The following is a 54,658-nucleotide window of genomic DNA, read 5'->3' on the forward strand; positions in this document are numbered from 1 at the left end:
GAACGGCACAGGCTTGCCATCGGCCAGCACCACGGCGCGGAACACACCGCCCGTCCAGTTGGCATAAGGCTTGTTCAATGGCTGGATCTCCACCGGCAACCCTTGTGGTTCTGCCCAGTTGCCGGGGACTCCACCGACGTTCACGATCAGCTTGGCGAACTGTTGGATGTACACGTCTTCCTCGGTTTCCAGGTAGGGCTCGGGTTCAAGTACGAAGATGTGGTCACCCAGTGAGCGCACCAACTCCTTTGGAATCGAGGCGCGATAGGCCGTCGTTCGGCTGTCGCGGCTCTGCCATTCGACGGGGCGCAAGTATTTGCGCAGATCGACCTTTTCCTCGCCATGGGAACTGCTGTGGCTGAAGGCGCGAGGTTCGTCCATGGTCATGGTGGGGCCGCCGGAGAAGGGGTGGGTGAACACCAGGGCGAACTCGAGTTTTTCCGCGCGTTGCAGCGCCGTTTCCTCAAGGTAGAGCATCTGGAAATGGGCCTGTGCCGCGCCGGTCAAGCCGGTGAATGTTGTCGCGGCCAGGGCTTGGAGCAATTTTCGCTTGAACGTCATGGTCGTTTTCACCTTGAAATGTCGGAAGACTGAATCGTGATCTCATGGCCGGCGCCACCGAGGAACACCACGGAGTAGTTTCCGGCGGGGGGTTGGAACGTGTAGGTGTTGTCCTTGCCGACCTCGCCTTGGAGCAACACCTTGTTGCTCGGGTCCTGGACATGGATTTGTCTGCCGGCGGCCGAACTGCCATCGGTGAAGCCCGCCTCGCACTTCACCTGGTTATCGCCCTCGATGTAGCAATCGAAGACGGGACCGTGGGCGAAGGTGGCCTGGCAGAACATCAAGGCGCCTGCCATCGGTATCCGCAGTAGTGAACCTATGGGTTTCATAACGTCTCGTCGTCAAGATCGGTCATTGGGGAGGCGACTGACCATCGCCCCTCGTGTCGTTGCCAGTCGTGGCGAAGGCCGCCAGCAGGGCCTCCAGGTTCGAACCCAGGAGTGCTTCGTATCCGTTGGCCTTGTCGGCGAGCATGCCCGGGTTGCCCATATCGAGTATCAGCAGCCGTGCGCCGCCGTCCTCGATGGCCTTGGCGATTTTGGCGTCCGGTGCCCACTTGTGGACCACCACACGGATGTCACGCTCGCGCAGGTAGCGGGTCAGCGCAGCGCGGTCGGTGTCGCTCCAGTCGATGTCCTGTTGGATGAACCAGCCGTCGACGAAGACGCCGAATTCGCCGAACAGGTAGATGAACTCATTGGCCAGCGACAGCACGCGCAGGTCCGGCACGGCCGTCAGCCGGGCACCGTAGTCGGCCTTGAGCCGGCGCAAGCGGCCTTCGAGCGCGGCGAGGTTGCGCTCTATCCGTGGCGCATCGGTGGGGGCCAGGCGTGCCAGGTCGGCAGCGATCAGCGCCGACATGCGCATGGCGTTGACGGGGCCGAGCCAGGCGTACGGGGAATGTCCCGCATCGGCATCGCTCGCGGCGGCCCAGGGAACGTCGTTCGCTGGCACGCGGGTCGCGGCCACGCCGGGCTTGATGGTGTCCCATGAGCGCGAAGCATCGATCTCGACGATCCGCAGATTGTGGCGGCGTGCCGTGGCATACAGCGGATCCGCGCGCCAGAGACTGCTGAGGGTGATCACGGCTTCGGCCTGCTGGAACACCGCGGCGTCCAAGCGTGACAGCGCGGTGGCCTGGCTTTCCATGGGCACGGCCGCGTCCGCCGGAACACGGACGACCTCAAGGGTCGTGCCGGCGCTGAGTGCCGAGGTGAGCGCATACGCGGCAGGCAATGCGACCAGCACTTGCTGCTTGCCGGTATCGGCAAAGGCCGAAAGCGGCATGCCCAGTAGCAGTGCCAGCATCGTCCCCCAGGACCTGTAGAGCCATTGCCTGTTCATACGCTGGCCCCCCTGAACCGGGACGCGGTGGCGCGCATGACGGTGGTGGCGATGAACACCAGGGCGGCGACTATCACGATGGCCCCGCCTGTTGGCACCGGGATGTGAAACTGCATCGGCGCCAGGATGCCCACCACGCAGGAAAAGGTCGCAATCAGGATGGCGCGCGCGACCAGCCCCGGCAGTGAGCGACTGATGTTGCGCGCTGCCGCTGCCGGTATGAGCAGAAGGGCTTCGACGAGCACGGCGCCGATAATTTTCAGGCAGGCGACCGTCACCAGGGTGACCAGCACCACAAACAGGTACTCGACGCTGCGCACCCGCACGCCACGGGCATGGGCCAGGCTCGGGTTGAGGCTGGCCAACAGCATGCCGTTGTACAGCGGCAGTCCGAGCAGCGCACACAGCGCCGTTACGCCCAGCAGCACATTCATGTCGGTGTGGTCCACCGCCAGGATGGAGCCGAACAGCACGCTTTCCATCACGTGGGTGTTGATCTTTGCCGACACGAACAGCAACAGCGAGGCGCCGACCGCCAGCGAAATGGACAGGAACACGCCGATCAGCGTGTCATTGGCCAGCGTGGTGCGGTGCTGCGTGTACTTCAGTGTCAGCGCGAACAACAAGCAAAAGCCGAACATCGAGAAGTAGGGGGAGGTGTAGGACTCGCCGATCAGCACGCCAATGGCGACGCCGGTCATCGCCGCATTGCCGACGGACTGACTGAAGAACGCCATGCGCTTGATCATCACCATCGAGCCCAGCACGCCCAGCAGCGGTCCGATGAGCACCGCACAGAGCAGTGCATTGATCACGAATTCGTACTCGAACGGCTGCGGCAGGATGCCACTGGCGGCAAGCGCCTGCAGCTGGTTGCGAATGAAATCGTACAGGGCGCTCATTGGGCCCCCTCCAATGAATAGGCGACTTGCTCGGGGGCGCCATGGAACAGCACGGTGCGATTGATAACCGTCACCGATTGGGCGATGCGCCTGACCTGTTCCAGGTCATGGTTGATCCACAGGATGGTGACGCCACGGTCGTGCAACTCGGCCACCAGCGCCTCCACCAGCCGCACGCCCGGCTCATCGATGCCGGCGGTGGGTTCGTCGAGGATCAACAGCCAGGGCGCCGGGCTGATCGCCTGGGCCAGCAGCACTCGCTGGCGCTGGCCGCCGGACAGGCTGCCAAAGGGTTGGGCGCCCATTCCGGCCACGCCGGTACGCGACAGGGCCTCGGCATTGGCCGCCTTGGCGGCTCGATTGGCGCCCAGGAAGGCTGGCCGGCGTTGACCGAGAAGGGCCATCAGATCGTTGACCGTCATCGGCACGTTGCGGTCGAAGTCCGGCAATTGCGGGACATAGCCCACGGGGGTGGTGACTTCGCCCTCGAAGCGGACCGTTCCCGAATGCGGCATCTGGCCCAGCAGTGCGCGCACCAGGGAAGTCTTGCCGCCACCGTTCGGACCGACCAGGCAGTGCAGGGCACCTGCTTCCACCCGAAAACTGACGTCTTCAAGCACTTGCGTGCCGCCCAGTCGCAGGGAGACGTTATCGAACACTATGGCGGGACCGCGCATCGCTTGGCTCTCCTTCATCGCTGCATGAACTCGACGGCTTCGGCCAAGGTCTCGAGGTTTTCGCGCATCGCCACCTCGAATTCGTCCGCGCTGTAGGTATCGCCGGTGATGTGAGACAGCGAGAAGACCTTCACGCCGGTGGCGGCCTCGATTGGCTTGGCGAGATCGAGGGAGAAATTTTTCTCGGCGAACAACACCTTCACGTTGGCCTTCTTGATGGCGTCGATGGTGTTGGCCAACTGGCGCGCGGTCGGCGCGACGCCATGACGAGGCTCGATCACCGCGCTCACGAACAGGCCGAACTCCTGCATCATGTAGTCGTAGCCGGCATGGGTGGTCGCGCAGCGGAACGAAGACAAATCCAGCGCGGCGAAGCGGGTCATGAAGCCGGCCCGTAGCGCTCGGATGCGCGCGGCATAGGCCAGGGCGTTTTGTCGATACGCCGCAGCGTTGCCCGGGTCCAGCTCCCCCAACCGGCGAGTGATCTCGAAGACCTGCTGTATCGCGGCCGTGGTGGAGACGAAGGTATGCGGATTGACCACCTTGGCGCCGTCCTGGTCGCCGCCGATGGGAATGAGGGCCACCGAGGCATTGGCCTGGATGATCGGCAGCGTCGCCCCGCGGCCCGCGGCCTTGATGATCTGGAAAGCCCATTCGTCGTGGCCGATGCCGTTGACGACCAGGGCATCGAGGGTCATCGCACGGGTGATGTCGTCGGGCTGCGGCTGATAGTTATGCGGGTTCGCCTGCGCCGGGATGAGCGCAACGACCTCGGCCCTATCGCCGACGATATTCGCCACGAAGCTGTAGTACGGGTGCAGGGTGACGCCGATCTTGAGCTTCTTGCCCAAGGGCGCAGTCGGGCCAGCAAGTGCGATGGCGGGTATCAGCACCAGCAGCGCAAGGCAACGACGCCACAGTGCGCGGTGCCTGGCAGAAACGGTCATGGCTGGTTTCCTTTTACACGTTCGACTTCGCTGGTACCGTCGTAAGGGATGACCTGGCGCCAACCGCTACCGACCAGCGATTCAGGCTTGACGATGCCGGGGTAGGGCGCGTTCGGGTCGCGATGGACCCAGATCGTCGCCTGGTTGGCCCACATGACGCCGGCATGGGCGTGCCCAATGACGAGCAGATAGGCGCTCTGGCCGGGCGCGCGACCGCCGGAGCCGTAGTAGACCGTGGCACCCTGGCCTTGGGTGGCTTGCGATACATCGCTAGGGCTCGGGGCCGGCGGGGCGTCGGCGGCGTCGTGATCATCGACGGAACCGGCATGGGGCAGGTGGGTGCCAGGCAGGATCAACTGCCAGTGCACCTCGCCATTGGTCTTCCAGAAAGCGTCCCGGTAGAACGGCGGCAGCAGGATCTTCTGGGCCTGCTCCAGCGTGATCCAGCCGCCGGTGTCGTTGTTGTTCCAGATGATTTCTTCACCGGCGGGCAGCAGGGCGCTGTGGATGGCCTGGTCGACGGCACCCAGGCCATCGAAGGAGCGCACCTGCCAGCTCAAGGGTTTCGGTGGGCCGGCGTGCTGCGGGCGCAGCAGCACATAGCCTGTCACGCTGGCGATGATGACCAGGGCCGCCAGCAACAGGGCCAGCGATTCCCAGCGGCTGGAAGCCGGGCGCACGACCTGGATCGCGCCGTTGGCGTCATCGCCGGGGCAGGTGTGCGACAGGCGAGCCATCAGACGAACCCGATCCAGCGGCCAAGGCAGATCACGCTCACCCACAACGTCAACGAGCTGAATCCAGCGATACGGGCCTGGCTGGGAGGCGGCAGGGTCGTGTCCCATTCGTCGATCCGGCGATAGGCGCCCAGGTGGAATATTCCCATGTTGATGCCCGCCAGCAGCAACAGGCCCATCTTCCACCAGAACACGCTGTTCTGCGCATAGGTGGTGGCATTGGAGGTGAACATGAGCAGGCCGGTGATTACGCAGGCTGCGAAGGCGACCCAGGTGAATGGCAGCAGTTCCTGGATCAGCCGTAGCGCGCTTCGACGATGGGAGGCGATGCCGAGCAGGCGCAAGTCGACGACAGCGATGGTGCCGAACACGAGGGCGATGCCGATTACATGCACCGACTCCAGGTTTGGAAAAAACGAGCCCGACTCTCTGATGTAGGCGGCGAGCGAAGTGTCCTCGAGGGCTTGCAGTATCGATTGAATGTCCATGGCGAATACCTGAGAAAAACGTTCATTGAAAACGCTGGGGTCAGTAGGCAATCCAGCGGCCGCAGAAGATCACGCCGCACCACAGGGCGATCGACAGCCAGGCCAGCGCCTTGAAGGGAGGCTTCTCGTCAGCGCCTTGCGCCTGAGCGGCGGGGCGCAGCAATGGGCGCCGGATTGACCAGGCCAGCGTGAACACGGCGACGACCAGGAACATCTTCAGCCAGAACGTCGTGTTGACCAGTACGCGGTCTGGCTCGCCGATGATCATGACCAGCCCGGTGAGGAGCAGGACGATGAGCGCGGCGCGCATCCACGGGAAGTAACGGCGCACGACACCAGCCATGGGCTCGTCGGTGGCGAACACGCCGGCCAGGCGCAGGTCAGAGATCACGGCGGCGCCGAAGATCACTGCGATGGCGACGATATGAACGCTCTGGATGGTCGGCACGACCCAGGACAGGTCCCTGATGGCGGTGCTCAACGGTGACGCGTAGATCCAGGCGATGATGAGTTCTGATGACATTTGCTTTGCTTCCGCATGGGGTTAGAAGTCTTGGGGTTTTGCGATCGGACGCAGGCCCGTTGCATCTTCCGGAAGGAGATAGCCTTGCTTGATCGAGAGGCGCTTGGCGTCTTCGAATGCCTGTTCGTAATGACTGAAGCTGCCGTAGCGCTGGCGCAGCACGTCCTTGGAATAGGGCGCCTTGGTGTCATAGATCAGGCCGCAGCCGGTCTCCTGGTCGGTGAGGTAGGCCGCGCTGGGCACCTGGATCCACGGCGGACGCACACCCCCTTGCAGGTTGCCGCTGGCGGGGTCGCGCACGGCGGCCTTGCCCTCGCGCACGACCCGCGGCGCCTTCGGCATGGCCTTGCCCTCGCGCACCCATCGGTCCATGCCGTCCACCAGCGCCGAGACGACCAGCTCCGCCGGCTCGTCGTACAGCGTCCGGCACCGTGGGTCGTCGCCCTTGCCGATGTCGGCGGCAAACAGTTCGGTATGTTCGGTACCGAGGTCGGCCAGCCGCAGATGCGGCATGCCGGTCACTTCGTAGTAGCGAAGCTGCGGGCTGTTGCTGTCTGGCGGCAGGTCGATGCCCTCGATCACGTCGTGCATCAGTTCGGATTGGCTGTAGACGGTCACGAACGGCACGCCGTCGGGCATCTTGCGGGGTAGTCGGATAACGTCGCCACCGACCTCGCCATAGGCCATGCGCCCGGTCATGTAGGCATCGATCAGTGGCCTTTCGTCGGGCATGCGCCATTGCTGGTGGCGGCCCTGGTCGAGGTAGTCCATCCAGACTTGCGCGGTCACGGCCCAGCTATTGACGTAGACGCGTTGCACGTCGAGGCCTGCCAGCGGCCCTTGCGCCGCATTGGTTTTGAGCAGCAACGCCAGCTGCGCCGCGATCCCCTGTGACTGTGGAACGAATGGATCGGGGCCTTCACCGCGGGTAAAGCGTTCTGGATCGTAATAGGTGCCCAGCGGCGCATAGCGCGCATAGTCGAAGCGGCGCATGAACTCGAAGTTGACGATCCGTCCGTACTGGGCGATCTGCTCGGCCTCGGCGGCCGGGGTGTCTGAGATGAACTTGGGATCGACGGCCGGCTTGTTCATGTTCAGCGTGTAGCCGACGTATGCGTAGCCACGCCGTAGCAAGTAATCACGGGTCAGGATCCATCCAGCGGCGCGCTCGCCAAACCAACTGAAGGGCTCGATCACCACCGTGCCGTTGAAGTGCGCCGGGTCCGCCGGTTTACGTACCAGGATGCGCGTGGTGTAAGGCGCCTCGAAGAGGGTCTTGCCAGCGGCGGTAATGGCCGGGGCGACGCCTTGCAGGTAAAACTCCTCTTCGACGTAGCCGTACTTGTCGAGGTCGCTGTGTTCGGTGCCCGGACGTTTCGCCGACGACAGCGGTGCCACGCTGGAGGGCGGCACGGCGATGGCCGTGGGCATGCGGGGCACCTCGGCAAAAGTGTTCGCGCTGAGAATCAGCGACAGCAGGGCGCCTGGCAGCGTCGGCCGCAGGAGGCTGATAGTGATTGGTCGTTCCATCCGGTCACCTCCAAGAAAGCAAAGTCAGCCTGGTTTTGGGGGCGCTTCGCACCCCAGCGGGAGCAAGCTCCCTCGCCACAAAAGGCGGTGTTTGCCACAGGTTGATGGGCAACGTCATGGAATCTGAATACCCCACGCTACCCAGCCCAACACAAAACCGTGGCGAGGGAGCTTGCTCCCGCTGGGCTGCGCAGCAGCCCCAACACTGACCTCGCGGTGGGGTTTCACTCACGGCTCAGGGACGCCTTGCCTTCGCTGTCGATGACGATCTGGTTGTTCTCGCAGACATACTCTTGAATGGCGTAGTTGGAGCGCTTGTAGTCGAACGTGAAGCGATACGGGGTGTTGAGCACCTGCGGGTCCTCGATCACTACCTGGTCTTCCAAGTGATCCGGCCCGCGTAGCCTGATGCGTTCGGTGATCTTCATCTCATCGCTGTGGGGAACGTCATAGAACGTCACGTCTGTTCGCACGCGTTGGGTCTCCACCACGAGCGTGTCGCCTTCCCAGTGGCCGCGCGAATGGCCCTGGTACTTGGGGTCGAGCTTCTCCTTGGGTGGCAATGCCTGGTTCAGAAGAATCCGCCGCACTTGCTGGAGGTACTCACCGAGGACAATCACTTGCTTATCGTCGTGGATGATCTGGATCGGGAAGAGTGCTGCCATCAACGTCGGCATTCCCTCGGGCAGGCACTTGGAGCTCGTCGTGGCTATAGGCGTACCGGCTTCGTTCGCGGCGGCTTGTTTCTTCTTCAGCTCGGCGTATTGGCGGGCATAGGGTTCCTTCAGGTCCATCGGCCCGCCCGGGTGCACCGGATCGTCCGGGTTCTCGCCGAACCAGTCGTCCGGGGTTCTTTCCCAGGTGCCGCTGATGTCCGGGCGGGTGTTGTTCTGGGTTTTCGACGATGCCGCATTGCACACCCCGGCGACGGTCACGAGGACGACGCCGAGGAAAATCGTTGCTGCGCTCAAGGTTCGTGTCGGTTTCATTGAAACGTCTCCACGCTGCTGGCCGGTTTGGTTTGGTTCGGTGCCCATGAAACTGGGGGAGGGGCTTGGCCTATCCGCCGCCGGAGAGCACGACGTCACCGATCTTGATCTCCACGAGCAGACCGCCCGGGTCACCGTTTTTCAGCGGCCGGAAGGACACCTCGGCGCTCTCGCCGGCCTTGATGGAATCGGCAGTCCAACCCGCGCGCTGCAAAGCGTTGACGCTGCCGGTCTCGATCTTGAAGCGCTGGGCCGGCGGGCCGGGCGTATCGAGGTAAATCGTGATGTGCGGATTGGTCCAGGCGAAGCGCTCGACGACGCCTTGGACCGTGACCGTCTTGGTCTGGTCGAACAGCGCGAATGAATGGTGGGCAGTGGCCAGGGACGGCAGCGCACTGCAGGCGGCGAGCGTCAGCAGGCAAAGCCCCTGACGTAACAGCGGTGATAGGGTCATGACGGGATGCCTCGTTCTTATGCGTTCTTATGGCCCCAGCATAGGGGTGACGCCGGTGCAGGCCGTAGCCCAAAACGGCAACCGTTCAAGGCTCTGGACATGTTTTTTGGTGAGGCGAAATGGCACCGAGGAAATGCAGGGCCAACCCCTTGCACATGCTGATTTGGGCTACCGCATGGGCGACCCGAATCGGAACACTCATGACTCGCCTCATAAATATAAAAACAGGAGAGACGTCATGCGCACCCCCCACTACGCCCCATTACTTTCGCTGGTTGCACTCTGCGCGTTTGAGCCGCAGGCGCAGGGCTACGAGCTTTATAACGAAAACGACGGCGGGACCGTCCTGAACGCCGAGCTTTGGGCCGGGTTTGGCTGGTTCGGCAGCAGCGAGAATTACCTCGGCGACCCGCAACGGGAGCCCGGCAGCATGCGATGGCAGGAAGGGTTCGCCAAATATGGAATCAGCGGCACGACGGATAAAATCGATGCCGGCTCGATCTACGGTGGGTTCAGCATGATCAGTACGGGGTCATGGGGCGACGGCGACGCGGGAGCGATCACCGCGGGAAATGAGAGAGAAACCGCGGTAGAAGATGCCTACCTGGGCTGGAAGTCAGGGGATCTGGTTCCGGCCTTGGGCACGGACGGCGTTGATTTTTCTTTTGGCCGGCAGATCGTTACGGTGGACGGCTTTCTGATTACCGATGATGGGTTCGCCCCCGGGAACGCTTTCAACCCCATCGAGGGCGTAGCGGACGGCCGATTCAATCGCGGCGGTGCCTTTTACCTCGGCCCGCGGTTGGCGTTCGGCAATACGGCCGTCCTGAAGCTGGGCGGTACGCAGGGCCTTCACGGCAGTCTGATCTGGTTGAAGTCGGATAATCCCGGGCAGTCCAAGACCGAAGTGGCGGCCGCTACCGTCGACTACACAACGCCCATCGGCTCGATCGGTTCGACGTACGTGCGCGGCCTGGATGTCGAAGAGCGATACGTCTTTGGCGATCGGGGGGAGCGCAAGGGCATGGACATCTACAGCATCCGTGGCCAGGGCAATGCCGGCATCGAGAACGCAGATTTCGCGTTCGAAGTGGCGCGCCAGGAAAAGCGATCGGGGTCGCAGCGGGCGATGTTCTTCGACGCGGGCTACACCTTCGCCGATGTCAAATGGCAACCAACGGTGAGCTATCGCTATACGCGCTATTCCGAAGGCTGGGACTTCCTGTTCCAGGGCGGTTTTCGCAAACGCTACCAAGGTGAAGTCGGCGTGAATTACGCAGGTTCAGTGACTTCGAATATGCAGATCAATGATGTACTGCTCTCGGTCATGCCGACCGATAAGTTGACGCTTAACGCCATGGCCTTCGACTACCACCAGCTTTCCCGGCGGGGGGAGCAGGACTTCAGCGCACGCGAGTTCGACTTTTTCCTGGACTGGATGGTGACGGACAACATCACGCTCTCGCCCCTCGTCGGCTTCTACAAGCCCGATAAGTGGCTCGGCAACGGTGGCAACCAGAGCGGGAGCGCGTCGACGAACACCTATTTCCAGCTCATCGCCTGGGTGAGTTTCTGAGCTGCCATCCACGCGCCTGGCACCGGCCGTCACGCACTTCAAAGGTGGCGGTTTCGGGATGTCAGTCATTACCAACGTGCAGAAGAAGACGCAGGTCATGCCTATGAAAATGCTCCCTCTTGCTCATGCAGTCATCGCGCTGCTGGCCATCCTGGCCGCCGCGGTGAATCCCTCGTTCGCCATCGCCGCAACACCCAGTGCAACCTCCAGCGCGGCCCAACCGAAAGCTGCACCGCCCGACATCAGCGGGTTGTGGATGCCGGTGGGGAGTTCCGTAGACCCCCTCGTCAACAGCACCGGTGCCGATAACCCCGACACCAATATTGGCCCTCCATTCGGCACCACGCCGGAACTCAAGGGTGTCTACCTCGAGAGCGCCAAGAAGCGCACTGAAGCCCTCGCCAAAGTGGGCAGCGAGTTCAAGACCTCGTGCAAGGTGCTGGGCATGCCAACGAACATGGTCGGGCCCTACGCGGTGGAGATCATGCAGACGCCGACGCAAATCAACTGGGCGCAAGAGTTCCTGCGTGAGACTCGGCGCATTTACCTCGATGGGCGCGCCCACCCCAATCCGGAGGAATCGCCGCCGACGTTCGAGGGCCATTCGGTCGCACGCTGGGAGGGGAATGTGTTGGTCGTCGAGACGACCAACATCCGGCAGGAAACCACGTTGGGCGAGTATGGGCATGCCGATGATTCGCTCGGCCATGGCCCGCGCATGATCATCAGGGAGAGGATCTTCATCAACGACGAAGGCCTGCTGCAGGTGGACGGCAGGGTCGAAGATCCGGATGCGCTGGTCAAACCATGGCAATGGGCGCCGCTGACTTTCCGCCGTGCGCCCAAGGGAGGCGAATTCATGGAGTTCGTCTGCGAGGACAGCAATAACGAGTCGATCGATCCCGTGACGGGCGCGGAAATCACGACGATTCCCGAGCGACGGAGCCTGAACCAAGCAGATAACAATATTCAAGGAGACACGAAGTGAATCTCAAATTCATGCTGTTCGGTTTGGCGTTCCTGGGCTTGCCGGCACCTGTGGTTTTTGCCCATCACTCCTACTCAGCCTTCGACATGTCGAAGCTCGTCGCGATTACCGGCACAGTGAGTGAGGTGCAGTTTAAAAACCCTCACGTTTGGTTGTTCGTCGATGTGCCGACCGGGGACAAGAGCGAGACCTGGGCCATCGAGGCCGGTGGCCCGAATATCCTGATTCGTCAGGGCTGGATGGCCAATACGCTCAAGCCGGGCGACAAGGTCGACCTGCAGCTCGCGCCGATGAAGGACGAGACCAAGACGGGGGGAGCCCTTCAGGCGCTGCGAATGCCCAATGGGAAAACCATCGGAGCCTGGAAATGAAGCCTATGGGCGAGGTTTGGTTGCCCAGGCTTTCCATCGCGGCTTTGCTGGTACTGACGACGGGCGAGGCCGTCGTCGCGCAAACCCCATCCATGCCGCAAATCTCCCCGGTGCCTCCCAGCGGCCGGTTGCCTCTCGCGTCTGCGTCAAGGCACGGCACCGAGTATGTCGACTTGGAGAGGTTCGGGTATGTAGAGGAGGAGTATTACCTGCTGGGGCTCGCGCCAGCGATCACCGCTTCAGGCGAGCACTTGTTCGACGCGCCCTACGTGACGCGTTTTCTTATCCGCAAACCCAAGGATCCTGGACGCTTCAACGGCACAGTCGTGCTGGAGCCGTTCAGTTGGATGGGGGAACGTGGCGCGGGCTGGATCCTCACCCGCAACTACCTGATGCGCGAGGGTTACGCATTCGCCGGCTATACACTCAGCATCAATCGGCCGGCGAACGACCCCAAGACATTGGATTGGGATCCCGAGCCCCGTAACTTGAACCTGGACTTCATGCGGCGCTACGACTACAAGCGCTACGCACCGCTCGGCAGCTACTATGACAGCGACCGGTTTCGACGCGGCAGCGGTCCCGATCAGTATCCGCCCCAGGCACAGGGCATTGCTGCGCAGCTGGCTTTGCTGCTCAAGTCAAACCTTGAGAGTGGTCCCACACAAGGGCTCGACGTCAAGCGCATCTATGTCAATACTTGGGCAATCAATGGGCAGCTCTGGCTCGATTATCTCGATCAGGGCCGTCACCAGCAGTGGCGCATGCCGGACGGCGGACCGCTGATCGACGCCTATATGACGGGGCACGTTGTATATGGCGACCTGGGGGGCGAGGTGCTCAGGGTTCCGCGCAAACTCCCCATGGATGCTCCGTTCGTGACGGTCTACAGTCAGACCGAGGTGGTGCACGATGCCAGTCAGGAGATCGTGCTACCGCAAGATACGGACCAACCGAAGCTGCGTTACTACGAGGTCGCGGGCATGCCGCACCTGCGGCTTGTCGATCAGGGCACCGACGGAACCGAGCCGCACCCGGCTGACGGTGACAAGCGCAACGATCCGCAATGCCAGTCCCTCTATGACGAGCCGGTGGAGACGGTCGTATCCGCGATCCTCGATGCGATGGATCGCTGGGTGCGTGAAGGTATACCGATGCCCAAGGCTGAACGGGTCGGTCGCGAGGGGAAAAGCGTTGCCCGCGACGCGCGGACCGGGAACCTGCTGGGAGGTTTACGTCCGCCGTGGATCAAGGTACCGAGCGCCACTTACCTGACCGATCAGGAAACTGGCTGCGGCTCAGCCTACGACACGAAAGTGCCATATTCCGCGCAGCGGCTGAAGGCGTTGTACGGCAGCTATGCAAATTATGCGAGTCGTTTTGAGGCCGCCAAACAACAGGCGATCAAGGAAGGCTATTTGCTGACGGAGGATGCGGTATTCGTCAAGCCAGTCGCTTTGCCGGCGGACTTTACCGGGCCGCTGCGGTCCGAGCCGTGAGTGAAGGCGTTGGCATGTCTTGCCAACGCCTCATCAAGTCACAGCATGCGGCGCAGGACGTCGCTGCGAGGGTCCCGGTCGAAGAACCGGTGCTTGAGGGCGCCGGCAATATGCACCAGGATCAGAGCGAGCAGGGTATAGGCGAGCACCTTATGCAGCCATTGGAAGACAACGAACCAGTCGTCATTTTTTCCAAGGAGCTCCGGAAGGTTTATCCCGAAAAAGAACACCCCGTCGCTCATCGTGTAGGTGCTCGACATCGAATAGCCCATCAACGGCACGATCACCAGCAGTGCATACAAGGTGCGGTGCGCAAGCCTTGAGGAAACTCGCTCATACCGTGCCAGTGTTTCCGGCGGTTGCGGCAGCCTGGGGGTGCGCACACGCAGGGTGATCTGAATCAAGGCCAGCAGAAACGCCAGCACCCCAAAGGACTTGTGCCACGGGTAATAGAGCTCATATTTGCTCGCCACTTCGTCATCCAGCCCCGTCATGTGCCAGCCTGCCCAGAGGAGGCCGGCGATGAGCACGGCGCGCACCCAGTGCAAAATCCGCAGGGACGTCGGATACCGATCAATTATTGTTTGATTTGCCGGATTCATCGCGGTCTCTCCATCCATCATCAAGGCATCGCAAATGCACGTTTGAACGGCCACCCTCCACGACACGGCGCTTGGAGGGTGGTCCGGTCAGTGCGGTTTTTTGGTTCTCAGCTGGGTAGCAGTACGGTGATGACTTTCTCCTCGGTATAGGCCAATGCGCCGCTAAATCCGCCTTCACGGCCAACGCCACTGGACTTGACGCCGCCCCAGGGCAGGTTGGCGTCCAGCGGGCTCCAGCAGTTGATGCCCACGGCACCCGCCTTGACCGCCGCCGCCACGCGGTGCGCCCGCGCCAGGTCGCTGGTCCAGACTGTGGCCGCCAGGCCGTAGGTGGAATCGTTGGCCAGCGCGACCGCCTCATCTTCGCTGTCGAACGTGATCACCGTGCCGACCGGGCCGAAGATCTCGTCTTGGGCGATCGCCATGTCGTTGCGGGCATTGGCGAAGATGGTCGGCCGGACAAACCACCCCTGCTCAGGGTTCGATACCCCGCCTGCCAGCAGGGTGGCCCCTTGGTCGATGCCCAGTTGAATGTAACGGTTGACGCGATCCAATTGCGCCTTCTTGGCCACCGGCCCCATCTGCACGCCGGGTTGGCGAGGGTCGCCGACCTTGACGGCTCGCGCGGCATCGGCAAGCGCCGCGGCGAAGCGATCAGCGATGTTGCGTTGGACCAGGATGCGCGAGCCCGCCGCGCAGACCTGTCCCTGGTTGGCGAACAGGCCCAGCGAGCAGCCGAACAGCGCGTCCTCGAACGAAGCATCGTCGAAGACAATCTGCGGGCTCTTGCCGCCCAGCTCCAGTGCCACGCGCTTGAACAGCACGCCAGCGGTGCGCTGGATTTCGCGGCCGGCCTCGGGGCTGCCGGTGAAGCTGATCTTGGCGACGTGCGGGTGCTCGCACAGGGCGCGTCCCACCTCGTTGCCGTAGCCGGTGACCACGTTGATCACGCCGGCAGGGAAGCCCGCTTCCTGAGCCAGCGCCGCCAGGTGCAGGGCCGACTGCGGCGTTTCTTCCGAAGGCTTGATGACCACGGTGCAGCCGGCTGCCAGCAAAGCGGCGAGCTTCCAGACGGTGATCATCAGCGGCGAGTTCCAGGGAACGATGGCACCGACCACGCCCACCGGCTCCCGGACCGTGTACGAGAGGGCCTTGGTGCCGAAGTAACCGCCGGTGGGAATGGTGCGGCCCTCCAGCTGGTTGGCCCAGCCGGCGGCGGCGCGCAGGTTGGCGATGGCGTTGGGCACGTCCAGCCGACGCGGTTCGATCGGTGAGCGCCCGATGGCATTGGCGTCCAGGTCCGCCAGCAGGTCGGTGTCGCGCTCCACCAGGTCCGCCAGCTTCGACAACAACCGGCCACGCTGGGCGCCGTCGAGCTGGCTCCAGGCGCCACGCTCAAGTTGGGTGAGTGCCGCCGCTACGGCTCGGTCCACGTCCTCGGCCGTGCCGCGCGCGCAGCTGCCGTAGATCTGTTCGGTCACGGGGTCGACGAGTGTGATGCGACGGCCGTCGGAAGCCTCGAAGGACGCGCCTTCGATAAAATGGTTCAGGTGTTGAGTCATTTTGCAGTCCCTAAAGTGATGTGGCGTAGTCGGGGTGTACACACCTCATCCCTTGAGGGAGGCCAGGGCGTCGCCAAAGATGTCCAGGGCCTTGAAGAACAACGCGCGTGAGATCGTCAGCGAAGGCATGACGCGCATCACGTTGCTGTAGCGACCGCAGGGAATCATCAGCACCCCGTGGTTCAACAGGTAGCCCATGAGTTGGCCGATCTTGTCCGGTGCCAGCGGCGCCTTGGTGACCGGGTCTTCGACCAGCTCGATGCCGATCATCAGGCCGCGACCGCGGACTTCACCGATCAACGGGCTGTCGAAACCACGGATACGTTCCTGCGCTTCCAGCCCCAGCGTGTGGGCACGGTTGAGCAAATCGAGCTCTGGGTCCTGGAGGATGCTGATGTTGGTCAGCGCCACGGCTGCGGACAACGAGTTGGCGGCGAAGGTGTTGGGCATCGATCCATCAGGAATCGCGGCTGCCAGGTCCGAGCGCATGATCAGGCCCGCCATCGGCAGGTCGCTGCCGATGCCTTTGCCGAAGGTGAGCATGTCGGGCTTCACGCCCGAGTGCTCGACCGCCCACATCTTGCCGGTACGCCCGGCGCCGGACTGCACTTCATCGACGATCAGCAGCGCGCCGCTGCGGTCGCAGGCCTTGCGCAACAGTTGCAGGAACTCGGGTGACGGAGGCACGTAGCCGCCTTCGCCCTGCACCGGTTCGACGATCACGGCGGCTACGTCATCGGCGGCGGTGTAGGGGGTGTTCAGCAGGTAATCCACGTAGTCGCCGGCAATTTGCTCGGCGCTTTTGTGGGTGGTGTCGAAGGGGAAACGGTAGGCATACGGGTAGGGCGCATGAATGACCCCGCCCATCTGGGCGCCGTAGCCCTTGCGGTAGGCCGTGCCTGTGGTCAGCGCACCGGAGGCGTTCCATACGCCGTGATAGCCGCCGTGGAAGGCGATGATCTGGTGCCGCCCGGTGACGCGTTTGGCGAACTTGATCGCCGCCTCCAGCGCATCGCTGCCGCTTTGCGTGAAGAACGTGATGCAGTCGCCGCGCAAGCCGTCGGGCGCGATTTCGGAGAGCTTGGCGGCCAGTTCGGTGCGCCGGGTGCTGTTGACTTCCAAGGCATGCATCAGCACTTCGGATTGCTCGCGAATGGCCTGCACCACCTTCGGATGGCAGCGGCCTACGCTGCTGACGCCCACGCCAGCGGACAGGTCGATGTAGGTGTTGCCATCGGCGTCCTTGAAAGTCGCGCCGAAGGCCCGGTCCATGGCCACGGGCATGCGTCCGCCGCCGCGAGCCATCGACTCGGTACGCGCCGACAATGCCAGGGCCTCGGTGGTCCTTGGGCCGGGAATGCTGGAGGAGATCCGCGGGGCATCCGCGAAATGGAGGGATTCTAGCTTGGCTTCACTCATGACGGTCTCTCAGGATGTCGGTTACAGTGCCCCGATCATCCTCGTGGCCCGTTCCTGGCCGGTAGCCCGAATCGGCACATTGGACGGGCCGGATCGGGCGCTCGCACCTAGGCGCTGACATGACCCAAAGAAAAGTTGCAGAATTCTCTTAATGTGAGAATATCGCGCAATAAGGCATTCTAAAAACAAGAATATTGGCCGAGGCTTTCGTCATCATGAAAAATCAGAACATCAGCCATTTTCGTGACATCCATGTCCACGCCGCCACCGTCCAGGAGTGGAGCCAGGATTACAATCAGTTAACCGCTGGTTCGGCCGAGAGTTCGCTCATCCAGTTGACGACGGGGCGTTGCCACGTATTCCGCGAGCAGATCAACCAGCGCGTGGTGCAGCATGGCGTCGCCCCCCGAGGCAAAATGTGCTTTGCCGTGCCCATCACCGTCCCGGGTTCGATTCGGATGCAGGGGCGGGAGGTGGACGAGAGCAGCCTGTTCTTTCTTCATGGCGGCGAGGAGTTCATGTTCCACATGCCGATGGGCATGGAATTGCTGGCCATTACCTTCGAACGCGAATTGTTCGAACAGGCGTTGGCGCAAACCGCGTCGGCCAAGGAAATCAGCCAGTTACTCCGCCAGCCGGTGATCAGGCTCCCCACGCGACGCTACGCTGACGCTCGGCGTCGGATGCTGGCTGCATTCTCCCAGGCGCTCTCGAGCGAAGAGCTCGACCCTGCGCAAGATCGGGAGCTGGCATTGGAACAGGCCATGCTCGACGAGTTGCTGCAACTCATGACCGACCCGGCCTGTGACAAGCAGCAGCGTTCGCCAAGCTCCACGCGCAGCTTCATTGTCGAAAAATGCCATCGCCTGGCGACCGCGGACCTGAACAACGTGCCCAGCGTGGATGAGTTGTGCCAGCGCCTCCAGGTGAGTCGACGTACCGTGCAGAACAGTTTCCGCTCGGTTGCCGAGACGACCCCGATCAATTACCTGCGCTCCGTGCGGCTCAACGGTGTGCGCCGGACCTTGATGACCACCCGCGCGTCGCATCTCTCGATCGGCGATGCCGCCGCCCAATGGGGCTTCTATCACCTCAGCCATTTTGCCGCGCAATATCAGGAGCTGTTCGCCGAATTGCCGTCCCAAACCGCGCGCGCGGCCATCGGTGGTTGCGCGCTTGCTTGAATATTGCCGCTGTTTTTTGAGGAGAGGTTTCTGGTTACCGATTTGGGATAGTGGGACGTTCATGGAGAGGCATAGGATCGAATCCAGCGTGCGACAAGAACAATAACGCTATTCGGTGACGGTGAGCGGTTGACTGCATCGATCCTACAACGCCTGCCTCATACAATAAGGTCAAGAAAACATGAGTGTACCTCTCCCGGTCAACAGCTCCACGGAGCTCAAGCGTGGGGCCCTGGGTGTCGGCTTCATCATCTTCTTCGTGGTGTCGGCCGCCAGCCCCTTGAGTGTCATCGCCGGCGGCTTTCCCATTGGCATCATGCTGGGCAACGGCGCCGGCACACCGGCGTTGCTGGTCCTGGCCTTGCTGGTGTTACTGGCGTTTTCGGTGGGCTACACGACCATGTCCCGGCACGTCACCAATGCCGGCGGTTTCTATGCGTTCACCTCGCGCGGCCTGGGGGGCCTGGCCGGCGGTGCGGCGGGGGTGCTGGCGATGTTTGCCTACAACATCCTCCAGGTCGGCCTGTACGGCATGTTCGGCGGCGTGGTCAGCGGCACGATGGACAGCGTGTTCGGCCTGGTGTTGCCCTGGTGGTCCTACTCGCTGATGGCGATGGCCAGCGTTGCGATTCTCGGTTATCGCAAGATCGATCTGTCGGCGCGGGTGTTGTCGGTCATTGTGATCGCCGAATATCTGGCCATCCTGCTCCTGGACTTTGCCATCCTCAGGACCGGCGGTGACAGTGGCATCAATCTCGACGCGTTTGCGGGCCGTCACGTGTTCAGCGGCACGCCGTCAATCGGCCTGCTGTTCTGTTTCGCCGCGTTCATCGGTTTCGAGGCCACCACTATCTACGGCGAAGAGGCCAAGAACCCGCAACGTACGATCCCGATTGCCACCTACTGTTCGGTCTTGCTGATCGGTGGGTTCTACGCGCTGTCGATCTGGTCGATGGTCATCGGCGTAGGGGCGGACAAAATCGTCTCCACGCTTCAGGCCTTGCAGGACCCCACGACCTTTATCTATGGCATGTCCGATCACTTTGTCGGCCCGCGCCTGACCCAGGTCATCCGCGTGCTGTTCATGGTCAGCATCTACGCCGGGCTGCTGGCGTTCCATAATGCCGCGGCCCGTTACTTCTACGCGATCGGACGTGACGGTTTGCTTCACAGCCGCCTGGGCACCACTCATCGCGTCCATCAGAGCCCGCACATGGGCTCGGCGTTGCAGAGCTTGATTTCTGCCGTGGTCGTGCTGATCTTTGCCGCGATGGATGCCGACCCGATCCTGCAACTGTTCGCCTGGCTGTCCAACCTGGCGACGCTTTGCGTGATTTTGCTGATGGCGCTCACGTCCGCGGCGGTGTGGGCCTTTGCCCGCCGCCACCCCGAGCTCAACCTGGGGATCTGGCGTGGGCGGATTTTCCCGGGCTTCTCCTGCCTGGCGCTATTGGCGGTGCTGTTTATCGCGGTGGTGCATTTCGATGTGCTGACGGGCGCGAGCAAGGCCTTGTCATACGGCCTCTGCGCCATCATTCCCGCTGCGCTGCTGACGGGCGTGTTCCTCGCGGCGCGACTGCGCAAGGCCGCGCCGCAACGGTATCAGGTGTTGGGCAGCCACAAGCTATAGGGGGCTGCGCAGTATCGATGGCGCTTGAAAAGGATAAGGCTAAGCTCATTGGGTTCCCGCGTTCCAGCGCCTCAGCGGCCAGTGTGCCAGGCTGGACCTTAGATAGCAGAGGAGTCTTGCGATGACGCTTCCACGCGCGTTGGCATTCGATGTGTTCGGTACCGTGGTTGACTGGCATTCAGGCATCGCACGTGAGGCGAGTCCCTTCGTGTCGACCTACCTGCCCGCGGTCAGCCCCGCGGAATTTGCCATGCAATGGCGCCGGTTGTATGCGCCAGCGCTGCGCGAGTGCATCAAGGGGCATGGAGGCTTCGTCGTGCTGGACACATTGCACTACGAGACGCTGGTCCAGTTGTTGACGACTTACGGCCTGGAAGTCGACCAGATTGCCCCCGAGGTGTTGCACACGCTTGCCCATGCCTGGCGCCGCCTGGACCCTTGGCCTGACGTGGCCGAGGGCCTGGCCCTGCTGCGTCGGCGCTTTGCAGTGGTGACCTTGTCCAATGCCAATGTGGCCTTGATGATCGCCATGAACCGCTACAACGGTTTGCAGTGGGACGCGCTACTGGGGGCGGAGTTCGCGCAAACCTACAAACCGGATCCTGCGGCGTACCTGTCCACGGCCAGGGCACTGGACATCAAACCCACTGAACTCTGCCTGGTGGCCTGCCACCACAGCGATCTTTCGGCGGCCAGGGCGTGCGGCCTGATGACGGCCTATATCGACCGGCCCATGGAATACGGTGGAGCGCCTGCACCCGATGCCGCCCAAGCCCAGGATTGGGATTGGCAGGCCGATAGCTTCATCGATCTTGAACATAAGCTCTAGCGGCTTGAGGGACTGTTCAAGCGGAATCGGGAGCAGCACGCGCTTGAGCCCGGATGCGGACGGCATGCCCCTAAAGGTGGTAGCGCGATTGCACCCATTGTTGGATTTGTTCCAATGCCACCCTGGGGGCCAGGGTGCTGTCCGTTTCAATGAGGCGTGTCTTGTTGGCAAGCACATCGTCGCGGATTATATGGCGGAACCAGTTGGAAAAATCGCCGGCCTTCATATGTTCGCCAAGAGCGACATCGGACAGTTGCATCGAGAGGGACAAAAACTCCGTCAGGTTTGTGGCACTTTTGCCTAGGGCCGGAAAGTGAAACGCATGCCATGCGCCGACGTTTCCCGAGACGTACTTGCCGCTGTGACGATGGTGCTTCTGGTCTGGCTGGACCTGCTCGAGTAGCACCACATGTTCGCCTTCTCGCAGGTTCCACAGACAGGCATGTTCCAAGCCTGGAGGGCGCTCTGGAAAGGCGGGCCAGCTGCGTTGTATGCGCTTGGCGAACTGTTCGACCAGTTCCCGGGCCGTGCTGCCGAACGTGACCAGCACGTTTACCTCATCAAGGAGCGCCGGGCATATCTGATCGAAGTTCAGGGCAACGATGATGGCTCCCATGTTGCCGAGAAAGCCGGGGGGCCAATTGGCACAGTGGGGAAGCATGTAATGCGCTTCGTCCACGATTAGCCAATAGGGTCGGCCCGAAACGTTGCGAAGATGATGGATGGCGGGCAATAGCTCGCCAAACAGTTGCACACGCGCAGCCGGATCCAGGGCCAAGGCGCTGACCACAACGTTAAGCCGCGCCTGTAGAAGCAGTTGCACCGACTCCTCGGTCGTCGGGGGCACGGTCAGGCCACCCACCGTTACCGCGTCGTCAAGGGTCAGATAGTCGCCTTCCGGATCAATGATGCAGAAATCCTGGTGAGCCTGGACCATTCGTTCTGTCAGCCAGGTAATGAAACTGGATTTGCCGGAGCCAGAATTGCCAACCACCAGCAGCACCGACTCTGCAGGCAACCAGGCCTTGTTCGCATCAACGGTCTGGCCCAACGGGACTCCGGTGCGCTCGATGGGCACCAACGCGACGTCTTTTTCCAGCAGCATCTCCACCAGCTCGCAGACCCCGTCGCCATGGTCCTGGCTGAGGCACACGTCTGCGCTGGACTTTATCGAGGCAATGGCATTGTTCACGGCCGCGGCACAGCCACAGATCGATAAAAAGGCGTGGTCGTTTTCCGCATCACCCACACCCACCACATTCAGCTCACAGATCCCCAGTCTTCGCAGCGCCGCACTCAGGCCTGACGCTTTGTTCACACAAGGCGGCAAGATCATGATCGCGTCCTTGTTGAACGTCATCTGCCACTCCAGGCCGAGTTCGCGGATGCTGCTGAGCACCGTGTTTTCAAACGGACGCCACGTGGCGATGACCGATCGGCCGATCGACAACGGCCAGACCCCTTTGTCACGCAGGCTGGCCACCAGTTCGGTGGAAGCTGGATCCGCGATGAGTTCTTCGGTGTCCGTGGCGGGGTCGTACAAGAGCGCGCCGTTTTCGACGATCACCAGGTCAAACAGGTCAAGCTGTGGAAACTGGTGCTTGAGCGCTTGCAGTTCCCGACCGGTCACCAGCAGCAACTTGCGGCCGCTCTCTTTGAGGCGCGTGAGCGCTGCACAGACCTGCGGCGGGACGTTGCCGTTTTCGGCAATGGTCCCGTCAAAATCCATTGCCAAGGCTAAGAAGTGCATGCTGTTTACCGGCTTGGTTTAATCGGCTTTCGTCTATTCGTCGCGTGTCCAGCGGATGCTCACCCCATATTTATCCCCGCTGTATCGATAATCGGCCTTACCTTTGAAAGAACCCTCCAATGCATGGCCCAGGCAGTTGGCCAAGTGGATACCGGTCGTGGTCACGACCAGGTTCTGCCCTGACTCGGTCAGCTTCATGAGGCGCTCCAGGGCGTGCTCGGCTTTTTCCTTTTTTTCAGTGTTTTGAATCAGGTTGATGATTTCACTTCGGTGTTTTTGCAAGAAACCACCCGACAACGTGAGTGTTCCTGCCGGTGCGTCGTCATCGATGCGTCTACACGCGGGGCATGCCGTTTCTTGTGCTTCATGAACCACGGTGTTCTCAGGACGATTCCAGGTCCAACTTCCGGCCTGGTACACAGCACCACAGTGCGGACACAGCGCTGAACCCTCGACGCGCTGCAAGCGATAGGGGTCATGGGCGGCGCTTTTGAACAACTTGTCTTTCTGGCTTTTCTGATACTTGTCCATGGCGTTTCCCTCGGGCATTGAGATGAAAAAATCCACAGTTGATTGAAAATCGAATACCCATCCCTGGACTTCATGACTTCATTTGGGACTCTGTTTCGGCCTCCAACGTTGATTTGTATCAACCTATAGGCAGGTGCCGGCAGGCGGTCATCCCACCCTGGACAAGTGATCCACTTGTTCACGCGCGATCAAATGCACCATTCTCCGCCAGGAACGTCGCGATCAGGCCGGTGCTGTCGAGCACCTGCAAGTGTTGTGTGACGCACTCGGGCGGCAGGCGAAACGGCGTGACGGTGTCGGTGATCGCGATGTGTTCGAAGATCGGCGGGTCGAACAGGCGAGGGCCAGCGGTAAACAAACCATGGGTGGCAGCGGCGAGCAAACGTGCGGCACCGGCCTTCTGGCAAGCCAAACCGGCATGTTTGAGCGTGTCGCCGGTGCTGATCAGGTCATCGAAAACAATGGCGGTCTTGCCGGCAACATCGCCGATCAGCAGTGTGCCCGTGAGCGTGGTATGGGCACGGTGCTTTTCCATCAAGGCGCTGCCGACCGGACGCCCCAGTTGCCACTCCAGGGCCTGGCGAAAGTGTTCGGCGCGCTTGGTCCCCCCTGAGTCCGGCGACACTACCACCACGGCGGCGTCGCCGACTTGTGTGGCGAAATGCTCGGCGAACAATTGCGCGCACTGAAGATTCCATGCCGGCAGGCGAAAGGCGTTATCGAACGCGGCGGGATTGTGCACGTCCAGGGTCAGCAGGCGATCGACGCCACTGGCTTCGAAAAACGACGCCACGTAGCGGGTGATGGTCGGGTCTTGGGGCTGGCTGCGGCGGTCCTTGCGCCCGTAGCAGAGGTAAGGGCAAACCACCTGCACCTGGCGCGCGCCGGCATCCCTGAGGGCGCCGCAAAAAAACAGCAGGCGACACAGCTTATCGTTGGCGCTCTGCCGATCATCGCCATACAAGGAATGGAAGACTATGACCTCGCGCCCGTTTACCGGATCCAACGGACGACACTTGTGCTCGCCGTCTTCATAGTCACGTTCCTCATGGCGTGCCAACGGGCAGCCAAGCCGTTGAGCCACGCGAGCGGCGTAGTGCTCGCTGCCTTGCAGGGCAAAAAGAAGCGGGGGCAGGGTGAGCATGCAGGACTCCTATGGGGCTGCCGGCAATGGCGCCTGATTTCAGTGGCACGTATCCCTATGCATTTTTGTCATTGCGAGCCTGCGTGGCCCGCAAGCCCTGATCAAGCGCATCCTCAACGGGCGGCGCCATGGCGCACCACCTCAATGCAATACTCCTCTTCGAAGGGCGGCACGTGGCATTCGACGATGTCATCGGTGGCGACCTGCAAATGTATGCCAACAATGTCGGCCCGAATCGGTTGCTGGCAGATATGCCGGTCCACCAGTACGGCGGTATGGACGCGACGAGCCCCCAGTTGCGCCAGGTACGCGCAAGTGCGCAAGAGCGAATGGCCTTCGAAGAGCACATCGTCGACCACCAGCAAGGTGGTATTGGCCAGGTCGAGACCGCCCAGGGCTGGGTTTTCGGTCAGTTGGGTGTAGGTATGCAGCACTTGCAGGTCGTCGGCATAGCGCTTGACCCGGAGAGGGTAAAGGGGCAATTGCGGCTGGCCGGTCAGATGCGCAATGGACTCGCGCAACCGTTGCGCCAGCGGTTCGCCCCGGCGCTGGATACCAATCAGTGCCGCGTGGGTCGGAGGCAGGAGAGTCGCGGCCTTGCGCGCCATTGCCTGCAGCACGTCATCCAGCTCGTTGCTGTCGTACAGGCGCACCCGCTGACTGGCCAATAGGATCGTCATCGCCTTTCTCCTGTCCGTAAACCATGGGTTATGGACCCAAGGTAATCCGGTTGCCACTGACGAGATTGACATTGATCAATCGCGGTCCAAACAAAGGCCGGTGATTGACGAGGGCGAAACGCCAGCTCGTCCGACGCGCATGCGTCGTTGAATGCGCGGTCGACGAAAGTAATTGATATATATCAACGCCACGGGTGCCCTGACAGAGGATGGTGGATCTACAACGAAGGTGCCCGTTGCAGCGGCAGATACGACAGTGGCCCGCGGTGGCAGGCAGTGACAAACGTGCAAGTTCCTATTGCCTGTTCCTATGCCAGTTCCTAGGAGTCCGATCATGAGCCAGTATCAACGGTTATTGCTGATCATCAACCCGGCCCTGCGCCACTCCCATGCCCTGGGACGCGCTGCGGCCCTGGCCAAGGCCAGCGGTGCGAGCCTGCACGTTGCCGCCTTGATCCCTTCCTGGAAAATGTTGTCACTGCTCGAAGAAGGTGACCGGGAACAGGCGCGCGAAGGCTACCTGCAAGATCATCGCGATTGGCTCAAGAACCAGGCGAATCACCTGCACGACAGAGGCATCGAGGTGACGACGGAGGTAACCTGGGCCGATGACATGCAGCAAGACATTCTCGATCACGTCGCCGAGATGCAGCCCGACCTGCTGATCAAGCAGGTGCAGCACGAGTCAGCGTTCAAGCGAGCCTTTTTCACCCCCCTGGACTGGCGCTTGCTGCGCCATTGCCCGGTACCGGTGTACCTGCTGGGTGAAAGTGACCGCCCTTTGCCGCGCAAGGTCGTGGCGGCGGTCGACGCGTCCAGTACCCTGGCGCAAGACGACGAGCTCAATGAGCGGATCATCCAGCAGGCATGCGGACTCGCCATCCAATGCGATGCCGAGCTGCACTTGCTGTATGCCTGCGACATCTCGATGGCGTACATGGGCGATATGGGCGGCGGCGGCCTAGCGATCTCGGATCTCGGTGCGCAGTTGCGCAAAGAGCATGAAAAGTCCTTTTTCGACCTGGCTGACCGATATGGCGTAGCCGCTGACCGACGTCACTTCATTGAAGGGCACCCTGTCGCGGTGCTGAGCGCGTTCGCCGATGAGCAGCATATGGATGTGATTGTGATGGGCAGGGTCCAGTCCCACGGCTTGGAAAAGCTTTTGGGTAGCACGACCGAACACACCCTGTACCAGGTAACTTGCAGCGTCCTGGCCATCTAGGGCGACCGGGGTCGTCCATAACGAAGCGACAGGCACCATTGCCTCAGGAGGTTCCCATGATTCAGAGCCCCTCATTGCAAACCACTTTGCCGAACCGCACCGAGGCCGGGCGGCGGTTGGTCGAGCCCTTGCTCAAATACGCCAACAGAGCTGATGTCATCATCCTGGCCTTGCCCCGTGGTGGCGTCCCGGTGGCTTATGAAGTCGCGACGGCCTTGAAGGTTCGCCTGGACCTGATGCTGGTGCGCAAGCTCGGCATCCCGACGCACCCGGAGTTCGCCATGGGCGCCATTGCCAGCGGTGGCATACAAATCCTCAACGACGACGCGCTGCGGGTGCACCCGATCGACCGCGCCAGCTTCGAGGCGGTGGTCGCCCGGGAAACGCAGGAATTGTCGCGGCGTGAACAGTTGTATCGGGGAAATCGCCCGCCGTTGCAGCTCAAGGACCAGGTCGTGATCCTGGTCGACGACGGCCTGGCAACCGGCTCCTCCATGATGGCCGCGGTCCATGCGGTACGCGTGCAGTCCCCGGCGCGCATCGTTGTCGCGGTGCCGGTTGCACCGCTGGAAACGGTCGAGGCGTTGCGCAGCGAAGTGAATGAAGTGATTTGCCCACTCATTCCCGAGTGGATGATGTCGATCGGTTATTGGTATTTGGATTTCGCCCAGACGTCGGACGAAGAAGTCATCGATCTCATGCACCAGGCCTGGCAGCGGGAAGCGTCTAGCGGTTGCACGACGGAGCATCCAGATGCTTGAACCTCAATCTCGATCCATCGACCTGCCAGGCGTCGAGTTATCGGCTGACCTGCGTTTGCCGGCGAACACCCGCGCCCTGGTGATCTTCGCCCATGGCAGCGGCAGTGGTCGTACCAGCCCACGCAATCAATACATAGCCGATGTCCTGGCCCGTCGTGGCCTGGGTTCGCTGTTGTTCGACCTGCTTTCGGAGTCGGAGCAGCGCATGGACAATCTGACCGGGGAGTTGCGTTTCGATATTTCCTTCTTGGCCAGGCGGCTGATCCAGGTGATCGACCGGGCTGGCCGCGACCCTGAACTGCGCGCGCTGCGGATCGGTCTGTTTGGCGCCAGCACCGGTGCAGCGGCGGCGCTGGTGGCGGCTGCCGATCGCGCGGATGCGGTCGCGGCAGTGGTCAGCCGGGGAGGGCGAACCGACCTGGCGGGGGCGGCGCTGGTCAGGGTGAAGGCGCCGACCTTGCAGATTGTCGGTGCCCAGGACCCACTGGTGTTGGGCTTGAATGAGCAAATTCACCGGGTCCTTCGGTGCGAGCAGGCATTGGAAGTCGTGGCGGGGGCCACGCATCTTTTCGAAGAGCCGGGCACCCTGGAGGAAGTCGCCAGGCTTACCGGCGACTGGTTTGAAAAATACCTGTTGGCTTCCAGCCCCTCTGCGGGCTAACTATCTCCTCATACGCCAAACGGATAGGTTTCGTCCTCTGGTTCCAGTGGCTGGTTTTGCGGCAGGGGCAGCGCCGTGACCGGCGTGGTTTGCTCGAACCAGATCATGGCGTCGAATTGTTCGGCCAGTACCGACTCGAAGTAATGGCTGGAACGCTCGCTATCGGGGCGGTAAATCACCCCGATGGCCCGTTCCAGCATAGGGGTGGACAAAACTCGTCGCAGTTCTGTTCGCCGCGGCTCCCGCCAGTCGGTCAGGGACGCCGCAACCCCAGCCTTGAGGAACTGATGCTCCCAACTGTCCGGCCGGGAAGGGCGAATGTCCTTGATCCGCATCTCACCGTCCCAGTCATCGGCGGCAGCCACCTGGCCCCTGTCGGTGGCCATGCCGATCAGCACCGCGTCGCGGCCATAGGTGCTACGACACAGTTGGCCGATGTTGAACTGCCCCTTCCAACCCATTTCCGTGGCGCCTGCATGGCCGATATGGGAGTTGTGTGCCCAAACCACCGCCTTGGCGTGTGGCCCCCGATGTTCGAGTAAGGCACGCAAGGTCTCGAACATGTGTCGGTCCCGCAGGTTCCAGGACAGCGTCGATCCTCGATAAACCGCGCGGTAATACTGTTCCGCCGCCACCACCACCCTGGCATTCTGCGTCGCGTTGAAGAACGCTTCGTCGTCGCGGATGAGCCCGGCCAATTGCTCGGCCAGCATGACGTTGAGCTGCTCGACCACCGCTTGTTCGCAGGGCATGACACCGTCGCGCTCGACAAAATGGCCGTACAGCGCAGGATCATCCTGCCACGGCGTCAAACAACCGTAGCGGCGGCGGGCTTCATGGGCCAGCTGCGGGTCGACCCGCTCCAGATAGCTCAGCACCTCATGAATGGAGTTGCGCAAGCTATAGACGTCCAATCCGCGAAACTCGACGCGCTGCTCGGCAGCCAGTCGGTGATTGTGCTGGTGAAGCCAATGGGTGAAGGTCTTCACTTCGCTGTTACGCCACATCCAGGTGGGGAACCTGCTGAAGATATGGCGTTTCCATGCCGAATGCGTCAGCCCGCGGACGTACTGGTCGACATGGCCGGCGTCCGGCCAATCGGCCTCAACCGCCACGATGTTGAACCCGTGACGCTCGATCAGCCGCTGGGTAATCGCCGCCCTGGCTCGATAAAATTCGCGGGTTCCATGGCTCGCCTCGCCGATCAATACCACGCGTGCGTCGGCGTAGCGATCGAACAGTTCGGCAAAGCCGGGTGAGTCCAGGTCCGGCAGTGGTTCCGCGTATTGACGCAGCAAAGGGGCGATGTGGGCCCTATCGACGTGGTATTGCCGACCGTAGAGCTTTTCCATCAGTTTTTGCGAAGGTGAGTTCATGAACGTCATCCCTCAAAGTTGAGCATGCGGGTGGAATGTCAAAGTCCCTGAGAAAAAGTCATGCTGTTCAGCTCAAGCGTAGATTCATCTACTGGCTTGAGTGAACAGCGTTGCGGCGGGGCTTATGGGATACAGGTTCAGGCGATCAGCAAATGATCCTCCACCTTGTTGACCCCCGGTACAGACCACGCGGCCCGTTCCGCGATCTGACGTTCACGCCACAGATGCACCCTGCCTTCAAGTTTGACCACGCTGCCTTCAACCTTGATTTGAATCGCCTTGGCGTCGATTTCGGCATTGCGCTTAAGCGCTTCTTCAATGCGCCGCTGGATATCGGCCACGGCCACCTGGGGACGAAGCGTGAGCCGGTTGTCCACGCCGACCACGCCCGAAAGTTTGCGCACGGCCCGTTCTGCCGTTTCCTTCTGGTACTGCCAGTCCACCTGGCCTTCCAGGCTGATCCAGCCGTTCTCCACGATCACCTTGACGGCGCCTATTGGAAGATCGGAACTCCAATCAATGATGTGCAGCGCGCGAGTGGCGATGGCGTCATCCGTTGTGCCGGCCTCCTTGTCCAATCTTACCTGGAGTTCTTCGGCCACTGCGCGCACGCCTTTTACTGCCTTGACGGCACGTTCGGCGCTGATTTTCTGGGCGTAGTCGCTGACATGACCCGTCAGGGTGACAACCCCATCGTGTACGGCAACGCCAATGTCGGCGGCATCGATACCGGGCTGGAATTCAAGCTCTTCCAGAATGGTGTTGCGCAGGCTCAGGTCGCTCATGACGATGTCCTCGGTAGAAGGGGCAGGAGTCGCCCGTTGCTCTTTTTTACCCTTGGTCAGCGCCAGGACATTGAGCTAGGTCAAGTGGGCAACAGTGCTCGCTGGCCGTTGATCGCTAGGATCGATAGGGTAAGGGCTATGTCCCGACGGGCAACGACACGCAGGCGGATCGAGCCCTGATCGTGCCGCCAGGATTCGCACAACGAGGCAGGCCAATCGTTTTTGAGGACGTTTTTCTTATGCTCGATAAATGGCTGGACCCCGTTCTCTTGCTGTTCACCGCACTGACGCTGCTGGCTGGGGCCATTGCGCATGTTGCGCAGCAACCCGAATGGGCGACGATAGGCTGGGCGGCAGGCAGCCTGGTCATGTCCGCGGTCCTGCTGGTTGAAATCCTCAAGCGCCTGGCCCGGCGCGAGAGCGGTGTCGACCTGATCGCCCTGCTGTCGATCACCGCGGCTCTGGCCTTTGGGCAGGCCCTGGTAGCCGCGCTGATTGCCTTGATGCTGGCGAGCGGGCGGATCCTGGAGTTCTTCACCCGCCAACGTGCCGAGCGGGAACTTAGTGCGCTCATCGATCGGGCACCACGTTTTGCTTGGGTGCAGGAGGAGGGCGGCCTACGCAAAATCCCCGTTGAGCAGGTCCAGGCCAATCAAACATTACTGGTGCGGCTGGGGGAAGTGATTCCGGTTGATGGTCGCTTGCTGAGCCCTGTGGCGGTTCTCGACGAAGCGGCGCTCAGCGGCGAATCGTTACCCCAGACGCGCCGGGAAGGCGAACAACTGTCCAGCGGAGTTTCCAATGTCGGTGCCTCCATCCTGATCATTGCCACACGCACGGCGGCGCAAAGCACTTATGCCGGGATCGTGCGCCTGGCTGAGGCGGCACGCCGTTCCCGCGCGCCTTTCGTACGCCTGGCTGACCGTTTTGCACTGTTCTTCATCCCCTTGACGTTGCTGATGGCAGCCGTGGCTTGGTACATGAGTGGCGATGCCTTGCGGGCACTGGCGGTCCTGGTGGTGGCCACGCCGTGCCCTTTGATACTGGCAGTGCCGATTGCCATCATGTCCGGTATCTCGCGGGCCGCGCGGCGCGGAATACTGATCAAGGATGGCGTGACCCTGGAAGCGCTGGCCGGCATTAAACAGGTATTCCTCGACAAGACCGGCACCTTGACCAGCGGGCATGCCCGCTTGCAATCGATCGAGACGAATGGCCCCATCGATCCGCAGCGCCTGCTTGGCCTGGCCGCTTCGCTCGCGCAGGCTTCGACACACCCCATCTCCCAGGCCATCGTTGACGCGGCGCATCAGCGCAAACTGCCGCTCTACGTTCCGCAAGCGGTAGAGGAGAGTCCTGGTGCAGGGTTGTCTGGGCAGGTCGACGGCGTCCAGGTGCGTTTTGGCACGTTGGCGTTTGCCAGTCACGATGCGCCCGTGACCGACTGGGCCGCCACCATGCTGCGCCACGTGGATTACCAGGCCTGCAGCGCAAGCTTCATCGCCGTGGATGGTGAGCTCGCGGGCCTGCTGGTCTTTTTGGACACTGTTCGCCGCGAAACCCCGCAAACCCTGCGTCGACTGCGCAATAGAGGGATTGAGCGGATCGTCATGCTCACCGGGGACCGCCTGGAAACGGCCGAAATGATCGCCCTGTCTGCCGGGATAGATGAACTGCGTGCCGGGTTGACCCCCGAGGACAAAGTGCAGGCTGTACAGCAGGGCTGCCAGCGCGCCAGCACATTGATGGTCGGTGATGGCATCAACGACGCCCCCGCGCTGGCGGCGGCCAACGTCGGCGTGGCGATGGGGGCCAGCGGTGCCACCGCTTCTGCACAAGCGGCGGGCGTTGTGTTGCTGGTCGATCGCCTGGATCGCCTGGTCGAGGCATTGGACATCGCCCGGCACACCCGTTTTATCGCTCGTCAAGGCGTGCTGGTGGGGATGGGCATGTCATTGCTGGCCATGACGCTGGCAGCCCTCGGTTATCTACCGCCGCTGATTGGCGCCGTGGTGCAGGAGGGCATCGACGTGGTGATCATTGCCAACGCCTTGCACGCCTTGGGGCCCTTCTGGGCGCTGGGGAAAAGAAAGCTGGCGGCTGAGCATATCGACCACCTGCAAGCTGAACACCAGCAACTCGGTGCGCTACTGAGCGATCTGCACCGAATGGCCAACGACTTTGCCCAGCGACCACCTGAGCAGGCACGGGCTGATCTGGCGGAATTGGTCAGCCTTCTGCAGACATCACTGGCACAGCATGAGCGCGAAGATGAGCACACGCTGTACCCACTGCTGATACGAAACATGCCAGGCGAGGACCCGCTGTCGGCCATGAGCCACGTCCACCGCGAGATTTTTCGCCTGATCCATTTGCTTGCGCGCATGAGCGACGACTTCAGTTGCGCCCCCGCCACGGCAACTGCCGATGAGGTCCAGCATCAACTGATCCGCCTGGACACCTTGGTGCAACTGCACTTTGAACAAGAGGAAGAGCTGTTTCGTTATTTGGATTGGCGCTAGCGATTGAAGCCAGGGAAAAAAGACCGTGCTGCCAGTCCTTCAAAGGCTGTCCGGGTCGCCGAAAAACATTTTGACTGGGCTCTAGGGCGGTAGTTACAGCCTGAGAAAATCGAATTATGCCCCCAGTTATGCCCCCATTCACGCCGGGTTTACAAGCGATCGCGAACGGCGATTTCCGACACGGACCTGGGTGTCCGTGGCTGGTATTCAGTGCGCCTCCGTATACTGGATGAGCAGCCCGAATGTGGCAAATCCGTGGTCGCTCGGAAGAGGGATATGGGTTATGAGTTGATATCCCTGAGCGGACTTTTCGGGTCTGTCTCTCTGCATCTATCCAGAAATTGGCTCGCGAGATGCTCATGCTCTGCGCGATGTTGCAATGGCGCGGTTGCCAGGGGGATCGATCCGCGTGTCCATCGCCAGTTGGGGCGTAATGCCAGGCGCCTAGACACGGAATCAGCATTGAGACGGGGCCGCTGATCTCCGATAGTTCGGTGTCGCTTTTACAGGCTGCTGTGGAGGGCGCAGGGATCATTCTGACGCCTGATTGGCTGGCCGGTACGGCGGTGCGCGATGGCACGCTTGTACAAATATTGACGCAATGGGAAGGCCCGGAACCGGGTGGGATCTATGCCGTGATGCCCCCGGGGCGGTGGGTTCCGACGAAGACAAGGGTGTTTGTCGATCAAATTACCCATGCGATTCAGGCGGGCTGGGAGCAGTAAAAAGAGATCAGCGATTAACAAAATAAAATTGTGTTTTTGAAAAATTTATATTGATTTTTTTTAAGGTGGTTCGGCTTTAGCATAAATCCACCTTCAAAAAACGTCGGGCAGCGACCACGGTGTCCGGCACCACAAACCAATAAAAAATTGTTATCGGAGTCCTGATGAGTCTTTCTCCTTTCCACCTCGCAATCCCTGTGTATGACCTGGCAGCTACGCGCACCTTTTACGGTGAGGTATTCGGCCTTGCCGAAGGCCGCTCAAGCGAGCAGTGGGTAGATTTCGATTTCTACGGCCACCAGTTGGTCATCCATGAACACCCGAAAACTGCTTCTCAGGAAAGCGTGCACAGCAACCCGGTAGACGGCCACGACGTACCGGTTCCGCACTTCGGCATCATTCTGGAATGGGCTCAATGGGAAGCACTGGCCGAGCGTTTGAAATCCTTCGGTACCAAGTTTGTTATCGAACCTTACATTCGCTTTAAAGGCCAAGTCGGCGAGCAAGCCACCATGTTCCTGTTCGACCCGTGCGGCAACGCGCTTGAGTTCAAAGCGTTCAAGGATATGAGCCAGCTCTTCGCTAAATAATAAAAATCTGGAGCACGTTAAAGCGTGCTCCAGAAAACATAAATGAGCTGGAAGCTCATGAATCTAGCTACTGCCGTCACGCAGTCCTTTCATTCCAACAAAAAGGCTAGACATGAAACGTATCCCCTTAGTTTGGCAAATCGTTGCCGGGCTGTTGCTTGGCGTGCTCGTGGGTTGGTATTTCAATACCCATCCGGAAAATCAAGTGTGGATCAGTACCGAAATCCTTAAACCGCTCGGGGATATCTTCATCAAGATGATGAAGATGGTCGTCGTGCCGATTGTTTTCTGCTGCATGATCCTCGGCATTGCCGGGGGCGGTGATAACAAATCGTTCGGTCGTATGGGCGCAAAGTCGCTGATTTACTTCTTTGCAATCACCAGCCTCGCCATCGTGCTTGGCTTGTGCTTCGCCAACTTGTTCGAGCCGGGTAAAGGCACCGAAATCGCGGGTATCGCCCATAACGCGGCAGCCGTGCATATGGAACCGTCGAAAGGCGCGCTGATCATCCTGCAAAACATCGTGCCCGATAACGTGATTGTCGCGATGTCGGAAGCAAAGTTGCTGTCGGTGCTGTTCTTTGCCGTGTTGCTGGGTATGGCGTTGAACACCTTGCCTAAAGAGAAAAGCGCGCCGGTTATTGCGGTGGTGCAGGGCTTCTCCGACGCAATGTTCAAAGTTGTGTCGTTTGTCATGGCCTACGCACCGATCGGTGTATTCGGCATGATCGGCGCCACGGTGGCGACCTTTGGATTTGCTTCGCTGTTACCGTTGCTCAAGTTGATCGGTGTGGTGTACCTGGCGCTGATTACCTTTGCTCTGGTGATGCTGGGAGGCATTTGCTACCTGATCGGCGAAAATGTCTTCAAGCTGATCAAGTATTTCCGCGATGAGCTGATCCTGGCTTTCTCCAGTGCTGCCTCTGCGGCCGTCATGCCGCAGTTGATGACCAAGCTGGAAGCCTATGGCGTGCCTCGGCGCATCGTCAGCTTCGTGGTTCCGGTGGGTTACGCGTTTAATCTGGACGGTGCTTCCATCTTTCTCGGTGTGGCGACTATCTTCATTGCCCAACTCTATGGCATCGATTTGTCGTTGACTCAGCAGATTTTGCTGGTGGTCACGATGGTGCTGACGTCGAAGGGCGCTGCGGGTGTGCCTGGGTTTGCCATCATCATTCTATCGGCCACATTGGCGTCTGCCGGGCTTCCTCTGGAAGGGGTCGCGTTGATTGCCGGGATCTTCCGAATTATCGATAGCGGCACTACCACCTTGAACGTGCTGGGCAATGCGATTGCCCCCCTGGTTATCGCCAAGTGGGAGAAAACGCCCCTGAAGCAAAAAAGCTCTGTTGGGGGCGAGCAGAACGCTTAATCAGTGAGATACAAGAGCCTTCCACGTTAACCGCGTCGAGGGCTCTTTTTTTGGCTGAAAAACCAATAAGAAGTTATTACGTATTCATTCTTTTAAGGCGCCGGGATGCTCGGTTCAGATAAAGAATCGCGCCCTGTTAGTTGCCACTGTGCTGCCATTATTTATAAAAAAAACAGGTGGTCTATGTGCAAAAAATCAGTGTTCTATCGGACGCGTTGCTGCGTCGCACTATGGATGGTGTTGCTATTTATGGGAACTTATCAACTGGCGGTCGCCAGCCCACGCACGGCGTTGACGCATTCTGCCGTGGCCGTACCTGACCAATTGGCTGCGGACACCGCCAACGCAGTCTTTGCCAAAGGCGGGAATGCCGTAGATGCGGCCGTCGCCGTTGCCTTTTCCCTGGCTGTGACCTACCCCGAAGCCGGCAATATCGGCGGCGGCGGTTTCATGACCGTCTACTACAAGGGCAAACCCTACTTTCTCGATTACCGCGAGCGTGCGCCGCTGAAAGCGACGCGGGACATGTTCGTCGATAGCTCGGGTAAGAAAGTGATTGCTGCCGACCAGACGCAAGGCAGTGTGATCGGCCATCGGTCGGTGGGCGTGCCGGGTACGGTCGCCGGTTTGTGGGAAGCGCACAAACGTTTTGGCAAGCTCAAATGGGCGCTTCTGATCGAGCCGGCCATTCATTATGCGCACCATGGTTTCGTCGTCGATGAAGCACTGGCCAGTATCGCTACGAGCGAAAACGAAAAACGCTTCGCCGGTAAAACCAACTTCGCTGAACATTTCGGCAAGCTGCAGGCCGGTACCACCTTCAAGCAGCCCGAACTTGAGGCGGTACTCAAGCGCATCGCCGCGCAGGGACCGAAAGGCTTTTACGCCGGAAAAACCGCTGCGTTGATCGTGACCGATATGAGTGCCAATGGCGGCCTGATCAGCGCGCAGGATCTCGCCGACTACAAAGCCGTTTGGCGTGAGCCAATACAGGCCAATTGGAATGGCTTTCAAATCGTCACCGCTCCACCACCCAGCTCCGGCGGGGTCGCGCTGGTGCAACTGTTGAAGATGAAAGAGATGCGCCGCGATGATTTCCAGGGCGTGCCGCTCAATTCCGCGCGCTACATGCACTTGGTGGCGGAGATCGAGAAGCGGGTGTTTGCCGATCGGGCGCAGTACCTGGGTGATCCGGATTTTTACACCGTGCCGGTGCATGAATTGATCGATGAACAGTACCTGGCGGGCCGGGCGTCGCAGGTAAATTTGTCGGTCCCTTCGGACACCAATAAGGTCGTCGCCGGCCTGAATATTGAATCGCCGGAAAAACCCCAGACCACGCACTTCTCAATCGTCGATAAATGGGGCAATGCCGTTTCCAACACCTACACGCTTAATGGCTTTTTCGGCTCCGGCGTGGTCGCAGAAAAAACCGGTATTTTGCTCAATCGCTCGCCAGCTTAGCGAGCGTTGAACCATTCTGGATGCAGCACTGGAAAGTGTTGCTTCAGCCACTCCACGAACGCATCTACCAACGGGGCCAGATGCGTTCTGCTGGGATACAGCACGGAAACCAGGCGCGGTTTTGGGCGATAGGCCTCCAGCACCTCCACCAGTTGTCCGCTGGCGAGGAATGTCTCAACGGAAATCCCCGGCGCTTGAATAATGCCAAAGTCTGCAACGGCGCACTGAACGTAGGCGTTGGAGTCATTCACGGTGATACCACCCTGAGGCATATGCAGACGATCCTCGCCATTCTGCGAAAAATGCCACGGCAGCGGCCTGTTTGTTTGCCCGGAGAGAAAACTGACACACTGATGGCCAGCCAGATCTTGTGGGGTGAGTGGAGCCCCGTGGGCGCTGAGGTAATGTGCAGACGCACAGGTGACCATAATTGCGCTGCCGATTTCTCTCGCCACCATGCTTGAGTCCGGAAGGTCGCCTATGCGCAATACACAGTCGATGCCCTCGGCCACAAGATCTACCGTTCGATCAGTTACTCCGACGACAAGCTCGACCTCCCGAAATGCCTCGGTAAACAGCCTGAGGCTCCTCATGAAACTGTGCTGGGAAAAGGCTGTTGGAATGTCAATCCGAAGGCGCCCTCGTAACGACGATCCACTACGGTCGAACATTGAAGTGGTGTCTGCAATGGTGGCCAGTATCTCTTTGACGCGCTCGTAGAACCGCTCGCCCTCGGCCGTCAGTTTTACGCTGCGTGTCGTTCGCTGGAACAGGCGCACGCCCAGCGACGCTTCCAGTTCCTGAATGGTCCGTGTGATCCGCGGGCGTCCTGCTTGCATGACCTCGGCGACTTTAGTGAAACTCCCCAACTCTGCCAGCTTGGCGAATACCTGCATTGATTGAAGAAGCTCCATAAGTCTCGTTCCGCAAAGCCCGTAAACAAGCGTGACTGTTTCCGTTCAGGATAACAATCATGTTGGTTTCTGCGCATTTATCTCATGCCTCAAAGCCTAAACAATGTCTTCGATGCAAAGGAGGAGTGCCCTCCCTTCACAGTCAAAGTAGGCGGAGACAGTCAATGAAAGCATGGCTTTTGAACGATTTCGGATTGGACAACCTGGTGCCCGGGGAAGTCGATACGCCGGTGCCCAAGCCAGGAGAACTGTTGGTGAAAGTAGGGGCTGTTTCACTCAACTTTCGCGACAAGGCAATCGTTGACGGAATTTATGAGCCCCATAGGGTACCCAAGCCGCTGATCCCGGTGAGTGATGCAGCAGGCACTGTCGTAGCCGTGGGCGAGGGGGGCAGCCGTTTTGGCGTCGGGGATCGCGTTAACTCACACCTTTACTCGCGCTGGTTGGACGGCCTGCCAGGGCCTGATGAGCCCGACTTCTGCTTCGGCTCGCCATTACCCGGCGGCCTGGCGGAATACATGATTATTCATGAAGACAGTGCGGTCGCGGCCCCCGACAATATGTCCGATGAAGAAGCTGCAACTCTTCCAATTGCGGCTCTGACGGCCTGGTACGCACTGGTCGATTTTGGCCGTGTCGAAGCAGGGCAAACCGTCCTGGTCCAGGGTTCCGGGGGTGTTTCTGTATTCGCTGCACAAATTGCAACAGCCCTTGGCGCCAATGTAATCGTCACCTCCAGCCAGGACGCTAACGTGGCAGCGTTGAAAGAAATTGGTGCAGTGGCCGGCGTGAATTATCGCACCCACCCTGAATGGGCCGAGGAAGTGCTCAAGCTTACCGACGGCAAAGGGGTTGATCTGCTGTTGGACGTCGCGGGTGGTGATGGCATCAACCAATCGATTGCTGCGACAAAGGTCGGCGGGCGCATCGCGCAGATTGGCTTTCTGACGGGCCAGACATCGTCCCTTAACCTGATGCCATTGATCTTCCGGCAGACTACTATTCGTGGCATTGCCGTTGCCCCACGGTCCTCATTCGATCGCATGAACACGTTCTTGAACGAGCACAAGATCCGCCCTGTGATCGAACACGTTTATCCATTTGATCAAGCTCGTCAGGCTTACGAACATTTGGCCAGAGGCGCGTTCGGTAAGGTGGTCATCAAGGTGGGTTGAGCCCGCTAAACCCTGCGCCCCAGATCTGGTTCTTTATCCAGCGCTGGGGCGTTCGTCTGTGTGACACACGCACAGGCTAGGCAAGCGATTCAATCGGACTGGCATCGATCTCGGCGCGCCTGAACGCGAGGATTGCATCTTCATGCACCGCTCCCCATTCACGCATCGCACGGATCAACGGAGCAAGCGTGTTGCCTAATTCTGTGAGCGAATATTCAACCTTGGGCGGTACCTCACGATAGATTTCGCGATGGATAACCCGGTCAGTCTCCAGCTCTCTGAGTTGCAAGGTGAGCATCCGCTGCGTCACATCGGGGATTAGCCGGCGCAACTCGTTGAAGCGCTTTGTTCCGGACATCAGATGGAACAGGATCAGCGATTTCCATTTGCCGCCAATGACATCGACTGTAAAGGAGACAGGGCAAGCGAATGCTTCAACTTCATTCTGGGGGATGCATTTTTTCACAGGAAATCTCCTTGGTATAAAAAATGTGCCTACCGCACAAAAATGTGCGTACTTACGCATATGTTGTGCGTACGCTAACATTATTCCGTATCGATCACTACGGAAATGCTAAAAATGAGCTTGTTGCTTTCCCCCCATGAAATAAAAGGCATGAAACTGAAAAATCGCGTGGTCATGTCGCCTATGTGCATGCACATGGCTGCGGATGACGGTTTCGTTACTGAGTGGCACCGAGTGCATTACGGTGCTCGCGCCTTGGGTCAGGCGGCACTGATTTTCCCCGAGACGCTGGCAGTGCACGCCGATGGTCGTATCGGAGCCGGTGACCTCGGTATCTGGAGCGACGCACATGTCGCTGGCTTGAAGGCGCTGACTGAATTGCTTCAAAGCTTTGGCGCCAAAGCCGGTGCTCAGATCGGTCATGCAGGGCGCAATGCTGACCTGCCCAATCTTATTCACATTGCGCCGTCGGCTATCCCGTTCACAGAAACCAGCCCTGTGCCTCGCGCACTTGCGGCTGACGAAATTCCGGGTTTGGTGAAGCTCTATGGCGATGCCGCACGACGCGCCAGTGAAGCGGGCTTTGATGTGCTTGAGATCCATGCCGCTCATGGTTATTTGCTGAATGAGTTCCTCTCCCCACTCGCCAATACCCGCGACGACGAATATGGCGGTGATGCCAAGCGTCGCTACCGCTTCCTGCGCGAAGTGCTGGAGGAAGTCAAAATCCATTGGGACGATCGTCCTCTGTTTGTTCGTATCTCCAGCTCTGATTACGCCGAAGGCGGAAACATCCCCGAGTCATTTCTTGAATACGGTCGCTGGATGAAAGAGCAGGGCGTCGATCTGATCGACTGCAGCTCCGGCGGCATCAAGATGATCAAGGTTCAGACCTACCCAGGCTACCAAGTACCGGCCGCTGAGTTGCTGCGCAAGGAACTGCATATTGCGACGGGTGCGGTGGGTGTAATCCAGAGTGGTCGTCAGGCCGAAGAAATCCTGCAGAACGGTCGAGCTGACCTGGTGTTTGTCGGGCGGCAAATGCTGCGTGATCCATTCTGGGTGCGCACTGCAGCAGATGATCTGAAAGAAATCATTGAGATTCCTGCTGCCTACACGCGTTACGGGTCTGTATGGCTTGATACCAAAGCGTGAATCAGCCCACGTCATAAGCGGGTGGCTGGACGGTCCTAATTCTCAATCCAATCCAATTCAATGAAGCAGGAGCAAAAGCATGAGCAAACCTACTTACGTACACGAATACCAAGCCGTCACCGAGGTGCTGAACAAGTACATCGAGGGCTGCAAGCAAGCAAAAAGCAGCATCATGAAGCCTGCGTTCAATGAGCAAGCGACCATGTTCAGCGTCGATGGCGACGGTAAGCTGGCCGGCGGCGCAATTCCAATCCTGTTCAAGGGGATCGATGAAGGGTTTCGCCCCTCTCCTGATGCACCGGCAGCTATCGTCCGCGTTGAGATTGTCGGTACGGCGGCGAGCGCGCGCATCGACGCCAACGACATGTCCGGCATTTCCTTCACCGACTTCTTCCATCTGTTGAAAGTTGAAGGCAAGTGGACAGTCGTCAGCAAGATCTTTCACACCCACGTCGCGCCTTGAGCTTCTGTCGCCCTTGAGTCTGCGGCAGTTGAAGCTTCCCAGCACTCAGGCATAAAAATGGAAACGTCCATGAAAACCCTTACCTCTGCTCTAGCTCTTACGGTCGTTACTCTTGCGTCCGGTACTGCCTCCGCGACCACATATCCGGGAGTTGAGCACAACACGGCGAAACTCTTGGAATCGCTTGAAGGTGTCCCGACGCTCGACTCCATGACGCCGGTCGATGCCCGTGCGGCATTGGCGGGTGCCCAGGCTGCCCCCCAAGTGGCCTTGCCGGCAGCCGATGTCAGCGAGAGGACGATACGCGTCAACGGCAGCGATCTGAAGTTGACCATCGTGCGCCCGGTCGGTAGCCAACAGAAGACCCTACCCGCGTTCATGTATTTCCATGGCGGCGGCTGGGTGTTGGGCGACTTCCCGACCCACGAACGACTGGTGCGTGACCTGGTGGCCGGCTCGGGTGCGGTGGCGGTCTTCGTCAACTACAGCCTCTCGCCTGAGGCGGCATATGGCGTCGCCACCGAGCAAGCCTACGCCGCGACAAAATGGGTTGCTGAACATGGCGAAGAGATCAAGGTAGACGGCACGCGCCTCGCCGTCGCGGGCAACAGCGCAGGTGGGAATATTGCCGCCGTGGTTGCCTTGATGGCCAACGAGAAGGGTGGACCCGCACTGCGTTCGCAAGTGTTGCTGTGCCCGGTGACTGATGCCGACTTCGACACGCCGTCGTACAAGGAGTTTGCCAGCGGCTATTACCTGACGAAGGACTTGATGGTGTGGTTCTGGGACAATTACACGCGCGACGCCGAGGCACGTAAGCAGATTTACGCTTCGCCGCTGCAGGCGAAGACCGAGCAGTTGAAGGGCTTGCCGCCGACGCTGATCCAGACTGCCGAATTCGATGTCCTGCGCGATGAAGCTGAGGCTTACGGCCGCAAGCTCGACGCTGCGGGTGTACCTGTGAAGACGGTCCGCTACAACGGAATGATTCACGACTTCGGGTTGTCGAACGCGTTCAGCCATCTACCGACGCCGCGCAGCGCAATTGCGCAGGCATCTCAGGAACTCAAGAGCAACCTGAGCAAGTAATTTCAAAAACAACGAACCCGCAGGTCACGGTGAAACTGCGGGCGTCGTTATTGAAACATATCGTTATCTCACTGCGCGGCTGCCTGCGCACAGCAAATTCCATGAGCGTCTGCTGGGTTTTTGTGGTTGAGCATATTTCAATAATTACACTCCTTGTGAAGAGCGACTAAATGAAATTTATATCTATTAAGCAGTTGTTTTTTGTCGGCTTGATTTCGAGCCTTGGCGCGCTGGCTCAAGCAGACAACTCACCGAGCAATCCGCAAGTTGTCAGTGGTAAAACAGTCAGCAAAGCTACTTATGTAGAAGACTATCAAGCTATCACTAAGGTGCTTAATACGTATATTGAAGGTTGCAAGCAGGCGAAGAGCAGTATCATGAAACCCGCTTTTAATGAACATGCGACGATGTACAGCGTCGGCGCCGATGGCAAGCTGGAAGGCGGGGCGATTCCAATCCTGTTCGAGGGGATTGACAAGGGTTTTCGCCCATCTCCGGATGCGCAAGCTGCTATTACTCGTATTGAAATCGTCGGTGATGCCGCGAGTGCTCGCATTGACGCCACCGGCATGTCCGGCCTCTCTTTCACCGACTTCTTCCATCTGCTGAAAGTAGAAGGCAAGTGGACGGTTGTTAGCAAGATTTTCCAAACGCATGCAGCGCCTTAATTGCTGTTTACTCCGTTCGGCATGTTCTCCAATATTCCAATGATGTTTGGCGTCTAATGCTTCTTCACGGCCTGCTCAATAATCAGCTGAGCCAGTAATTTTACTGGCTCGGTAAGGCTGCGACGTGCACGATGAATCAGCCCTATGTCGCGATGGAATGTACGTTGTTTCAGGTCGATCGCGCGCACTTCAGCAGGCCATTCCTTACGAGTGGCCGTTTCCGGTACCAGGGCCACACCGACGCCATTCGCAACCAGTTTGATGATCGCGTCCAGCTCATCGAGTTCGCAGACTTCATGCAATGAAAAATGGGTTTGACGCAAGAACCTATCAACCTGGCGCCCGCCAAAAGATGAACGGTCATAGCGGATAAAGGGTTGGCTCGATACCAATTCAGCCCAATCGTCTCCCGGCATATCGGCGGGGACGATCAGCCGGTAAGGTTCTCGTGCCAAGGTTGTCCAGCGCAGATCACTGTGAAGCGAGAAGGGCGGGCGGATGATCGCGGCCATATCGATTTCGCCTGAATCGACTTGGTTCACCAACTCCATCGACAAGCCGGGGAGGACTCGCGTCCTGCATTGCGCAGATCGTTGATGAAATTCAGCCAGGGCTTCTGGCAAGAAGGAGCGCTGAACCGAGGCAATCGCTCCAATGGTGACCAAAACGTTCGCAGGAAGACCCATCGATGTCGAGCCCAGATCTTTAAATTGGCGTACCAGTTCCTGACCCTGCGCCAAAACCTGGTGACCCATTCGATTAAGCTGAGCCGAGCGTCCCTTACGGTCGAACAGCTCTACCCCTAGCTCCGCCTCAAGGCGTTGCATCTGGGCGCTGACGGCGGCTTGGGTGAGGCCGATTTTGCTGCCGGCAGCCGCAAACGTGCCTTCTCTCGCCACAGCGATAAGTGTTTTCAGTTCTTTGATCATGCTCAAATAATAATTATGTTTTGCTTTGAAATATATTTATATTTTTGTCGCTGAAGCGCTGCGTAAAATTGCCTCCAATGCAGGTGAACAAACGGCAGGCGCTCTAACGGGCGCCTGACGCTAGATCATTTTTTTGCTAGCATGCGCCGCATTATGAAGAAACCCGCCCATGACATGCGCCAGCACATCATCGATGTCGCCAGGTCGCTTATGACCCAAAGAGGCTACACCGCCGTCGGCCTTACCGAGTTGCTCGCGGCCGCGGGTGTACCTAAAGGGTCGTTCTATCACTACTTTCGTTCCAAGGACGAGTTCGGCCAAGCGCTGCTCGAAGAGTACTTTGAAGAGTACCTCACGCGGGTCGATGTGCAATTGGCCAGCGAGGGCTCCGGCGCTGAACGTCTGCTGAGCTATCTGCGCTATTGGGCCGAGACGCAGGCGTTTGATCACACTGATCAAAAATGCCTGGTGGTCAAATTGGGTGCGGAAGTGTGTGACCTGTCCGAAAACATGCGCGGTGTGCTTGAAAAAGGGACTGCCCTGATCATCGAGCGGATGGTTCGTAGTGTTGAGCAGGGTAAAGCGGATGGCTCCATAAGTGCGTCGGTTGACTCAGCAATATTGGCTGAGGCGCTCTACCAGATGTGGTTGGGCGCCTCGTTGCTGGTCAAGGTCAACAGAACACGCGAGCCTTTTGATGCTGCGCTTGATATGAGCCGACGCTTGTTGGCTTAGTGTCGATCGGCAGGCTTGGTCATGCTGCTCGATGGCACCACATGAATGCCAGGGGCCTGACTGATCGCGGCTTGAAGCAATGCCCGCGCAATCAGCGCCGGGGGATTGAGACGCCAGCGTTCCGGTAACAGCGGCGACGCGAGCTTGAGCATCAAAATCAGTGCACGTTCGGCATGGCGCACCTCCTCACGCTTGCCCCCGATGACACCGGGCCGCACATAGGTAAGCGATTTAAACCCCACCTTCGCCAAATCCTTCTCCAGGCGGCCTTTGACCTGGTTATAGAAAAACGAAGATCCCGCGTCTGCGCCGATAGCTGAATTGAGCACATAGGCCGACGTTCCGTGAGCGCGCGCAAGCTTGGCCACTGCCAATGGGTAGGTGTGGTCGACTCGCTCGAAGGCGGCTCTGGAACCGGCTGTTTTGAGCGTGGTGCCCAATGTGCAGATCACCGCATCCGCGTGCCAGAGATCTGCCTGTTCGTCCAAGCGATCAAAATCGGTGGGCGTGGCGATGAGTTTAGGGTGCACCGCCAAGGCCTTGCGTGTTGGCGCGTAAATTTTGCCAATGCGCGGATCCGACAGGGCCAGAGCCAATACATGGCTGCCAACCAGCCCGCTTGCGCCGACCAGCAGCAGCTTGAATGTTGTTGGTTCGCTCATGGCTGAGTGCAATCCCGCACAAAACTCTGGATAGCCTCGTTGACCGGCGTGCTGCCTTGGGTCAGTTCGATGATGACGCGACTCACGCCGGGCTGTTCGATGATCTGCAACAGGGCTGCGGCCACATCCTCGCGTGGCACGTCGCCATAGGGGACAGCCAGGCCGGCGTGGACTTTGCCTGTGCCCGGCGAGTCCAGCAAGGTGCCTGGGCGCAGGATGACCCAGTCGAGATCGGTTGCGGCCAAGTGCACGTCGGCGCGCTTTTTCACGACCATGTAATTTTCGAAGGTCTCGGAAACCGATTTGCCACGCGATGCTTCTGGAAACGCCGACACTAAGATGAAGCGCCGGATACCCGCCAACTGAGCTGCGGCTACAGACAGCTCCAAGCCGTGACCGTCGATGGCATCCGTCATCTGCGCGCCGCCTTTGCCGCCGGCACCGGCCGCGAAGACCACGATGTCACTGCCCGTCATCAACTTGGCCAGAGCCTCTGTGTCAAGCTCAAGCAAGTTACCTGCAACGGGGCTGGCGCCGAGCGCTTTGAGCCCCTCGGCCTGTTCAGCATGCCGGTACAACGAACGTGGTTGATGGCCTCGTTCTGCCAGCTGTTGAGCCAGGCTTCGGGCCACTTTACCCGAACCACCGACGATAAAAACTGAGTGCATAGCTCCTCCAGATCAGGCGATGTTTCAAAAATGGCCCGCTCAAGCGAACCTGCAAACGCTGTTGGCGAATGCACGCTGAGGGTCATTCTATATTGATCACTACAGAATATGTCAAGCGCTCGGGAGATTTGGTCCGGGCACTTACCTGTTGATCAATCTGCGCAAGAGGCCAAAAAAACGGCCAGGAATAAACAAATAAAATTGATTTTCTGCATCCATTTATATTGTTTTAATTGTCTGCCAGAGGCCGCTAGCATTGATGCTCTATCAACAAAAGCTGAAAGAGTGGCCCCATGCAATTGCTCGGAAATCTGCTGAAAGCAGTTAAACCCTCGCCAACGCTGGCAATCACGCGCAAGGCTGCAGAGCTGCGCCGCAATGGGGCCGATATCATTAGCCTGTCCACGGGCGAGCCGGACTTTCCCACCCCTGACCACATCAATGCAGCGGCCAAAGCGGCGATTGATGCAGGCCAGACTCGCTACACCGATGTGGATGGTACGCCCGAACTCAAGGCGGCGATCGTTCGAAAGTTTCAGCGTGAAAACGGCATCACCTACGCCATCGACGAAATCAGCGTCGGCACTGGCGGCAAGCAAGTACTGATCAATGCGCTGCAGGCCACCCTTAACCCCGGGGATGAAGTCATCATTCCTGCGCCTTACTGGGTGTCCTATCCGGACATGGTGCGCCTGGCGGGGGGCACGCCCGTGGAAATCCCCTGCGCGTCCCATCAGCATTTCAAGATCACCGCCGAGCAACTCCAGCAAGCCATCACGCCGCGTACCAAGTGGCTGATTTTGAATTCGCCAAGCAACCCGACGGGTGCGGGTTATAGCGCGGCAGAGCTTGATCGGTTGGGCGCCGTATTGTTGGAGCATCCGCAGGTCTACGTGCTGACGGATGATATGTACGAGCACCTGAGTTACGACGGTTGGGTGTTTTCCACCCTGGCTTCTCAGGTGCCGGCGCTACATGATCGCGTGCTGACCGTGAATGGCGTTTCAAAGGCGTATTCAATGACGGGCTGGCGCATTGGTTATGCGGGCGGTCCTAAACCTTTGATCGCCGCCATGGCCACCATTCAATCCCAGACCACGAGCAACCCCTGCGCGATATCCCAGGCTGCTGCGGTGGCCGCGCTGGATGGGCCTATCGATTTTCTGGCTGAGCGCAATGAAGTGTTTCGTCAGCGCAGAGACCTTTGCCTGGAGGTTTTCAACAGCACACCCGGTCTGGAGTGTCGCCGTCCGGAGGGCGCGTTCTATCTCTTCCCTGCCTGCTCGGCGCTGTTCGGCCGCAAAACCCCTGCGGGCGTGGTGCTGACCAATGACATGGAGGTTTGCCAATACCTGCTTGAGGCCGCGCAGGTGGCGGTAGTGCCGGGGAGTGCGTTTGGGGTGGAGGGTTATTTCCGCATCTCCTTTGCGACCTCCACGGTGCTGCTGGAGCAGGCATGCGCGCGCATCAAGGCTGCGTGTGAACAGCTTGCTTGAATGCAGCGTTTGGTTTGGCGGAGTTGGTTCCAGTCAAGCTGACAGGGAAGGGCTCAGCATCGCTACGGCTGTTGCGCCGATGCCTTGCAGATCTTCCCTGCTGGCAGCGTCATGTGCCTGCAGGGACATGCCTTCGAGCAATGTATTCAAGGCAGCGGCGAGCAGGCGAGTGTTGGTTTCCGGTTTGAGCTGACCTTGTTCCACTGCGCGATCCAAGCGCTGCTGTAAGTAGTCACGGCCTTCCTGGCGCAAGGCCTTTAGGGTCGCGGTGACTTCACCGGCATCGTCGGAGACATTGACTGCCGCGAGGACGACCATGCAGCCGCAGGGCGCCTCGGGTTCGGTCAAGATCGACGCTGAGGTGTGGAAGAACTCGCTGATGGCGCGCACGATGTCGGGCTCGGTGTCCATGCGCTCCCACGTGGCATCCCAGAACGTCGCTTCGTAGTAGGCAACCGCTTCGAGAAACAACTTGGCTTTGTTGCCGAACGCCGCATACAGGCTGGGAGGGCTGATGCTCATGGCTGAACACAATTCCGCCACAGAGGCCGGCTCGTAGCCACGCCTCCAAAACACTGCCAGCGCCTGCAGCAGAGCCTGGTCTCGATCAAACGCGCGCGGGCGTCCTTTTGCGCGTGGAACAGAGATTGGGGTGGAGTTGGTCATTGAGTGCAGCACCTTGGGGGCGTATCGCCAGACGAGCATGCCTGGAAGAAAGTTCTGCCCAATGATACACAAAATGAAATTTTCGGTTGCGTAGCGTAATTCTGAGCTTTCAGGTCGGCCGTGACGCGTGCCCAAGGGCCGGTACGTTGTATCGCTCAAGCACGTGGCCAATACCGCTCAATAGCGGTATCACATGCTTCGCAATATCATCCGCGGCTGCGGTGGGCACCATCTCTGCGTTTCGGCGAAAAAACAGTGGGTCCTGAAAAATCAGCCTGAGTTTGGACAGGCTGTTGCTGACCGCGGGCTGCCCTATGTTCAAGCGCTCGGCCGCCCTGGTGACACTTTTTTCCTGATAAAGCGCAGCGAAGATCACCAGGCAATTGATGTTGAATTGCGCAAGGCACTCGGTATTGAACGTTGACGTGAGGGGAGTGGCGTTCATGAGCGTGACCCTGTCATTTGTCTTCGTTCGCCGTTGGTCGTAGAACGTGAAGCTATTCTAAAATTTACTAGACGACCGGTCTAGTTTTAATTAGGGTGGCTGCATTATGAAAAAGCATCATTCTGAAACACGCCAACACATCCTGGATGTCGCCAGGACGTTGATGACGCACAAAGGCTACACCAGCGTAGGGTTAGCTGAGGTGGTAGCGGCTGCGAGCGTGCCGAAAGGTTCGTTCTACCACTACTTCAAATCCAAGGAAGAATTTGGCCAGGCATTGCTTGAACAGTATTTTTCCGACTACCTGGCTACGGTCGACACTCTGTTGATGGGCTCTGCACCCGCCGCGCAAAGGTTGCTGAGTTACTTCCAGTATTGGGCGCAAACCCAGTGCTCTGATTTGCCTACCGATAAGTGCCTGGTGGTCAAATTGGGCGCTGAGGTCTGTGACCTCTCGGAGGGCATGCGCCTGGTGCTCGACCGAGGTACGCAGGCCATCCACGCAAAGCTTGAACGCTGTATTGAGCAGGGGCTTGTCGATGGTTCGATCACGTCCACAGCGCCAAGCGCGACGCTTGCGCAATCGCTCTATCAGGTTTGGCTCGGCGCTTCGTTGATGATGAAGATCGGCAAGCGCGACGACGCCTTTGAAACGTCCCTGATTCTGGCAAAGCGACTTTTGTCGTAACTATTTTTTTACCAACTTACTAGACGACCGGTCTATTTAAATGAGATCTATTATGACAGACAACGCTACTCGTACCGACTTATTCACCCCGATCAACCTGGGTGCGATGAAACTCGCTAATCGTATTTTGATGGCGCCTGTAACCCGTAGCCGCTATGCCGAAGATGGCATCCCCAACGAGCTGCACGCCGAGTATTACGCTCAACGCGCCACGGCGGGCTTGATCGTCGCTGAGGCCACAAATATTTCCGCGCAAGGTCGCGGTTATGCGGCCACCCCCGGCATCTGGAGCGAAGAGCAGGTTGCGGGCTGGAAGAAAGTCACGGATGCCGTGCATGCAGCCGGCGGCAAGATCGTCAGCCAGCTGTGGCACGTGGGGCGGTTCTCCAGTGTCGAGTTGCAACCTGACGGTGCCGCACCGGTCGCGCCTTCCGCGATCAAGGCTGAAGGTGACACCTACACCACCAACGGTTTCGTCCCGGTGTCGATGCCACGGGCGCTCGAAACCGATGAGATCCCGGGGATCATCGAGCAGTACAAGCGTGCTGCCGAGAATGCCAAGCGTGCTGGTTTTGATGGTGTAGAGGTTCACTCGGCCAACAGCTACCTGCTGGACCAGTTCCTGCGGGACTCGACCAACCATCGCACCGACCAGTACGGCGGTTCTATCGAGAACCGTGCGCGCCTGACCCTGGAAGTCACCGAAGCGATCGTCAAGATCTGGGGCAATGACCGTGTTGGCATCCGCCTGTCGCCGGTCACGCCCGACGCTGGCAACACGCCGCCCGACAGCAACGTGATGGCGATGTACGGCTACCTGATCCAGCAGTTGAACGCCTTCGACCTGGCGTACCTGCACTTCGTCGAAGGCGCTACCGCCACCTCGCGAGAAGTGCCGGAAGGCGTCGACATGGACGCATTGAGCGCGCAGTTCAACGGGCCTTTCATCGGCAACAACAACTACGACCTGGACATGGCTATTGAACGTCGCGCCCAGGGCAAGATCGACGCCGTTGCGTTTGGTCGCCTGTTTATCTCCAACCCGGATCTGGTCGAGCGCCTGCGTCGTGGGGCCGAACTGACCATCGCACCGCGAGAGTCGTATTACGGCGGCGGCGCCAAGGGCTACACCGACTGGCCCGTCGGCAACTACTGATCCCCTTATATCCGCGATAACCCCAAAAACTGCCCGCACAGACGGGCAGTCACCAACGAGAGGAACGCCCATGAACTATCTGCAGAATAAAACCGCGATCATCACTGGCGCATCGTCCGGCCTGGGTGCTGCATCGGCACTTGCCTTGTCCGAGAAAGGCGTTCGAATTGTCGCAGCAGCCTTGGACCAGCAAGGCCTGGACGCCATCGTCAGCGAGCTGAAAGGCAAGGGCGGTGAAGCAGTAGGTCGCGTCAGCGACGTTACCAATCCTGAGGATATGAAAGCGCTCGCGCAATTCGCCCAGGACTCTTTCGGTTCGGTGGATATCCTGATCAACAACGCAGGCTTGATGCTGTTTTCCAACTGGGTCGACCTGGCCACCGATGATTGGGAAAAGATGATCAACGTGAACATCAAAGGCTACCTGCATGGTATCGCGGCGGTGTTGCCGTTCATGCTGAAACAAAAGTCTGGCCAGATCCTGAATATGGATTCGGTCGCCGGTCACCAGGTCGGGCCTGCTGCAGGTATCTACAGTGCCACCAAGTTCTTCGTTCAGGCCATGACTGAGTCGATGCGCAAAGAGCTGGGCGTGCAGCACGGCATCCGTGTCAACACGGTCAGTCCGGGTGTGATCAACACCGGTTGGGCCGATAAAGTCACCGACCCGGCAGGCCGTAAAGCGGCTCAAGAGTTGAATAAAATCGCTATCTCTCCGGACGATATCGGTCGCGCAGTGGTGTATGCACTGAATCAGCCTGACAACGTCACCGTCAACGACTTGATCATTTCGCCGACCCGCCAGGATTGGTAAGCCATAACCGTTGAAATCACCCAGCCTAGGCACGGCGCAACGCCGTGTGCCTGGGCACTACAGCGGTGGCGAACCTGATGGGTAAACTCACGGGCAGTGTGACGCTGGAAGGATGGTTGGCGCGGGCGTTCTATGCATCGCTGTACCGCATGCCCCAAGTCGCGCTCTATGGCCTGGTACCCTCGGCATTACTGATGTTGGGTAACCACCTGGGGCCAGGCACCGAGCCTCGGTTGAAACTGCACTAGATCACTGATGGGGTTAGCGCTTCGCCGATCGCATAAAAGTGGCCGCCTGCGATGTAGTGCAGGCTACGAAAATCCGGGTGCGCACGCTCATAGTGCCAATGGCCGTCGCTGAATACCCGTGTGTCGGCCCAGGCATCGACGACTTCACCGATAAACAGGTCGTAGGTCGACTGGTTGTGCGGTTCGGGCAGTAGTTTGCACGCAAGCCAGGCCGAGCAGCCGGCCACGAATGGCACGTCATGGCCGCTGATACTGAACAACTCGACGCCGCTATGAGCCAGCTTCCGTGGATCTTCCTGCAGGCTGACGCTGCCGACATCGCGGGTCAATTGCAGCTGTGCCACAGTCGGAACCTGAATCACAAACACGCCGCTACGCTCTACCAGTTCGCGGGTTTTGGCGATCTTGTCCAGCACCACAGTAACTTTGGGCGGTGAGAAATCCAATGCACAGGCCCATGCCGCGGCCATCACATTTCGAGTCTCCTCGTGTTGAGCAGATACCAGCACGGTGGGGCCGTGGTTGATCAGCCGATAGGCTTTTTCAAGCGGCACTTCGGCAATGTGGTCGTGCATCGTAACTCCAGAAAAATTAAACCCCGCATCCATTGCTGGAGCGGGGTAGGGCACATTCACGCGGTCACGGTTTGGTTCAGGTAAACCTGGAGGCTTTCATGACCACCAACAATGAGCGACTCGATGGTCGAGGTCCATTGCCCTTGGGGATCCGGCTCACGCGTGTCGAAAGTCGCAGACCACAGAATCACGGTTTTTTGCTCGCCGGTCAGCGGGATCAATCGCACGGTCAACACGTAGTTGTCGACGGGCAGTGGCGCTTCAACGAAACGGTATGAGAACTGCAGATTCACCGCGTCTACCGACAACAACTGCTCGCGCAGAATGGCGCCATCCTGCAACGTCAGCCGACGGATGCAGCCAACCAGGCCGTCAGGCTGACCGTCTTCGATCACGCTCTGTGGGATAGCCGGGTGCCACTGGCTGATTTTTCCGAAGCGCTTGAGTACATCCCAAACGCGCTCGGCGCCTCCGTCTACGACGGCGCTGTATTCAACTTTTGCCATGATTCATCACCTTAAGAAACATCATTGCTTTCAGGCCGTTCGGATCAGCCTTCGAACTGGTGATAAACCTTGGCGATCACCTTCCAGGTGCCGTCGATTTTGATCAGCGTCAGGTAGTCATTGTAGTCGGCGCCAATCGCGTCCTTTTCCATGTCCACACGTACCACGGCAGTGGTCGGGGTGATCGCCAGCACGTCCAGGCGTGTGCTGATATCCGGGGCCTTGCCATTGGTGCGGACAAAGTCGAACAGGTTGCTGATCGGGCCGCCCAACAGTTTGCCGTTGGTGAAGCCGTACATCACCGCTTCCTTGTGGAAGGCCTGCTCCAGATCTTCCGGGCTGCCGGCACGCAGGCCGTCTGCGTATTGCTGGGCAACGGCGACAACGGCGTTGTAGTCCTGGGTGGGTACTGCTTTGATGTTTTTGCTCATGGTCAAACTCCTTTGCATGGTTTTGGCGCCAATGAGGCACGGTTCAAGCGGGTGAGTTAAGGAGCAACGTGGGTGTGGTAGATCTTGCTGATGACGGTCCACTTTCCATCAACCTTCAACAGGTTGAAGAAATCGGTGAAACAGAAGCCAGAGATATCATTGGTATCGATACGTGCGCTGGCGGCGGTGCCCACGATATCGATGTTGACGATGGCACCTTTGGCTTCCGGTGAAGGGCGGAAGGCACTGTCGATGATGTCGAACAGACCCTGAATCGGGCCACCGGTCAGTTGACCTTCGCCATCCACGCCAAAGATGGTTGCCTGCTCGCTGAAGGCCGGTTTCATGAGGCTGCTTTTGGCTTGCTTGCCACCTTCGTTGTAGTGGTTCAGCACCGCGACGATAGCGTTGTAGTCGTCGACGTAAGTTGGGTTGCTCATGGTGTTACTCCTAGTTTGAAGAGGGTTGAAGAAGGGCTTGGTTGATTGCTTTGCGTGCATAACGGGCGATGGTCAGTAAGGCGATTAATGCAACGACCAAACCCGCCCAAGTCATCACTTGAATCGAGCGGTTGGTCGTTACCTCACCACTGATTATCTGTGCGACGTCAGCCGCCAGAGAGCCCAGGTACGCATACAGAAATGTTCCAGGAAGCAGGCCGATCCAGGTCGCCAGCAGGAAATCTCGACGTGCGATTCGGCTGGCTCCGAGTCCGTAGCTCAGCGGAGCGAACGGCACGATGGACGCCAGGCGCAAGAGAAAAACAATCCGAAAACCTCCTGACTCGATAGCGTGGTCGACCGCCGCTGATTTGGGGCTGTTCGCCAGGCGTCGTTTGACCCACGGGCGCAGAAGCGATCTGCCCAAGGCGAACGCGACTGCTGCCGACAGCAAGCCAGCGGGTGAGATAAGCAGCGTTCCCCACATCGGGCCGTACAAAAAACCTGCAAGCGCCGTGAGCATCGATGCGGGCACAAAGGCGACAGTGGCCAGCACAAATATTGCGGCATAGAGCGCAATCCCGACGGCGCCGAGCGAGCGAATCATCTCGATCCAGTGCGCAATGTTGTGTACGGCCAGGTCTATCACGTTGCCTATTCCATTCTTTTCGGTCGGTCAGTCCGAGATGATTACCGTCCAACACATCGCTGAAGGCTAATTTAATAGCGGTCGCTACATATTGATTGTATTCTATAGCGATCACTACAGTTTGTGTCAAGAAATTTGCTGTTGGTGTTGGTGTTGGTGTTGGTGTTGGCGAAGTGCGGAGTGGACGCTCGACGGTGCCGCCAATATTCGATGGCAGCAGGAGCGAACCATGACGCTAAAGTTTTACGCACAGGGCACCTGGTTCTGCAGCTCTACGAGGACCTACAGCTTTTTGGATAGGTGCGAGATCACCAAGGCGGTTGGTTATGGAGCCCATCTACCTTTCAATCTGGGATGGACGTAACTGGGCATCTATCGAGTCGTTGAGCACCGTCAGGGGGGGCTACGACCTTGAAGTAGCGGGCAGCTATGTAGTGCTCAACCTGCGCCTTGGCGCAGAGGCGGAGCAGAACGCGGGCATCTATCGGATGCTGAAAGTGGCGCCGCCAGGTTCCATCGTTGAACTGGCGATTAAAACGGCAGGAGACTTTGCGCATTCAGACCCGAGGGGCGATGAGCCTGTGGTGTGCTGAATGGCGGAAGCCTTGTCTATCGCGCAACAGCGAAATACTTGCATCTTGATCAACTCGCATTTGCTGCAATGGAGCGAAAAGCATGACGACGCTCTGCGCATTTGTGCGCGACTCAATCACCCCAACCGGGGCCGCTGATTCACGCCAGTGTCAATGTGATCACCTTCGGCCGCGCGGAGTTTGCCCAGGTAGTCCTGGAGGTGTTTGCCCTTTTGCAAGGCCGGGCTTCGCTGCGCGGCCTCAATCGCAAGAAACTCATCGTGTACTTCGTCTCTGGGCTGATGCTTAAAGGGCGTCAACGCACGCAGCTCCGGGATAATCATCTCACTGGAACCTGTCTACGCCATGGCCTACGCGTGGTGGTTTGTTCCATGGAACGCCGTCATATCGGATGTTGGCAGGAGCGGTGTTGATTGTGCTGGCGATTGTGTTGTCGGCACAGAGTGCGGGGGGATTTGCGCAGGACCAATGACGGAGTGGCTACTTGACTCACCTCTGGTGATCTCGCCACGTCCTGCGATAATCAGGGTAGGGCAGATCACAGGTGCTCCCTGTTTTTCAAAAACTCTCCGGATTCCCACTGATATGTTGAAAACCTCAGGCCGGTCTATCGATTCGCAGAGACT

58 protein-coding genes and 2 pseudogenes (1 of these 60 only partly in view) are annotated in these 54,658 nt (G+C 59.4%); 27 read left to right on the forward strand and 33 right to left on the reverse strand.

The window, feature by feature from the left end; translation table 11 throughout:
- The 12 genes from LQ215_RS01570 to LQ215_RS01625 form a co-directional block, all read right to left on the reverse strand.
- A protein-coding gene (locus tag LQ215_RS01570) for a DUF4198 domain-containing protein (protein WP_230147100.1) crosses the window boundary here: on the reverse strand, positions 1 to 561 show its 5' portion. 264 nt of this gene lie to the left of the window's left edge; 561 of the gene's 825 nt are visible here — the first part of the coding sequence; its start codon is at positions 559 to 561; its stop codon lies beyond the left edge, outside the window.
- Between the two features lie 8 nt (positions 562 to 569).
- Positions 570 to 893, reverse strand: a complete 324-nt coding sequence (locus LQ215_RS01575; protein ID WP_230147101.1) for a hypothetical protein — start codon at positions 891 to 893, stop codon at positions 570 to 572.
- Positions 894 to 915: 22 nt separating this feature from the next.
- On the reverse strand, positions 916 to 1,908 hold the full coding sequence (locus LQ215_RS01580; RefSeq protein WP_230147102.1) for a metal ABC transporter solute-binding protein, Zn/Mn family: 993 nt from the start codon (positions 1,906 to 1,908) through the stop codon (positions 916 to 918).
- A complete protein-coding gene (locus tag LQ215_RS01585; RefSeq protein WP_230147103.1) occupies positions 1,905 to 2,810 on the reverse strand; it encodes a metal ABC transporter permease in 906 nt (301 codons plus the stop codon). Before LQ215_RS01585 ends, LQ215_RS01580 begins: the two co-directional genes overlap by 4 nt.
- Positions 2,807 to 3,487 (reverse strand): metal ABC transporter ATP-binding protein, encoded by a 681-nt coding sequence (locus LQ215_RS01590; protein ID WP_230147104.1) that lies wholly within the window; start codon positions 3,485 to 3,487, stop codon positions 2,807 to 2,809. The genes LQ215_RS01585 and LQ215_RS01590 overlap by 4 nt, the downstream gene beginning before the upstream one ends.
- 14 nt (positions 3,488 to 3,501) lie before the next feature.
- Positions 3,502 to 4,434 (reverse strand): metal ABC transporter solute-binding protein, Zn/Mn family, encoded by a 933-nt coding sequence (locus LQ215_RS01595; protein ID WP_230147105.1) that lies wholly within the window; start codon positions 4,432 to 4,434, stop codon positions 3,502 to 3,504.
- Positions 4,431 to 5,171, reverse strand: coding sequence for a DUF6162 family protein (locus tag LQ215_RS01600; RefSeq protein WP_230147106.1), 741 nt, complete (start codon positions 5,169 to 5,171; stop codon positions 4,431 to 4,433). Before LQ215_RS01600 ends, LQ215_RS01595 begins: the two co-directional genes overlap by 4 nt.
- Positions 5,171 to 5,659, reverse strand: coding sequence for a DUF6644 family protein (locus LQ215_RS01605; protein WP_230147107.1), 489 nt, complete (start codon positions 5,657 to 5,659; stop codon positions 5,171 to 5,173). Before LQ215_RS01605 ends, LQ215_RS01600 begins: the two co-directional genes overlap by 1 nt.
- Before the next feature lie 40 nt (positions 5,660 to 5,699).
- On the reverse strand, positions 5,700 to 6,182 hold the full coding sequence (locus tag LQ215_RS01610; protein WP_230147108.1) for a DUF6644 family protein: 483 nt from the start codon (positions 6,180 to 6,182) through the stop codon (positions 5,700 to 5,702).
- Positions 6,183 to 6,203: 21 nt separating this feature from the next.
- Positions 6,204 to 7,712: an alpha/beta hydrolase domain-containing protein gene (locus LQ215_RS01615; RefSeq protein ID WP_230147109.1), complete on the reverse strand. Its 1,509-nt coding sequence runs from the start codon at positions 7,710 to 7,712 to the stop codon at positions 6,204 to 6,206.
- A gap of 224 nt (positions 7,713 to 7,936) precedes the next feature.
- On the reverse strand, positions 7,937 to 8,701 hold the full coding sequence (locus LQ215_RS01620) for a hypothetical protein (RefSeq protein ID WP_230147110.1): 765 nt from the start codon (positions 8,699 to 8,701) through the stop codon (positions 7,937 to 7,939).
- Positions 8,702 to 8,771: 70 nt separating this feature from the next.
- Positions 8,772 to 9,155, reverse strand: coding sequence for a DUF6152 family protein (locus LQ215_RS01625; protein WP_230147111.1), 384 nt, complete (start codon positions 9,153 to 9,155; stop codon positions 8,772 to 8,774).
- 238 nt (positions 9,156 to 9,393) lie between these two features.
- Here LQ215_RS01625 and LQ215_RS01630 point away from each other — a divergent pair, with 238 nt between their 5' ends.
- The 4 genes from LQ215_RS01630 to LQ215_RS01645 are packed head-to-tail and all read left to right on the forward strand — an operon-like array spanning position 9,394 to position 13,589.
- Positions 9,394 to 10,731 carry an alginate export family protein gene (locus LQ215_RS01630; RefSeq protein ID WP_230147112.1) on the forward strand — a complete coding sequence of 446 codons (1,338 nt, stop codon included), beginning with the start codon at positions 9,394 to 9,396 and terminating at the stop codon, positions 10,729 to 10,731.
- 58 nt (positions 10,732 to 10,789) lie between these two features.
- Complete coding sequence (locus LQ215_RS01635; protein WP_230147113.1) at positions 10,790 to 11,719, forward strand: hypothetical protein; 930 nt, start codon at positions 10,790 to 10,792, stop codon at positions 11,717 to 11,719.
- Entirely contained in the window at positions 11,716 to 12,090 is a 375-nt protein-coding gene (locus LQ215_RS01640) for a DUF6152 family protein (RefSeq protein WP_230147114.1), read from the forward strand. Before LQ215_RS01635 ends, LQ215_RS01640 begins: the two co-directional genes overlap by 4 nt.
- Positions 12,087 to 13,589, forward strand: a complete 1,503-nt coding sequence (locus LQ215_RS01645; RefSeq protein ID WP_230147115.1) for an alpha/beta hydrolase domain-containing protein — start codon at positions 12,087 to 12,089, stop codon at positions 13,587 to 13,589. Before LQ215_RS01640 ends, LQ215_RS01645 begins: the two co-directional genes overlap by 4 nt.
- A 38-nt stretch (positions 13,590 to 13,627) precedes the next feature.
- Here LQ215_RS01645 and LQ215_RS01650 read toward each other — a convergent pair whose 3' ends face one another.
- The 3 genes from LQ215_RS01650 to LQ215_RS01660 all read right to left on the reverse strand — a co-directional run bounded on the left by LQ215_RS01650 (position 13,628) and on the right by LQ215_RS01660 (position 17,172).
- Positions 13,628 to 14,191 (reverse strand): cytochrome b, encoded by a 564-nt coding sequence (locus tag LQ215_RS01650; protein ID WP_230147116.1) that lies wholly within the window; start codon positions 14,189 to 14,191, stop codon positions 13,628 to 13,630.
- Between the two features lie 107 nt (positions 14,192 to 14,298).
- The gene (locus LQ215_RS01655) at positions 14,299 to 15,753 is read right to left on the reverse strand and encodes an aldehyde dehydrogenase family protein (RefSeq protein WP_230147117.1); all 1,455 of its coding nucleotides are present in this window, start codon (positions 15,751 to 15,753) and stop codon (positions 14,299 to 14,301) included.
- A gap of 45 nt (positions 15,754 to 15,798) precedes the next feature.
- Positions 15,799 to 17,172 carry an aspartate aminotransferase family protein gene (locus tag LQ215_RS01660; RefSeq protein ID WP_230147118.1) on the reverse strand — a complete coding sequence of 458 codons (1,374 nt, stop codon included), beginning with the start codon at positions 17,170 to 17,172 and terminating at the stop codon, positions 15,799 to 15,801.
- 215 nt (positions 17,173 to 17,387) lie between these two features.
- On the opposite strand from LQ215_RS01660, the gene LQ215_RS01665 reads away from it, so the two are divergent.
- The 3 genes from LQ215_RS01665 (at position 17,388) to LQ215_RS01675 (ending at position 20,815) form a co-directional block, all read left to right on the forward strand.
- Positions 17,388 to 18,356, forward strand: a complete 969-nt coding sequence (locus LQ215_RS01665; protein WP_230147119.1) for a helix-turn-helix domain-containing protein — start codon at positions 17,388 to 17,390, stop codon at positions 18,354 to 18,356.
- Positions 18,357 to 18,537: 181 nt separating this feature from the next.
- Positions 18,538 to 19,986 (forward strand): APC family permease, encoded by a 1,449-nt coding sequence (locus LQ215_RS01670; protein WP_230147120.1) that lies wholly within the window; start codon positions 18,538 to 18,540, stop codon positions 19,984 to 19,986.
- Positions 19,987 to 20,107: 121 nt separating this feature from the next.
- On the forward strand, positions 20,108 to 20,815 hold the full coding sequence (locus tag LQ215_RS01675; protein WP_230147121.1) for a haloacid dehalogenase type II: 708 nt from the start codon (positions 20,108 to 20,110) through the stop codon (positions 20,813 to 20,815).
- A 70-nt stretch (positions 20,816 to 20,885) separates the two neighbouring features.
- Here the strand turns inward: LQ215_RS01675 and LQ215_RS01680 are convergent, their stop codons facing one another.
- The 4 genes from LQ215_RS01680 to LQ215_RS01695 form a co-directional block, all read right to left on the reverse strand.
- Complete coding sequence (locus tag LQ215_RS01680) at positions 20,886 to 22,565, reverse strand: HAD-IIB family hydrolase (RefSeq protein WP_230147122.1); 1,680 nt, start codon at positions 22,563 to 22,565, stop codon at positions 20,886 to 20,888.
- Positions 22,566 to 22,598: 33 nt separating this feature from the next.
- Positions 22,599 to 23,096, reverse strand: a complete 498-nt coding sequence (locus tag LQ215_RS01685; protein WP_230147123.1) for a BCAM0308 family protein — start codon at positions 23,094 to 23,096, stop codon at positions 22,599 to 22,601.
- 178 nt (positions 23,097 to 23,274) lie between these two features.
- A complete protein-coding gene (locus LQ215_RS01690) occupies positions 23,275 to 24,240 on the reverse strand; it encodes a ribose-phosphate diphosphokinase (protein ID WP_230147124.1) in 966 nt (321 codons plus the stop codon).
- A gap of 113 nt (positions 24,241 to 24,353) precedes the next feature.
- Complete coding sequence (locus LQ215_RS01695) at positions 24,354 to 24,920, reverse strand: phosphoribosyltransferase family protein (RefSeq protein ID WP_230147125.1); 567 nt, start codon at positions 24,918 to 24,920, stop codon at positions 24,354 to 24,356.
- Between the two features lie 334 nt (positions 24,921 to 25,254).
- Here LQ215_RS01695 and LQ215_RS01700 point away from each other — a divergent pair, with 334 nt between their 5' ends.
- The 3 genes from LQ215_RS01700 to LQ215_RS01710 are packed head-to-tail and all read left to right on the forward strand — an operon-like array spanning position 25,255 to position 27,567.
- Positions 25,255 to 26,145, forward strand: coding sequence for a universal stress protein (locus LQ215_RS01700; protein WP_230147126.1), 891 nt, complete (start codon positions 25,255 to 25,257; stop codon positions 26,143 to 26,145).
- A 56-nt stretch (positions 26,146 to 26,201) separates the two neighbouring features.
- Positions 26,202 to 26,906, forward strand: coding sequence for a phosphoribosyltransferase (locus LQ215_RS01705; RefSeq protein ID WP_230147127.1), 705 nt, complete (start codon positions 26,202 to 26,204; stop codon positions 26,904 to 26,906).
- Positions 26,899 to 27,567, forward strand: a complete 669-nt coding sequence (locus tag LQ215_RS01710) for a dienelactone hydrolase family protein (RefSeq protein ID WP_230147128.1) — start codon at positions 26,899 to 26,901, stop codon at positions 27,565 to 27,567. The genes LQ215_RS01705 and LQ215_RS01710 overlap by 8 nt, the downstream gene beginning before the upstream one ends.
- A gap of 8 nt (positions 27,568 to 27,575) precedes the next feature.
- Here the strand turns inward: LQ215_RS01710 and LQ215_RS01715 are convergent, their stop codons facing one another.
- Positions 27,576 to 28,943, reverse strand: coding sequence for an erythromycin esterase family protein (locus LQ215_RS01715; RefSeq protein WP_230147129.1), 1,368 nt, complete (start codon positions 28,941 to 28,943; stop codon positions 27,576 to 27,578).
- A 137-nt stretch (positions 28,944 to 29,080) separates the two neighbouring features.
- Complete coding sequence (locus tag LQ215_RS01720) at positions 29,081 to 29,728, reverse strand: BON domain-containing protein (protein ID WP_230147130.1); 648 nt, start codon at positions 29,726 to 29,728, stop codon at positions 29,081 to 29,083.
- A 239-nt stretch (positions 29,729 to 29,967) separates the two neighbouring features.
- Between LQ215_RS01720 and LQ215_RS01725 the strand changes: the two genes are divergently transcribed.
- From LQ215_RS01725 to ggt, 5 genes and pseudogenes are all read left to right on the forward strand, one after another.
- Complete coding sequence (locus LQ215_RS01725; RefSeq protein WP_230147131.1) at positions 29,968 to 32,250, forward strand: heavy metal translocating P-type ATPase; 2,283 nt, start codon at positions 29,968 to 29,970, stop codon at positions 32,248 to 32,250.
- 494 nt (positions 32,251 to 32,744) lie between these two features.
- Entirely contained in the window at positions 32,745 to 32,975 is a 231-nt protein-coding gene (locus LQ215_RS01730) for a LysR substrate-binding domain-containing protein (RefSeq protein WP_230147132.1), read from the forward strand.
- A 164-nt stretch (positions 32,976 to 33,139) separates the two neighbouring features.
- Entirely contained in the window at positions 33,140 to 33,565 is a 426-nt protein-coding gene (locus tag LQ215_RS01735) for a VOC family protein (RefSeq protein WP_010656575.1), read from the forward strand.
- Between the two features lie 112 nt (positions 33,566 to 33,677).
- Positions 33,678 to 34,937 carry a cation:dicarboxylate symporter family transporter gene (locus LQ215_RS01740; RefSeq protein WP_230147133.1) on the forward strand — a complete coding sequence of 420 codons (1,260 nt, stop codon included), beginning with the start codon at positions 33,678 to 33,680 and terminating at the stop codon, positions 34,935 to 34,937.
- Between the two features lie 234 nt (positions 34,938 to 35,171).
- Positions 35,172 to 36,386 (forward strand): annotated as a pseudogene (ggt, locus tag LQ215_RS01745) (gamma-glutamyltransferase); the annotation flags it as partial.
- A gap of 11 nt (positions 36,387 to 36,397) precedes the next feature.
- On the opposite strand, the gene LQ215_RS01750 reads toward ggt, so the two are convergent.
- A complete protein-coding gene (locus LQ215_RS01750; RefSeq protein ID WP_230147161.1) occupies positions 36,398 to 37,297 on the reverse strand; it encodes a LysR family transcriptional regulator in 900 nt (299 codons plus the stop codon).
- A 182-nt stretch (positions 37,298 to 37,479) separates the two neighbouring features.
- Here LQ215_RS01750 and LQ215_RS01755 point away from each other — a divergent pair, with 182 nt between their 5' ends.
- Positions 37,480 to 38,490: a zinc-dependent alcohol dehydrogenase family protein gene (locus tag LQ215_RS01755; protein WP_230147134.1), complete on the forward strand. Its 1,011-nt coding sequence runs from the start codon at positions 37,480 to 37,482 to the stop codon at positions 38,488 to 38,490.
- Between the two features lie 76 nt (positions 38,491 to 38,566).
- Here the strand turns inward: LQ215_RS01755 and LQ215_RS01760 are convergent, their stop codons facing one another.
- On the reverse strand, positions 38,567 to 38,956 hold the full coding sequence (locus tag LQ215_RS01760) for a winged helix-turn-helix transcriptional regulator (protein ID WP_230147135.1): 390 nt from the start codon (positions 38,954 to 38,956) through the stop codon (positions 38,567 to 38,569).
- 114 nt (positions 38,957 to 39,070) lie between these two features.
- On the opposite strand from LQ215_RS01760, the gene namA reads away from it, so the two are divergent.
- The 4 genes from namA to LQ215_RS01780 all read left to right on the forward strand — a co-directional run bounded on the left by namA (position 39,071) and on the right by LQ215_RS01780 (position 42,331).
- On the forward strand, positions 39,071 to 40,111 hold the full coding sequence (gene namA, locus LQ215_RS01765) for an NADPH dehydrogenase NamA (RefSeq protein ID WP_230147136.1): 1,041 nt from the start codon (positions 39,071 to 39,073) through the stop codon (positions 40,109 to 40,111).
- A 79-nt stretch (positions 40,112 to 40,190) separates the two neighbouring features.
- On the forward strand, positions 40,191 to 40,574 hold the full coding sequence (locus LQ215_RS01770; RefSeq protein ID WP_230147137.1) for a nuclear transport factor 2 family protein: 384 nt from the start codon (positions 40,191 to 40,193) through the stop codon (positions 40,572 to 40,574).
- Between the two features lie 69 nt (positions 40,575 to 40,643).
- Complete coding sequence (locus LQ215_RS01775) at positions 40,644 to 41,663, forward strand: alpha/beta hydrolase (RefSeq protein ID WP_230147138.1); 1,020 nt, start codon at positions 40,644 to 40,646, stop codon at positions 41,661 to 41,663.
- A 209-nt stretch (positions 41,664 to 41,872) separates the two neighbouring features.
- The gene (locus LQ215_RS01780; protein ID WP_230147162.1) at positions 41,873 to 42,331 is read left to right on the forward strand and encodes a nuclear transport factor 2 family protein; all 459 of its coding nucleotides are present in this window, start codon (positions 41,873 to 41,875) and stop codon (positions 42,329 to 42,331) included.
- A 53-nt stretch (positions 42,332 to 42,384) separates the two neighbouring features.
- On the opposite strand, the gene LQ215_RS01785 is transcribed toward LQ215_RS01780, so the two are convergent.
- Positions 42,385 to 43,260 (reverse strand): LysR substrate-binding domain-containing protein, encoded by an 876-nt coding sequence (locus LQ215_RS01785; protein WP_230147139.1) that lies wholly within the window; start codon positions 43,258 to 43,260, stop codon positions 42,385 to 42,387.
- A gap of 153 nt (positions 43,261 to 43,413) precedes the next feature.
- Here LQ215_RS01785 and LQ215_RS01790 point away from each other — a divergent pair, with 153 nt between their 5' ends.
- On the forward strand, positions 43,414 to 43,995 hold the full coding sequence (locus tag LQ215_RS01790; protein WP_230147140.1) for a TetR/AcrR family transcriptional regulator: 582 nt from the start codon (positions 43,414 to 43,416) through the stop codon (positions 43,993 to 43,995).
- Here the strand turns inward: LQ215_RS01790 and LQ215_RS01795 are convergent.
- Together LQ215_RS01795 and LQ215_RS01800 are read right to left on the reverse strand one after the other, a co-directional pair.
- A complete protein-coding gene (locus LQ215_RS01795) occupies positions 43,992 to 44,657 on the reverse strand; it encodes an NAD-dependent epimerase/dehydratase family protein (protein WP_230147141.1) in 666 nt (221 codons plus the stop codon). The genes LQ215_RS01790 and LQ215_RS01795 overlap by 4 nt on opposite strands.
- Positions 44,654 to 45,325: an NAD(P)-binding oxidoreductase gene (locus tag LQ215_RS01800; RefSeq protein ID WP_230147142.1), complete on the reverse strand. Its 672-nt coding sequence runs from the start codon at positions 45,323 to 45,325 to the stop codon at positions 44,654 to 44,656. The genes LQ215_RS01795 and LQ215_RS01800 overlap by 4 nt, the downstream gene beginning before the upstream one ends.
- A gap of 293 nt (positions 45,326 to 45,618) precedes the next feature.
- Here LQ215_RS01800 and LQ215_RS01805 point away from each other — a divergent pair, with 293 nt between their 5' ends.
- A complete protein-coding gene (locus LQ215_RS01805) occupies positions 45,619 to 46,821 on the forward strand; it encodes a pyridoxal phosphate-dependent aminotransferase (RefSeq protein WP_230147143.1) in 1,203 nt (400 codons plus the stop codon).
- Between the two features lie 33 nt (positions 46,822 to 46,854).
- On the opposite strand, the gene LQ215_RS01810 is transcribed toward LQ215_RS01805, so the two are convergent.
- Positions 46,855 to 47,487 carry a TetR/AcrR family transcriptional regulator gene (locus tag LQ215_RS01810; RefSeq protein ID WP_230147144.1) on the reverse strand — a complete coding sequence of 211 codons (633 nt, stop codon included), beginning with the start codon at positions 47,485 to 47,487 and terminating at the stop codon, positions 46,855 to 46,857.
- A 109-nt stretch (positions 47,488 to 47,596) separates the two neighbouring features.
- A complete protein-coding gene (locus LQ215_RS01815) occupies positions 47,597 to 47,932 on the reverse strand; it encodes a helix-turn-helix domain-containing protein (RefSeq protein WP_230147145.1) in 336 nt (111 codons plus the stop codon).
- A gap of 106 nt (positions 47,933 to 48,038) precedes the next feature.
- On the opposite strand from LQ215_RS01815, the gene LQ215_RS01820 reads away from it, so the two are divergent.
- The 4 genes and pseudogenes from LQ215_RS01820 to LQ215_RS01835 all read left to right on the forward strand — a co-directional run.
- Positions 48,039 to 48,620: a TetR/AcrR family transcriptional regulator gene (locus LQ215_RS01820; protein ID WP_230147146.1), complete on the forward strand. Its 582-nt coding sequence runs from the start codon at positions 48,039 to 48,041 to the stop codon at positions 48,618 to 48,620.
- Positions 48,621 to 48,672: 52 nt separating this feature from the next.
- Entirely contained in the window at positions 48,673 to 49,776 is a 1,104-nt protein-coding gene (locus LQ215_RS01825) for an alkene reductase (protein WP_102060534.1), read from the forward strand.
- Positions 49,777 to 49,846: 70 nt separating this feature from the next.
- A complete protein-coding gene (locus LQ215_RS01830) occupies positions 49,847 to 50,590 on the forward strand; it encodes an SDR family oxidoreductase (protein ID WP_230147147.1) in 744 nt (247 codons plus the stop codon).
- Positions 50,591 to 50,649: 59 nt separating this feature from the next.
- Positions 50,650 to 50,838: pseudogene (locus LQ215_RS01835) on the forward strand (FAD-dependent oxidoreductase); the annotation flags it as partial.
- Here LQ215_RS01835 and LQ215_RS01840 read toward each other — a convergent pair.
- Genes LQ215_RS01840 through LQ215_RS01860 form a run of 5 tightly spaced genes read right to left on the reverse strand, consistent with a single transcriptional unit; the run spans position 50,835 to position 53,439 of the window.
- On the reverse strand, positions 50,835 to 51,413 hold the full coding sequence (locus LQ215_RS01840) for a flavin reductase family protein (RefSeq protein WP_230147148.1): 579 nt from the start codon (positions 51,411 to 51,413) through the stop codon (positions 50,835 to 50,837). The pseudogene LQ215_RS01835 and the gene LQ215_RS01840 sit on opposite strands and share 4 nt — an antisense overlap.
- Before the next feature lie 56 nt (positions 51,414 to 51,469).
- Positions 51,470 to 51,919, reverse strand: coding sequence for an SRPBCC family protein (locus LQ215_RS01845; RefSeq protein ID WP_230147149.1), 450 nt, complete (start codon positions 51,917 to 51,919; stop codon positions 51,470 to 51,472).
- A gap of 44 nt (positions 51,920 to 51,963) precedes the next feature.
- Positions 51,964 to 52,350, reverse strand: a complete 387-nt coding sequence (locus tag LQ215_RS01850; protein WP_230147150.1) for a nuclear transport factor 2 family protein — start codon at positions 52,348 to 52,350, stop codon at positions 51,964 to 51,966.
- 56 nt (positions 52,351 to 52,406) lie between these two features.
- Positions 52,407 to 52,790, reverse strand: a complete 384-nt coding sequence (locus tag LQ215_RS01855) for a nuclear transport factor 2 family protein (RefSeq protein ID WP_230147151.1) — start codon at positions 52,788 to 52,790, stop codon at positions 52,407 to 52,409.
- Positions 52,791 to 52,800: 10 nt separating this feature from the next.
- Entirely contained in the window at positions 52,801 to 53,439 is a 639-nt protein-coding gene (locus LQ215_RS01860; protein ID WP_230147152.1) for a TVP38/TMEM64 family protein, read from the reverse strand.
- A 326-nt stretch (positions 53,440 to 53,765) separates the two neighbouring features.
- Here LQ215_RS01860 and LQ215_RS01865 point away from each other — a divergent pair, with 326 nt between their 5' ends.
- A complete protein-coding gene (locus LQ215_RS01865; RefSeq protein ID WP_230147153.1) occupies positions 53,766 to 54,032 on the forward strand; it encodes a hypothetical protein in 267 nt (88 codons plus the stop codon).
- The last annotated feature ends 626 nt before the right edge of the window (positions 54,033 to 54,658 follow it).

Source organism: Pseudomonas brassicacearum (assembly GCF_918698105.1).
Taxonomy (GTDB): domain Bacteria; phylum Pseudomonadota; class Gammaproteobacteria; order Pseudomonadales; family Pseudomonadaceae; genus Aquipseudomonas; species Aquipseudomonas brassicacearum_F.

Excerpts from the sequence above, each read along its gene's own strand:
- LQ215_RS01670 (WP_230147120.1), top strand. The coding sequence starts at position 18,538 with ATGAGTGTACCTCTCCCGGTCAACAGCTCCACGGAGCTCAAGCGTGGG.
- LQ215_RS01865 (WP_230147153.1), top strand. The coding sequence starts at position 53,766 with ATGGAGCCCATCTACCTTTCAATCTGGGATGGACGTAACTGGGCATCT.
- LQ215_RS01820 (WP_230147146.1), top strand. The coding sequence starts at position 48,039 with ATGAAAAAGCATCATTCTGAAACACGCCAACACATCCTGGATGTCGCC.
- LQ215_RS01650 (WP_230147116.1), bottom strand. The coding sequence starts at position 14,191 with ATGAATCCGGCAAATCAAACAATAATTGATCGGTATCCGACGTCCCTG.
- LQ215_RS01685 (WP_230147123.1), bottom strand. The coding sequence starts at position 23,096 with ATGGACAAGTATCAGAAAAGCCAGAAAGACAAGTTGTTCAAAAGCGCC.
- LQ215_RS01625 (WP_230147111.1), bottom strand. The coding sequence starts at position 9,155 with ATGACCCTATCACCGCTGTTACGTCAGGGGCTTTGCCTGCTGACGCTC.
- LQ215_RS01735 (WP_010656575.1), top strand. The coding sequence starts at position 33,140 with ATGAGTCTTTCTCCTTTCCACCTCGCAATCCCTGTGTATGACCTGGCA.
- LQ215_RS01575 (WP_230147101.1), bottom strand. The coding sequence starts at position 893 with ATGAAACCCATAGGTTCACTACTGCGGATACCGATGGCAGGCGCCTTG.
- LQ215_RS01770 (WP_230147137.1), top strand. The coding sequence starts at position 40,191 with ATGAGCAAACCTACTTACGTACACGAATACCAAGCCGTCACCGAGGTG.
- LQ215_RS01655 (WP_230147117.1), bottom strand. The coding sequence starts at position 15,753 with ATGACTCAACACCTGAACCATTTTATCGAAGGCGCGTCCTTCGAGGCT.
- LQ215_RS01605 (WP_230147107.1), bottom strand. The coding sequence starts at position 5,659 with ATGGACATTCAATCGATACTGCAAGCCCTCGAGGACACTTCGCTCGCC.
- LQ215_RS01830 (WP_230147147.1), top strand. The coding sequence starts at position 49,847 with ATGAACTATCTGCAGAATAAAACCGCGATCATCACTGGCGCATCGTCC.
- LQ215_RS01815 (WP_230147145.1), bottom strand. The coding sequence starts at position 47,932 with ATGAACGCCACTCCCCTCACGTCAACGTTCAATACCGAGTGCCTTGCG.
- LQ215_RS01675 (WP_230147121.1), top strand. The coding sequence starts at position 20,108 with ATGACGCTTCCACGCGCGTTGGCATTCGATGTGTTCGGTACCGTGGTT.
- LQ215_RS01695 (WP_230147125.1), bottom strand. The coding sequence starts at position 24,920 with ATGACGATCCTATTGGCCAGTCAGCGGGTGCGCCTGTACGACAGCAAC.
- LQ215_RS01635 (WP_230147113.1), top strand. The coding sequence starts at position 10,790 with ATGTCAGTCATTACCAACGTGCAGAAGAAGACGCAGGTCATGCCTATG.
- LQ215_RS01795 (WP_230147141.1), bottom strand. The coding sequence starts at position 44,657 with ATGAGCGAACCAACAACATTCAAGCTGCTGCTGGTCGGCGCAAGCGGG.
- LQ215_RS01775 (WP_230147138.1), top strand. The coding sequence starts at position 40,644 with ATGAAAACCCTTACCTCTGCTCTAGCTCTTACGGTCGTTACTCTTGCG.
- LQ215_RS01620 (WP_230147110.1), bottom strand. The coding sequence starts at position 8,701 with ATGAAACCGACACGAACCTTGAGCGCAGCAACGATTTTCCTCGGCGTC.
- LQ215_RS01785 (WP_230147139.1), bottom strand. The coding sequence starts at position 43,260 with ATGATCAAAGAACTGAAAACACTTATCGCTGTGGCGAGAGAAGGCACG.
- LQ215_RS01810 (WP_230147144.1), bottom strand. The coding sequence starts at position 47,487 with ATGACCAACTCCACCCCAATCTCTGTTCCACGCGCAAAAGGACGCCCG.
- LQ215_RS01630 (WP_230147112.1), top strand. The coding sequence starts at position 9,394 with ATGCGCACCCCCCACTACGCCCCATTACTTTCGCTGGTTGCACTCTGC.
- LQ215_RS01825 (WP_102060534.1), top strand. The coding sequence starts at position 48,673 with ATGACAGACAACGCTACTCGTACCGACTTATTCACCCCGATCAACCTG.
- LQ215_RS01790 (WP_230147140.1), top strand. The coding sequence starts at position 43,414 with ATGAAGAAACCCGCCCATGACATGCGCCAGCACATCATCGATGTCGCC.
- LQ215_RS01720 (WP_230147130.1), bottom strand. The coding sequence starts at position 29,728 with ATGAGCGACCTGAGCCTGCGCAACACCATTCTGGAAGAGCTTGAATTC.
- LQ215_RS01645 (WP_230147115.1), top strand. The coding sequence starts at position 12,087 with ATGAAGCCTATGGGCGAGGTTTGGTTGCCCAGGCTTTCCATCGCGGCT.
- LQ215_RS01590 (WP_230147104.1), bottom strand. The coding sequence starts at position 3,487 with ATGCGCGGTCCCGCCATAGTGTTCGATAACGTCTCCCTGCGACTGGGC.
- LQ215_RS01705 (WP_230147127.1), top strand. The coding sequence starts at position 26,202 with ATGATTCAGAGCCCCTCATTGCAAACCACTTTGCCGAACCGCACCGAG.
- LQ215_RS01855 (WP_230147151.1), bottom strand. The coding sequence starts at position 52,790 with ATGAGCAACCCAACTTACGTCGACGACTACAACGCTATCGTCGCGGTG.
- LQ215_RS01800 (WP_230147142.1), bottom strand. The coding sequence starts at position 45,325 with ATGCACTCAGTTTTTATCGTCGGTGGTTCGGGTAAAGTGGCCCGAAGC.
- LQ215_RS01725 (WP_230147131.1), top strand. The coding sequence starts at position 29,968 with ATGCTCGATAAATGGCTGGACCCCGTTCTCTTGCTGTTCACCGCACTG.
- LQ215_RS01595 (WP_230147105.1), bottom strand. The coding sequence starts at position 4,434 with ATGACCGTTTCTGCCAGGCACCGCGCACTGTGGCGTCGTTGCCTTGCG.
- LQ215_RS01840 (WP_230147148.1), bottom strand. The coding sequence starts at position 51,413 with ATGCACGACCACATTGCCGAAGTGCCGCTTGAAAAAGCCTATCGGCTG.
- LQ215_RS01580 (WP_230147102.1), bottom strand. The coding sequence starts at position 1,908 with ATGAACAGGCAATGGCTCTACAGGTCCTGGGGGACGATGCTGGCACTG.
- LQ215_RS01680 (WP_230147122.1), bottom strand. The coding sequence starts at position 22,565 with ATGCACTTCTTAGCCTTGGCAATGGATTTTGACGGGACCATTGCCGAA.
- LQ215_RS01600 (WP_230147106.1), bottom strand. The coding sequence starts at position 5,171 with ATGGCTCGCCTGTCGCACACCTGCCCCGGCGATGACGCCAACGGCGCG.
- LQ215_RS01610 (WP_230147108.1), bottom strand. The coding sequence starts at position 6,182 with ATGTCATCAGAACTCATCATCGCCTGGATCTACGCGTCACCGTTGAGC.
- LQ215_RS01660 (WP_230147118.1), bottom strand. The coding sequence starts at position 17,172 with ATGAGTGAAGCCAAGCTAGAATCCCTCCATTTCGCGGATGCCCCGCGG.
- LQ215_RS01740 (WP_230147133.1), top strand. The coding sequence starts at position 33,678 with ATGAAACGTATCCCCTTAGTTTGGCAAATCGTTGCCGGGCTGTTGCTT.
- LQ215_RS01750 (WP_230147161.1), bottom strand. The coding sequence starts at position 37,297 with ATGCAGGTATTCGCCAAGCTGGCAGAGTTGGGGAGTTTCACTAAAGTC.
- LQ215_RS01665 (WP_230147119.1), top strand. The coding sequence starts at position 17,388 with ATGAAAAATCAGAACATCAGCCATTTTCGTGACATCCATGTCCACGCC.
- LQ215_RS01700 (WP_230147126.1), top strand. The coding sequence starts at position 25,255 with ATGAGCCAGTATCAACGGTTATTGCTGATCATCAACCCGGCCCTGCGC.
- LQ215_RS01615 (WP_230147109.1), bottom strand. The coding sequence starts at position 7,712 with ATGGAACGACCAATCACTATCAGCCTCCTGCGGCCGACGCTGCCAGGC.
- LQ215_RS01715 (WP_230147129.1), bottom strand. The coding sequence starts at position 28,943 with ATGAACTCACCTTCGCAAAAACTGATGGAAAAGCTCTACGGTCGGCAA.
- namA (WP_230147136.1), top strand. The coding sequence starts at position 39,071 with ATGAGCTTGTTGCTTTCCCCCCATGAAATAAAAGGCATGAAACTGAAA.
- LQ215_RS01845 (WP_230147149.1), bottom strand. The coding sequence starts at position 51,919 with ATGGCAAAAGTTGAATACAGCGCCGTCGTAGACGGAGGCGCCGAGCGC.
- LQ215_RS01805 (WP_230147143.1), top strand. The coding sequence starts at position 45,619 with ATGCAATTGCTCGGAAATCTGCTGAAAGCAGTTAAACCCTCGCCAACG.
- LQ215_RS01585 (WP_230147103.1), bottom strand. The coding sequence starts at position 2,810 with ATGAGCGCCCTGTACGATTTCATTCGCAACCAGCTGCAGGCGCTTGCC.
- LQ215_RS01755 (WP_230147134.1), top strand. The coding sequence starts at position 37,480 with ATGAAAGCATGGCTTTTGAACGATTTCGGATTGGACAACCTGGTGCCC.
- LQ215_RS01850 (WP_230147150.1), bottom strand. The coding sequence starts at position 52,350 with ATGAGCAAAAACATCAAAGCAGTACCCACCCAGGACTACAACGCCGTT.
- LQ215_RS01710 (WP_230147128.1), top strand. The coding sequence starts at position 26,899 with ATGCTTGAACCTCAATCTCGATCCATCGACCTGCCAGGCGTCGAGTTA.
- LQ215_RS01690 (WP_230147124.1), bottom strand. The coding sequence starts at position 24,240 with ATGCTCACCCTGCCCCCGCTTCTTTTTGCCCTGCAAGGCAGCGAGCAC.